Consider the following 54,725-nt stretch of genomic DNA (forward strand, 5'->3'; position numbering starts at 1 on the left):
AAAAAGTATGGAGTTTTTGCTCTATAATGGCTGATGGTTAGCATTATCTATTCGTTCAGTTTTGATGGTTTTTTGAACTAGAAAGGTGTTCTTGAGCCTCATGGTTAATTGGTTTGTAAGTATAAAGTCAGCGTTATCAACTGTCTTGCTATTCATTTAGTTAGTGTTTTAGTCTTTTACTCTGTTATTACCTCGAAATGCGTAGATTATTTTGAGAGCTAATCGAAATTGTTCGCAATTAGCTTGCATTTGTTATAGAAATGTAACTGAGATGATGTATTTCATTTTGGGAGAGACGATTTTTAATCATATGTTTATGAATAAAAATGAGTCACAAGCAAAAATATAATAAATAAAGAGACCACATGATGACCAATCTAAAGAAAACAACCAAGTTTGGCTTTAGCTCATTAAGCCTCGCAATTACAGTAGCATTGACTGGTTCAGTCATGTCTACTCAAGTCGCAGCTGCGGAAGAAGTTGCAGACAATGTAGAAAAAATTGCTGTTGTAGGTAGCCGCGCTGCACCTCGTTCAGTGGGTGAGTCCCCTGTACCTATCGATATCATTAGCGCTGATGATTTAAGGAAGAATGGCTCTACCGACATGATTGATATGTTGGTCACCTCAGTACCATCATTTAACTCGCGCGCTCAGCCGATTAGTGATGCTGCAACCCTTGTACGCCCAGTCAATTTACGTGGATTGCCTTCAGACAGTACTTTAATCCTTGTTAATGGTAAGCGACGTCATCGTGCGTCTGTCATTGCATTCCAAGGAGGTGGCATAAATGATGGTGCTCAAGGGCCTGACATTTCGGTGATTCCAAGTATTGCGTTAAAGCAAGTTGAAGTGCTGCGTGATGGCGCCGCGGCGCAATATGGTTCTGATGCCATTGCAGGTGTAATGAACTTCCAATTAAAAGATAGCGCTGAAGGTGGCTCTGTCTCTGTTTCTCACGGTGAATATTATGAAGGCGATGGTGCAACGACAACCGTGGATGGCAACATCGGATTGCCGTTAACAGATGCTGGCTTCGTTAATATTAGTGCGCAATACAAAACTGCTGATGCAACCAGTCGCAGTGTACAGCGCCCTGATGCTGCGGGTTTAATTGCGGGAGGAAACACATTCGTTAATGATCCTGCCCAAATATGGGGTAACCCAGAAATTAAAGATGATTACACTGTATTTGCGAATCTTGGCTTTGACTTTAATGACAAGCACAGCCTTTATGCATTTGGTAACGTATCGTCAAGAGATGCTGTGGGTGGCTTCTATTACCGTAACCCCCATAACCGTGGCAATGTTTACTCCCTTGATGGCGGCGAAACCTTGCTAGTGGGGGCAGTAAATGGCGATCCATCAACATGTGATGTTGTGCCTGCAAATGTACCTAATGTACTTGATACCCCTGAATATGCAGCAATGGTTGCAGATCCTAACTGTTTCTCAATGAACCAAGTGCGCCCAGGTGGTTATACCCCTCAATTTGCTGGGACCATTGAAGATATGTCTTTCTTCTTAGGTTTTGAAGGCGAATTTGGTGAGTGGGCTTATGATGCCAGTGCAGGTACCGGTGCCAACAAAGCAAGTTTTAGCTTAAGGAACTCGCTTAACCCTTCTTTAGGTTTAGCGGCTAACCCTGAAGATACTCAAACTGATTTTGATACCGGTGCTTACGAGCAAGTTGAAACCACAGTCAACCTCGACTTCTCGCGTTATTTCACCATTGGCTCAATTGAAGATATTAGCTTTGCAACGGGTTTTGAGTGGCGTGAAGAGTCATTTGAAATTACTCAAGGTGAAGAAGCTTCTTGGTTAGCTGGCCCATACGCAGATCAAGGTTTCAATATTGGTTCCCATGGCTTTAAAGGTTTTGGTCCTGAAGCTGCGGGTAAAAACTCTCGAACCAATATTGGTATTTATGCCGATGTTGAAGCGTATTTAACTGATGATTGGTTATTGGGTTTAGCGCTGCGTTATGAGGATTTTTCTACTTTCGGCGATACCTTAAATTATAAGATTTCAACCCAATATTCAGTGAATGATTACTTGTCAATTCGTGGCTCACACAGCACTGGGTTTAGAGCGCCAACAGTCGGTCAAGAGAATGTGGTTAACACTCAAACCTCGATTGTAAACGGTGATTTGATCCAGACATTTATTGCTCCACCAACGGATCCATTAGCGGCATTTTATGGTGGTGAAGTTTTAGAACCGGAAGAATCCATCAGCTATGCTTTAGGTACGGTATTTGAGTATGAAGACTTTTTCTTAACGGTTGATTACTACAATATTGAAGTGACAGGTCGTCTGGCGCAGTCAAGTCAAATTGAAGTACAAGCGGATGATTATGATGCGTTAAGAGCGGCGGGAGTAGAGTTTCCTGAGTTAATTTCGGCGGTTACTTATTATACCAATGACTTTGATACTACAACTCAAGGTATTGATATTGTGGGTTCGTATGAAACAGAGCTGATGTCTGGTGACTCAATGTTCAGTCTTGCCTATGGCTGGACGGATACAAACGTTGATAAGTTTGATCCAGATACTACTGACGAAGGTAAAGTGCGTCGTTTAGAAGATGGTATTCCTGCTCATCGTGCGACCTTAACGTGGAATCAAACCTGGGACGATTTAAACGTATCGTTACGTGGTAATTACTTTGGTGAATACTATGCAACCCATGCTGATGATACGTCTGATTGGGGTTCTGAAACGGCAGATTCTGCTTTCACTGTTGACCTTGAAGTGAGTTATACGGTAGTTGATGCATTAACTATTTCAGTGGGTGCGAATAATATCTTCGACCAAGAAGCTCAAAAGCTTAAAGACGGTACTTTAGGTGCTCTAGGTGCAGTTTACTATGAAAGTGGTCCATTCGATTATAACGGTGGCTTCTACTACGGTAAGTTAACTTACAGCTTTTAAGCGTTTAACTTGAACAAGAAAGACTGCATCTGCAGTCTTTTTTTTGCGATAAATTTATTGAGTTGAACTTGCTAAACACTAATCGAATCAGTTAACCGCATCTAAAGTATCAAACAATGATTCAATGGTGAGCACTGTTGGCAGCTTAACCCCTTGTGGGTACTTAGGGCCGTAAACTTTATTGAATGGCGTACCCATGCCGCCTTCATTGGTTACATAGGTTTCGATAAGTGCATTAGGTTCAGTCCAATTGCCTTGCATTAAAATGATATTATCTGCAGTAAGTACATTAACGACTTTTTCTCTATGGGTGACATTGGCTTGGTTGGTTCGACAAGGCAAGCACCAGTCCGCGTATACATCCACAAATACAGTATAGCCTTGCTCAACTAAAGGCGCTATTTGGCTTGGGTTAAGCGTTTGCCACTGCAAGCGTTTATAAGCATTGTAATCTTCATCTTTTTGTAAAAAAGCATACACCCCGCCAAAACATAAGGTCATAAAACTAAGTAACACGATGATCGCAGTAGGAATATTATTCCCTTTTATTTTTAGGATAATCAGTAAACCGATACCGGTTAGTAGTAATCCAAGTAATATTGGCAGCAATAAGGCCATAGGATGTGTTCTCAGTTAATTATGCAGAAGATATAGGCGACTATATCAAGTTTTACTTAATTTGAGGTTAAACCCATGTTGTCAGTGGTCATTCATGGTAACGTTACGCCTTTATTAAACTGCAGATAATTAAATGAATATAATCATCTGTATTTAATTGTAAGAATATTCACTCATTAATGATTTGGGAAATAAAATGGCGTTTAGTACGTGGTTAGGTCTATTGGCTATCTGTTGTTTAGGAGCCATGTCTCCAGGTCCTAGTTTAGCTATGGTGTTAAAACATACTTTATCTGGTGGGCGATTACATGGTGTTGTTTGTGCCTGGGCACATTCAATAGGTATTGGTGTTTATGCTTTGGTGACCTTATTAGGGCTTGCAGTGGTGCTAGAAAAGTCGCCAATTGTGTTTAACGGTATTGCGATTCTGGGGGCGCTTTATTTGGCCTGGATGGGGTTTCAAGCACTAAACTCTAAAGGTGGTATGGAGCAAAAGCTACAAGCAGGAGTGCCAGCATCTTTACTTGAGGCTGCAAGAGACGGTTTAGCGATATCATTATTTAACCCAAAGATTTTATTATTCTTTTTAGCATTATTTAGTCAGTTTGTGCTTGCAGCTGAAACCATGGCAGGTCAAACCGTTATTGTGCTAACGCCCTTGGTTGTTGATGGGCTTTGGTACACCCTTATTGCCGTGGTGTTATCCCATGGGCCGATCTTAAATCGGTTACGAAACAAAGCGGCATTGATTGATAAGTTATCGGGTGTGGTACTTATCTTGCTGGCAGTTCGGGTGTTGATAAATCTATTTTAAATAGTATTTATTACAGATAGAGAGAACAAAAAAGCCATCTTGCGATGGCTTTTTTTGGTTAAAGCAGTTGTTAGTTCTTAAATACTTGTACTGAATCGTCTTTCTCTACAACGGCCTCTTCTGATGCCTGCTGGCTTCCTGGTGGGTTCTTTATATGGTCATTTAAGTTTTCACTTAACATTCCTTTGAACTCCTCAGAAAACCACTCTAAGGCATTATCTTTTTCAGCTTCTAAATTTGAAGACTTAATTGCAGCTTCAAATGCATTGTAACGTGCTGCAGCAAAGCGAAGGGCAGTACCGACTTTGCCAATATCGTTTTCTTGCTGGCTAAGTTGGTTTGCTAGCGCGATAAATTGATCAGCAATTTGGTACATTGTTGTTTCAGTTTTTTCTTCTGACATATTTTCCACTTTTTAGTACTGGTTTAATTGCAATTAGTTTACCCACTTTAAAACTTAAATTCAGGTAAAAAACCATTGAGTTTGCGGATTCGATCCAATTATTAAGCAATAACGTCATTTTAACTGTCTGGGTCAGAGTCAGTGATCACTTGACCATTTCGAGAGTCATAGTAAATAGATAAAGTCGTTAGAGAGTTATAAAAATAGCGACATTGATCAGGATTTATATAGGTGGCTTGGTAATCTGATACGTTTTCATCGGCAGTGGTGGAAACACTGGGGGCATCTTGTAGTACGGTTTCCCATACCGATATACAATCAGCGACGTTGTTTAGCCTTGGTGATGGCTCAAACGGAGGCCAGTTTTGTGCTGGATATCCCCACTCATTAATATCTAATTGGCCATCAGTACCGGCATTTTCAAATATTGGCAGATTATCAGCAGGGCCTGAATAGCCTAACGCAGCCCATTTTATATGCGCGAGGCTGATACCGGTTGCGAAGCTGCCGCCAGTGGCTTTTACATTTGCCACATGCGCATCTTGTTGAAGGTTGATAAACTTAGGCAAAGCGATGACGGCTAAAATAGCCAGTATAATAATGACGACAACCAGTTCAATAAGCGTAAACCCAGTTTGAGTTATTTTGAGCTTTTCAATTTGCATTTAGGCATCTTTAGTAATGTGTTGTTAAATAATTGTAGATTGGTTTAGGGGTTATAGGTAGGTATGAGATGAAATATGCGAATTGGCAGCAGCTGTTTAATGAGCAACAACAGCAAGGCTATTATCTTGAATTAATGAATTTTTTAGCGACAGAGCGCCAGCAAGGCAAGGTGATATACCCTCCAGAAAATGAGACCTTTGCAGCTTTTGATCTAACGCCATTGAAGCAGGTAAAAGTGGTTGTATTAGGGCAAGATCCTTATCATGGGGCAGGGCAAGCTCACGGTTTATGTTTTTCGGTACAAGCTGGAGTGAAAACGCCGCCTTCTTTGGTAAATATCTACAAAGAGCTTAAGCAAGATATCAGTGGTTTTATCATTCCCGAACATGGCAACCTAACGGCTTGGGCTAAACAAGGGGTGTTATTGCTTAATACGGTATTAACCGTTGAAGAAAGTAAGGCTCATTCGCACTCAAAAGCGGGCTGGGAGCATTTTACTGACCAAGTAATGCAATGCCTTAATCAACAAATTGAACCTATTATATTTGTGCTGTGGGGCGCTCACGCGATAAAAAAAGGCCGCTGGATAACCTCACCTCAGCATCATATTCTTTCAGGGCCGCACCCGTCGCCGTTATCGGCTTATCGTGGGTTCTTTGGCTGCAAACATTTTTCAATTATTAATCAATTATTAGTGGCAAAAAATAATGCGCCAATTGATTGGCAAGTGTAGGTCTTAGCAATAAAAAATGCACTTGATAGCAATCAAGTGCATTTTAATATTCAGTAACAGCTTAGTTTAGTGGTTTTTAGTTATTACGCTGAACTGAAATCTTAGCTAATGAGATAAGCGCGGTTTTGTATTCGCTATCAGCAATTGGCGCTAATGCCGCAATGGCTTTATCCGCTTCTTCATCGGCTTTTTGCTTGGTGTACTCTAATGCACCTGAATCTTTTAAGGCTGCGACGATTTCGTCGATAGCTTTGGTGCCATCTCCATTTTCAATTGCGTCTTTGATCAGCGCTTTAGCTTCATCATTACCGTGTGCCATGGCATAGATTAGCGGTAAGGTAGGTTTCCCTTCGGCTAAGTCGTCACCAATATTTTTACCTAGCTCATCAGCATCTGCAGTGTAATCAAGCAAGTCATCGGTTAGTTGGAATGCGGTACCTAAAAATTTACCGTATTCACCTAATGCGTGTTGTTGCTCTTTGCTCACATCTGCAATAACACCTGTGAGTAAGGTCGCGGCTTCGAATAATTTAGCTGTTTTGCAGTAAATCACTCGCATATAATTCTCTTCGGTGGTTTCAGGGTCATTACAATTCATTAATTGTAAAACCTCGCCTTCGGCAAGAATGTTAGTGGTGTCAGCCAGTACGCGCAGTACTTTCATGCTATCTAACTCAGTCATCATCTGGAATGAGCGAGTGTATAAGAAGTCACCAACAAGTACGCTAGCGCTATTGCCAAAAAGGGCATTAGCGGTTTTACGGCCACGTCGTAAGGTTGATTCATCAACAACATCATCATGTAGTAGTGATGCCGTATGAATAAACTCTATAATGGCAGCTAACTTTAGGTGTTCTTCACCTTTATAGTCGATAGCACGAGCGGCTAAAACTGAAAGCAATGGACGTAGTCGTTTACCACCGCCATTGATAATGTAAAAACCGAGTTGGTTTATTAATGCAACATCAGACTCAAGTTGTTTGTAAATTAACTGATTTACGGCTTGCATGTCGTTATCAGCTAGTTGACGAATGGCGTTTAAATCCATAATGGTCTCTAGTTATTAGGCTACCGGACAAAATTATATTGCCCACTATATAAGGTTCAAATTGTATATTAACAAATTTTACCGAATTTTCATGCTTTAGGCAGCTTTTGTTCTTAGATAGTGGGAGTTAAGCCGAGCTTTTTTTATTGATTCAAATTTAACGCTTGCCAGAATGCAAATCTTGCCGTAGAATCCGCGCCCATTGTCATTAAAAGTTTTTAGCACCCGGTATCAACATAACAATGAACCGGAGTGTTAGTCCATTTGGAGTGAAATAGCTATGTACGCTGTTTTTCAAAGTGGCGGAAAGCAACATCGTGTTGCTGAAGGTCATACAGTTCGTTTAGAAAAAATTGAAGTTGCTACTGGTGAAACTGTAGAGTTTGATCAAGTATTATTGGTTGCTGATGGTGAGAACGTTCACGTTGGTGCACCTCTAGTTGCAACTGGTAAAGTTGTTGCTGAAGTGGTTAGCCACGGTCGCGGTGAGAAAGTAACTATTCAAAAGTTCAATCGTCGTAAGCATCACGAAAAGAAAATGGGCCATCGTCAATGGTTCACTGAAGTTAAAATCACAGCGATCAGCGCATAATTTAGGAGTCTAACTCATGGCACATAAAAAAGCTGGCGGTTCTACTCGTAACGGCCGCGATTCGGAAAGTAAACGTCTTGGTGTTAAGCGTTTTGGTGGTGAATCAGTTGTAGCTGGTAACATCATCGTTCGTCAACGTGGTACTAAATTCCACGCTGGTGTAAACGTAGGTATTGGTCGTGACCATACTTTGTTTGCATTAACAGACGGTAAAGTTAAGTTTCAAGTAAAAGGTCCTAATAACCGTAAGTTTATTAGCATCGAAGCTTAATTCTAGACTCTAATCAGTCTTTGAAAGCCCCGCCTTCTGGCGGGGCTTTTGTGTTTTTTTACTTCATTGTTGATTTAGTTAGCTAGACTTTAGTTTATTAAAAATTAGTGGATTAAATTTACGTGCGGTATTTGCGATGTTTTGCATCGTTGATTATTTATTTTGCAGTAAGCGATTTATGGTGATTGTATCTTCTACGCTTCCCTGCACATCTCAATCTTTTGAGGTTATAATTGACACATTAAGTGGTGTCAGGAGTATGTATGAAGTTTATTGATGAGGCTAAAATCAGAGTTGAAGCGGGTGACGGTGGCAGTGGCTGCGTTAGCTTCAGACGTGAAAAATATGTGCCAGACGGCGGCCCTGATGGTGGTGACGGCGGTGATGGTGGTAGTGTATTTTTAGTCGCAGATGAAAACATGAACACGCTTATTGATTTCCGTTTTGTCAGCTCGCATATTGCTGAGCGTGGTAAAAATGGACGTGGCCGTGATTGTACCGGTCATGGCGGTGAAGATTTAATGCTTAAAGTACCTGTGGGTACGCGTGCTGTTGATTTCGATACTGAAGAATTATTAGGTGATTTGACTACCCATGGCCAAAAGTTACTTGTGGCTAAAGGTGGTTTCCACGGTTTAGGTAATACGCGCTTTAAAAGCAGTACCAACCGTGCGCCGAGACAGAAAACATTAGGTACGCCTGGTGAAGTACGTTTCTTAAAACTGGAATTATTGTTACTTGCTGATGTCGGCCTATTGGGCTTACCAAATGCAGGTAAATCAACCTTTATTCGTGCGGTATCTCGTGCAACACCAAAAGTTGCTGATTATCCGTTTACGACACTAGTACCAAACCTTGGTGTGGTAAGTCCACGACCTGGGCAAAACTTCGTTATCGCCGATATTCCTGGCTTGATTGAAGGTGCCTCAGATGGTGCTGGTCTTGGTATTCGTTTCTTGAAGCATTTGGAACGTTGTCGTGTGTTATTACACATCATCGATATCGATCCTATTGATGGCAGTGATCCGGTTGAATCTGCGCGTTCAATTGTGGCTGAACTTGAAAAGTATTCACCAAAGCTTGCAGCTAAGCCACGTTGGTTAGTCTTTAACAAAATCGATTTATTGCATGAAGATGAACTTGCAGAAAGAATGGATCGCATTGTTAAGGAAATGGATTGGAAGGGTGACATTTACACTATGTCAGCATTCAACCGAACGAACACTAAAGACATTAGCTTAAAACTATTAGATTTCATCAATTCACTTCCTCCTGAAGATGAAGGCACTAGCCCAGATGATGAAGTTGAGTTTAAATGGGATAACTACCATGAAGCTAGCGTTGAATCGGTAAATGAAAATTACGACGACGACTTTGATGATGACTTCGATGACGATGACTACGATGTGGAAATCATTTACCAACGTTAATAGTCGAGAGACAAGTGTACGCAGAAACTCAAAATGATATCACTCGTCTTGTTGTACGAAGTGCACAATTACTTCTAGCCTATGGCGCTGAGTCTGATCTTGTTGAAGAGATCAGTCAGCGCTTAGGTAAAGCGCTGGGTCTTGCCAGCGTTGAACTTTCAATTTCCTCCAACTCCCTTGTACTGACCAGTTTAGTCCATGGCCGCTGTATAACTACAACCCGACGCATTCGAGAGCATGGCATCAATATGAAGGTGGTGTGTGAAGTACAACGCATTTGCCTCTTGGCAGAGCGCGGAGTGTGCAATGCCAAACAAGTTAAACGCCGCTTAGAGATCATTGAGCCTAAGAGTTATCCTGCAAAATATTTGATCCCGATGATTGGGCTATCTTGTGCGAGTTTTTGTCACTTGTTTGGTGGTGATATTACCGCGTGTCTTATTACATTCTGTGCTTCAGCTATTGGTATGTCAGTGCGATTATCATTAGTCAAAAAGCACTTTAATGCACTCATTATCTTTGCCATTACCGCTTTTATCACCACAATCATTGCCCAAATCGGCTTCATCACTGATTTAACCTCAACCCCTAAAACCCCAATGGCTGCCAGTGTGCTGATGTTAGTGCCCGGTTTTCCGTTAATTAATGCGATATCAGATATGGTTAAAGGCCATATGAATGTGGGTATATCTCGCTGGGGCCACGCGACACTCTTAACACTGGCTACTGTCATTGGGATTACACTTTCAATGGCATTGGGTGGGATTTTGTTTATATGAATCTTATTTTAGAATTGCTGCATGATGGACTTTTTTCAGCAATACCAGCGCTAGGCTTTGCGATGTTGTTTAATGTCCCGAAGCGATACTTACCTTTTTGTGCGGTAGCTGGCGCCATAGGGCATAGTTCAAGAAGCCTACTTATGCATTTTGATATGCCCATAGAGTGGGCGACATTTGCAGCTGCAGCCATCGTTGGTATTATTACGATACGCTTTGCTAAGCGTCACCTCGCGCCGCCGCTAATGTATGCTGTTGCAGCTATCATACCCATGGTACCGGGTACCTATGCATACAATACCTTGATAGCTTTGGTACAACTGAGTGTTCAAGAGCAAGTCAGCAGTGATTTAACTTCGATAGTCATTCTTAATGGCCTGAAAACCGTATTCATTCTTGGGGCATTATCAGTCGGCTTAGCAATGCCCTCATTAGTGTATTATCGAACCAGACCTATTATTTAACCCCCGTTTTAGCATCAAATAAGGATTTTTATATGCGCATCGCAATGATAGCCGCCATGGCCAATAATCGTGTCATTGGTAAAGATAATAAAATGCCTTGGCACTTACCTGAAGATTTAAAGCATTTTAAGGCGATGACCTTAGGTAAGCCTGTGGTGATGGGGCGTAAAACCTTTGAATCTATTGGTAGACCGCTTCCAGGTAGACATAATATTGTCATCAGCCGCCAAGCAGATTATCACATTGAAGGCGTTTCATGTGTGAGTTCATTTGAGCAAGCTAAACAACTTGTTACAGATTGTGATGAATTAGTTGTCATTGGTGGTGGGCAGCTCTATAAAGAAATTTTACCGCTGGCCGATATATTATATCTAACCTTCATTGAGCTAACTGTTGATGGCGATACTTTTTTCCCCGAGTGGGATGATGATAGCTGGACGTTACAAGATAAGGTTAATCAGGTTAATGCAGCACAATTGCAATATAGCTTTAACACTTTTGTGAAAAAATGTTAAATTACAAGCTGTTTTACCCTGAATAGAGGTTTACCCTTGATGGTAAGCTGAAAATAATAATACCTACAAAGGAGTATCGGATGCGTTTAATGCCTGTGGCCGTCGCCGTCCTAATTGCAGCATCTTCAGTTTCAACCCCAGCAGTCGCTGATACCGATCAACTTGTGGCAAGTATTTGTGATTACGTTAAATCGAATGATAAAAATCGACTACGTAAAAAACTCAAAGAAAGTCGTGTTAAATTACGTAATATCTATACCGGTGTTTCTTGTGATGGCGCAAGCTTATTAAGAACCGCTTATAATGCAAATTCATTTGAAGTGGGTGAGTACATCGCTAAACGTCTTCCTGCTGGTGATTTAAGTTCACCAGAAGCCGACGGGAAAAGCATTCTTGATTGGGCTAATAGCAATGGCCATAGTGGTAGTGCTATTACTGCTGCAGTTCAAGATCGCATTAATAGTGGTGAGTAAAGCGCATTGATTAATTTGGTGATAGCAATTGTGAATTATCAAATATAATCTTATGCATAAATAAAGTTGATAGCTTTGACTGCCAAAACCGCCTTAGGGCGGTTTTTTGTTGCTTATGGTTTTTATTGCCGCAAATCATTGCTAAGTCATGGCGCTATTAGGCTTTAAAGGCAATAAAAAAGGCTCTAAAGAGCCTTTTCTACATTTAGATACTGTGAGTCGTTAAACTTTAAATTCCTTCACAGAGCTTTGTAGCTCTTCAGACAGCATTGCTACTTGCTGACTTGATTGTGCTGTTTGATCTGCGCCTATGGCGGTTTCTTCTGAAATAGCAGCAATGTGCTCTAGCATTTCAGAGACTTGCTGACTGACCAAGTTTTGCTCTTGAGCGGCTTGGGCAATGTGATTACCAGAGTCGTAAGCTTTATGTACTGACTGACTAATGGTTTCTAAGGCCAAGTTAGCTTGTTCTGTTTTATCGACACAGCTGGTTGCTTGTGTGCGGCCTAATTCCATGACCGTCACTGCTTGTTGTGCACCTTGTTGTAACACTTCAATCATTTGCTGAATTTCGCTAGTCGATTCTTGGGTTCTAGAAGCAAGACTGCGCACTTCATCGGCGACAACAGCAAAACCACGGCCTTGCTCACCCGCGCGGGCAGCTTCAATCGCAGCGTTTAATGCCAGTAAGTTAGTTTGCTCTGCAATACCACGAATTACATCAAGAATAGAGCCGATTGATGCGCTATCAGTATGGACCTTATTGATCACCACGCCCGCTTTAGCGACTTCTTCTGCTAAGGCAAGAATAGTGACTTTATTCTCTTCAGCAAGTGTGCGCATATGCTGAGTTTCTTGATCGGCTTGCTTAATTTGTTCAAGGGCTTGATCGGCGCTCATTGAAACTTGTTGGGCGCTAGAGCTTAGCTCTGTTGTCGCAGTGGCCACTTGATCCACTTGATTTTTTTGCTCTTGAATACCAGATGTAGTTTGGGTAGTAATTGCCGAGGTTTGTTCAGCTGCTGCGGCCAACTGATTCGAGCGGTCTAAAATGCCGACGATTAAGTCACTTAAACTATCCACTAAGCTGTTACAGTTTTTAGCTAGTAGCGCGAACTCGTCATGGCCTGAATCATCTAATTTATGAGTTAAATCTCCAGAGGCAAGAATATTTAGCGCCTGGTTTACTTTTTCTAATGAGCGAGTTAATGGTTTCACTACGGCGTAACTGACGATAATTGCCACCACAATGGCCAGAATAACTACCAGCATTGTTTGGATAGTAGCCGAATCGATATTTTTAATTGCATCGTCACTTATTTTAGCTGTGAAGTTTTCAATTTTATTAGCTAGCTCGTTCATTCTAGCATTAACGTCTAAACGGTCTTTATCGGTTGCAGCTAACATTTCGGCAGCGGTTTGATCATGCTTTAGTTGCTGGCCTTTCAAGGTAACTATGGAGTTATTACCTGTCACTAGGGCAAATACAGCATCACTTTCTACGTTTAAATCATTAAGAGTGCTATCGCTAATAATACCGCGGCCTTGTAAGTTGATATGCTCAATCTTTGTGCGGGTATCGTTGAGCATGTACTCTAGCTCATTCACTATTACTTCATATTTAGCGTTTTCTTTAGCGGCAACTAAATCATAAATGGTGGTAATAATATTGATGAAATTACTATCAACGACTCCCGCTGCAGCTGCAATACTTTGTTTAGTGGTATCTTCACTCAACTCTAGATCTATCAGGTCTAATAAAATCGATGATGCATCATCTGCGCTGTCTTCTAAATTATCTCGAAGTTGTAATAGTTGTTCATGTTTTAATAATGCATTTTCATGCTCTATTAGCATTAAAGCGCTATTTTTTTCAAAATTATGGTAGCTGTTTTTAAGCTGAGAAAGGTTACTGGAAAACTCTTGTCTACCAGAAATTAACCCAGTCAAGATATTGAGTTTTTTGTTAAATTCCACTGATTCAGTGTTTATATTTTTTTTGACTGCTGGAATTTGAGCTGATTGATCAGTGTAGTAACCGAATAGAATGTGAATTTGCTGGGCGCTTAAGTTTTGCGTTAATTCACCGGTAGCAGTAAGGGCAGGCAAACTAACTTGTTGTAAGGTGCTAGTACTGTCCTTGATGCTATTGTTGGTGAGCAAAGACACGCCACCTAAAACTATCAAAAGGAGAGTCACAACGGTAAAACCGCCAATCACTCTGGTGGCAACATTAATTTTCATAGCATACTCCGGCTGTTATTATTTTATCCCGAATTTATCTCTTTGATCACTCAGGGCTGTATGATCATTGGAGATCCAATAACTGTATCGGCTTTGTTACTGGAAAGTTTAATTATTTATTTATGATTTTATTTTGTGCTGTTGTATTTTTTCGTTGGTTTCTAAATGCCATAGGGTTAAATGCTCTCCCCAGCAACATCCTGTATCCAGTGCTTGCATATTAGGTTGGTTAACCACGCCCATTAACGCCGCCCAATGACCAAATACCAAAGTGTGGCTTTGTTTTAACGGGGAGTTGAATTCGAACCAAGGCGTGAGTTGTGGTGGTTTGTCTTGAATGGGGGATTTACATTTAAAGTCTAAACTGCCATCAGCAAACAAATAGCGCATTCGCGTTAGGGCATTGATGCAATATCGCAGTCTTGGCAAGCCTATGGCTGTACTGTCCCAGCGCTCTGCATCATCGGTGTACATTTTTGCAATTAGTGAATCGATATAATCATCTTGCTGTAATGCTTGGCTCACCGCATTAGCTTCTGTGAGTAAGGTCGCTAAGTCCCACTGCGGTGGAATGCCTGCATGGCTCATGATGATATTGTGGGAGGGCAGTGTCTGCACCAAGGGTTGCTTTCTTATCCAAGTAATTAAGTCGGGTAAATCATCAGCGCTTAGCAATTCAGCAAGCTTATCTTTGGGGTTGGGTCTTTTAATGTTGCCGTTAAGGGCTAATAGATGCAGGTCGTGATTACCCAAAGTTATTTTGGCACTGGCCTCTAATGATTTTAAATAGCGTAAAGTTTGTAAGGAGCCATTACCTCTGGCGACTAAATCGCCGACAACCCATAGTTCATCCTTTGAAGGGTTAAAGTCCACTTTAGCGAGGATCAGTTGTAATTCTTCAAAACAGCCTTGTATATCGCCAACAAAATAATGTGCCATAGGATTATTGTAAAATCCCTGGGACGGCTAATCTAAATGTTGGGATTGCAGCTTTAAAAGCTTCACCTTGGGCGCTGCTCATGCCGTATGAGCCTTCCATAAAGCCAACGGGTGTTTCTAATACTGTGCCACTTGAGTATTGGTAAGCTGTATTAGGCTCGATAGTCGGTGTTTCTCCGACTACGCCAGGGCCTTGCACTTCACTTTTTTCACCGTTTGAGTCAGTAATAATCCAGTGGCGATCTTTGAGTGTCACTGCAATGTCGCTCAGATTAATGATGGTAATGGTATAACTGAATAAATATTTTGATTCTGCTGCTGATGACTGCTCTTCTAAATAGTTAGTCTCAACTTTTATTTTAATTTTGGGGGCTACAGAGGACATTAAACTTCCTAAAAACGAAAGGGCACTTTCAATGAAAAGTGCCCTTAGAATTATAGATTTTTATCGCAAACTAAATTTGCAAGTGCCACATACTGCTCGACAGTTATTTGCTCCGGTCGAAGAGTCGAATCAATGTTCAGCGCGCTGAACTCATCATCTGTTATCATGTGCTTTAAGTTATTCCGTAGTGTTTTACGGCGCATATTAAAGGCTGTGGTACATAGATGACGTAAAACGGTGACATCTTTACACGGGAATGGTTTTACATCGTATGGCAACAAACGTACCACTGCAGAGTCGACCTTTGGCGCCGGAGTAAAGCTTTGTGGCGGCACTTCAAGTACAGGTACCACTTTACAGTAGTACTGCGCCATCACAGTTAGGCGGCCGTAAGCTTTAGTGCCTGGACTTGCAGAAAGGCGCAAAACCACTTCTTTTTGTAGCATAAAGTGCATGGTTTCAATTATTTCAGCGAACTCAAATAAGTGAAACATTAACGGCGTTGAGATGTTGTACGGTAAATTACCAAATACTTTCATCTTTTTGCCGTCTTGTTGCAACTGGCTAAAGTCGAAGTTCAGTGCATCACCCTGATTGATATTAAGCTTATGCTTTAATACAGGGTGGTTTTCTAAACGCTCGACTAAGTCTCTATCTAATTCGACTACAGTTAAGCAATCAACTGATTCAGCAACAGGTTCAGTTAATGCGCCAAGGCCTGGGCCAATTTCAACCATAACATGGTCATTATCTGGCGAGATGGCGCCCACGATCCGACTGATCACACTTTCATCAGTTAAAAAGTTTTGTCCAAAACGTTTTCTGGCCGTGTGGCCTAAATGTACTTTATTGCTCATTAAAATTTAACTACTTACTTTTGAGGCCAATTCAATGGCTTTATTTAATGCACAGGTAAAACTACCACTATCAGCTTCACCGGTTCCGGCTAGCTCTAAAGCTGTGCCATGATCGACAGAGGTTCTGATATACGGAAGACCTAAGGTAATGTTAACCGATTTTCCAAAACCTAAAGATTTAAGTACTGGAAGTCCTTGGTCGTGATACATAGCAAGAACCACATCTGCTTCTTGTAAGTATTTAGGCTGGAATAAAGTATCTGCAGGTAATGGACCTACAATATCAATACCTTGCTCTCTAAGTTCATTCAGAGCAGGGATCATGATATCAATCTCTTCTCGGCCTAAGTGTCCATCTTCACCAGCATGCGGATTAAGGCCGCAGACGAATATTTTAGGTGAAGTAATGCCAAACTTTTGCACTAACTCACTGTGCAAGATTTGTATTATATGATGTAAACGCTCGCGTGTAATGGCTTTTGCAACATAAGCCAGTGGAATGTGGGTGGTCATTAACGCCACCTGCAGACCTGGCGCTGCCAGCATCATTACCACATCTTGGCAATTTGCTTGTAATGCAAAAAATTCAGTATGGCCGCTAAAAGGTATACCCGCTTGATTAATAATGCCTTTATGAACAGGGCCCGTTACCACAGCTTCAAATTCATTGGTCATGTTTTTCTCACCCGCATAACGCAAGGTGTCGACCACATATTCACTGTTAAGCTCATTTAATTTGCCGCATTCAACTTCTGCAGCAAGAGTAAATGGCGCAATGGTTAAGGTGCCAGCTTCCTGAGCCTTAGCAGGTAACGTTGGCTGGTAAGGTCTTAATGTCAGCGGCAAGCCAAGCATTTTTGCTCGGCTAGTTAATAATTCTGGGTCGGCGCAAACAACTAACTCAGCAGGCCATGGCTGCTGAGCAAGTTTAATAACAAGATCTGGGCCGATACTCGCCGGTTCACCCGGCGTAATCGCAATACGTATTGTCATTAAGTTAGCTTAACCTCGAGTACTCTCAGGTTCAAAAACTTCAATATAGGCTTCTGAACGCATTTCATCTAACCAGTTTTGTAGCTCTTCATTGAACTTACGACGATAAATCAACTGGTGAGCACGATTGCTATTAAACTGAGCAGTAGCATCAGTTTTACGTTTTTCTTCAAGTTGAACGATGTGCCATCCATGGGTTGTTCTAAAGGGTTCACTATACTCATTAATTTCTAAGCTTGATAATGTTTGAGCAAACTCAGGTACATATACAGTCGGTTCTGCCCAACCTAATTCACCACCTTTTGCCCCAGAACCTGGATCTTCAGAGTATTGGCGGGCAAGTGCTGCAAAATCAGCTTCGCCTGAACGAACTTGAGCTAAAAAGCTTTCTAGCATTGCTTTAGCACGATCTTCTGAAAGGATCGGTGATGGTTTTAGCAGAATATGTCGTGATCTTACTTCATTGATTTCTTTGGTTTGCAGGCCGCGAGCGTCCATGATTTTAATAATATGGAAACCTGAGGCACTTTTAATTGGGCCAATGACATCACCAGTTTTAGCGTCAGTTACTACCTCAGCAAACAAGGTTGGCATTTCGTTCACGCTCATGTAATCCCAGATACCACCTTCAAGCGCTTTAGGCCCTGATGAAGATGCGATAGCTGTACGGCGAAAATCTTCACCTTCATTTAAGCGGTCTAATACGATATTCGCCCGTTTGCTCGATGCTTCTAGTTGTTCACTGCTTGGGTTATTTGGCACTTCAATTAAGATATGTCCAACTTGGAACTCGACATCTTTTAAACCTTGCTCTTGGATCATTTTAACTAAGTTACTGATCTCTTGAGGTGAGACTTGAATACGACGCTGAACTTGAATACGTTGGATTTCACCTAGGGTGATTTCTTCACGTAATTGCTCACGGTATTGCGCATAGCTCATGCCTTCGTTTTCAATTTGTTGTTGCATTTGAGAAACCGTTAGCTTTTGCTCTTTAGCAATATTCTCAATGGTTTGATCAAGCTGTAGGTCACCAATAGATAGACCAATACGTTCTGCCATTTGCAATTGCAAGTGAGTCAAAATTAAACGTTCAATAACTTGAGTGCGAAGTGCATTATCTGACGGTAAGCCTTGGCCTGCTTTTAGCGCATTGGCTTTTACCGACGCCACCATATGAGTGATTTCACTTTCAAGAATAATACCCTCATTAATTTGTACTGATACGCGGTCGAGGGGAACTGGCGCCGCGATGGTTACTTGGCTCATTGCCAAAGTAAATAAAGCAAAAATCATTTTCTTACAGTGTTTCATCCACGAAATCCTTGGCACTTTTAGTTTTAATTGCAGTGGAATATATACCACATACAGTGTTGTTATCTTTTATTAGGACTGTTTGTTTTCCAGTAGGTTCAGCAATCTACCACAAATGATGGCTAATTCCTCAAGTAAAGTGGTTTACGATAGTTAAATAATCCGTCATCAAGCATGTCTTCGACACCTAGGGGGCCAGAACCACCTAAGCCTTTAATGATAAAGTTAAGGTATACACCACTTTCAAACTCTTCTCGGGTATCTAAACTTGGATTTAAATCATCATCGTAATTAGTTTTAATGCGGTAATGGTAACTTAAGCGCAATGCCCAGCAGCAAGACTCGTATTGGACACCGGTATAGGTTTCAATATTTCTTGATTCATTTAAGTCGTAATAAAAGTTACCGACAAAATATAAATCATCACTTATTGGCCATGAGGTGCGCATGCCTATTTGAGATATGTTCACTCTGTCATTAGTGTTGGTGTTAAGCAAATCAGGCACATAGCGATAGCTAAACTGTAATAATTTGTCATTACTGGGCCTAAAATCTAAGGTGACTTCACTTTTCTTATTCTCACCGTTTTCAGTATCAAATTGCACAGCACCACTAATAAACCAATCTTGATACATATTGGCATCGATTTCAGCGGCAAGCACAGAGGTTGATGCGTCCGCTTCTATGTCGTTGTAACTATTTATTTTACTATCTTCAATAAACACAATTTGACCTATGCTGAATTTAAATTTTTCAACATTGGACTCATCAAAGAGGCGCGTTGTAACCCCTAAGGTTATTTGATTGGTGTCTGCAATTCTATCTAAACCAGAAAAGCGGCGGTCTCTAAATAAGCCAAAGTAATCTTCTTGTAACTGGGCAGTATCATAAACCCCAATATTAGATTGGTCTTCGTAGCCGACATATAAATATTGAAATTGTGGCTCTAAGGTTTGTTTGTAATTACTGCCAAGCATGGCTAACTGACGTTCAAAATTAATTTGTCCGTGAATTCGCACTTGAGGAATGGTTCGGTTAACCGTGTCATCCAGTTCATCATTGCTGTTATTGTTGTCTTGCCAGTATTGGGTTTGCAGTAATTTAACTTCACTGGTCACAGAACCTGCAGGCCCCTGTATCGGCCAGCTTATACTTGGCTCCATATGAAAACGTGTCGCCGTGGCATAGTCATTTTCTGTATGTTGAAAATTGGTTAGCTCAGAATTGAATTTAAAATCTAACCCATTCCAAAAATCATTAGTCTGATAGTTAAAGTTCAGCTGAGGCATAACCTGATAAGGGCTCTCTTCTTCGCCGAGAACTTTAATGTCTTGTACCCGCATGCCGAGGTTCCAATCTCGTTCAAAGTAGCTAATTTCACCAATACGTGAAAGCTGATTATCCGTTGATCGATTAACATCAGAACTGAGATCATTGAAATAGTTATTGTCTGAGACATCTGTAAAGTTAGCTTGTACACGCCAATTGTCATTTATTGCGCCTTGATGGCGCCAATGGTACAGGTAACGGTCAGGGCTATTATCTAACTTGTCGTCATTAGCAAGGAATTCAAAGTTGAATTGACCATTTTGTTGTTCACCGGCTAAGTATCGAAATTCTGTTTTACTGTAAAACCCACGGGCTGACATATAGGTTGGGGTAAAGGTTAAGTCGTATTCTGGGGCGATATTCCAATAATAAGGCACACTGACTTCAACGCCATTGGTGGTACTGGTGCTAAAACTGGGAAATAAGAAGCCTGACTTTCTTTTATCTGAAACCGGAATGGTCATATAGGGGATGTACATAATCGGTACATCGGCTATGCGTAATTTAGCATCCCAGATCTCACCCCATTCTTCACTGCTGTCGATGCGTATTTCTTTGGCTTCAAGGCGCCAAGAGTTATCACCAGGGGGGCAGGTGGTGAAATTGGTGTTACTGAGCTCTAAATTGTTTTGTTCGGTAATTTTTAATTGCTGAGCATCGCCGTTAATTTGTTGGCCATTAAGCCAATACTTAGCCCCAGTAAGGGTGGCGCTGTTGGTCAGCATTTGCGCATTTAATGAATCTGCGGTTACGGTAAATTGCTCATCACTGAAAATCAGATTGCCATTAGCATCTAATTGTTCATTTTTTTGATCTAAGATGGCTTCGTCAGCACTGATATGGCGACTACCTTGGCTGAAACTGACATTACCAGAAAAATGGGCTTTATCGCCCATGGCGGCTTCAGAGCGATCGGAAATAATGACAATATCTTCAGCTGAAATATTGCTAATGCTATCACGGTCGTTTATTGACGGTGAAACGGGGGCCTGCACTGCACACTGAAGCTGAGCCTCTTCAATTTCAGGAGACTCTTGTGCCAAGACTAGGTTTGGTAACAGGCTTAATGCCAGGAAATAACGGATCTGCATGTTAATAATTGATTATGAATTCTTAGTCTAGACAAAATGAATTGAAAAAAGAGCCACAGCTAACATTTTATCTTTAGCTGTTTCCAAATGTTATGTTGGCTATAATAAAGCAATTTTTACATAAGAGCCATTGAGATGAGTTTATCTGATACAAGATTTATTTTACTGAGTAAGTGGTTAAGTCAACATTTCAACACAGATATCACCCCAACACTCATTTGTGGTGATGCCAGTTTTCGTCGTTATTTTCGCGTTCAGCATTTAGCAAATACGTATATCGTCTCTGATTCGCCTGTTGAACTGGTACCTATAGCGCCCTTTATTGAGCTAGCAGCTGCATACGCACAATCAGGACTAAAGGTACCTGAAGTTATAGCACAAGATGATATTAACGGCTTTGTATTGCAGTCAGATTTAGGCGATGAGCAACTCATAACACGCCTGAATGACCAATCTGTGATTGATTTTTATCAGCAAGCGTTAGGGTTATTGCCGCAAGTGGCACAGGTTAAGTCCACCATTAAGGGGGATTTACCGCAATACGATGCCGCTTTTGTGCAGCGAGAGTTAGCCATTTTTACCGAGTGGCTGTTATTGAAGCATTTGCAATTAACCCTGAGTGAAGATGAGCATGGCATTATCGAGAATGCTTTTGGGGTGTTAACCGCCAATGCAATTGAGCAGCCTAGTGTCGGAATGCACCGTGATTTTCATTGCCGCAATATTCTCATAAATCAGCAACAATTAGCCTTAATTGATTTTCAAGATGCGGTGATTGGCCCTGTTACCTATGATGCGGTGTCATTACTGCGAGACTGTTATGTGAGATGGCCAGATGCTGTGGTTAATCAGCTTCAAATGGATCATTTTAATTTATGTATTCAGCATGGATTAATTGATGATGGTGTAAGCTTTAGCCAATATCAGCGCTGGTTTGATTTAATGGGAATGCAGCGCCACATAAAAGCCGCCGGCATTTTTGTACGGCTGAATTTGCGTGATGGCAAAGCCGGTTATTTGAAGGATATTCCACTTACCCTTAGTTACATCGTTGATATTGCCGCTTTATACCCAGAGCTACAAGACTTTGGTCAATGGTTGCAACAAAAGGTGCTAACGCATTTTACTGCAGATGCGACAGATCAATGATATTCGTGCGGCTACCGTTAATATACACAGATAAGCTTAACCTTATGGACATTAAAATATGAAAGCCATGATTTTGGCTGCGGGTCGTGGTGAGCGATTACGACCGCTTACAGATTCACTTCCCAAACCTTTGGTTGCAGCAGCGGGTAAACCGCTAATTGTTTACCATTTAGAAAAGTTAGCCGCCGCTGGTATCAAAGAAGTTGTCATCAACCATGCTTGGTTAGGGCATAAATTAGTACAAGCGCTAGGCAATGGCAGTCAGTGGGGGCTCACTATTAACTATAGTGCTGAAGAGAACGCCTTAGAAACTGCTGGCGGTATTAAACAAGCCTTAAGCCTATTAGGTGACGAAGCTTTTTTGGTTATCAATGGCGATATATATATCGATGAACTGCCTGATATCACCCAGGCAATGGCGCAATTAAAAGTAGAACCCGCATTAGAGGCTTTTTTATGGTTAGTTGATAATCCTCAGCATAACCCAGAAGGTGATTTTGCGATTATTGGAGCGCAATTAGCGCAAGCGGGTGCCAATAAGCTAACCTATTCAGGCATGGGGATTTATCATCCCAAAATGTTTGCTGACATTGGCGCTGGTAAGCAAGCCTTAGGGCCATTATTACGTCACAAAATGGCTGATAAAAAGATTATCGGTAGTCGTACCAGTACTTACTGGTGTGATGTAGGTACCATTGAGCGGTTAGACTTGTTAACAAACTACTTGGCAACAGGCACCATATCGGCAGAAACGTAAATTGTAAGCAAGCCGCAGTAAGCACATGACGACATGTGCCATAAATAACCAGTCGACATAGACAGTGATGAGCTCAGCAGTAAGACAAATTAACAACAGGAAGATGAATGCGTATTTGGGGTAAGGTTTTCGGTTTTATTATCGGCTACATGTTTGGTAAAGGTTTCGGCGCCCTATTAGGGCTTTGGCTTGGGCATATGTACGATAAACGCAGTGGTTTTGCCGAGATACTGCGTAAGGGGCATCAGCGTCAAGCTGAGTTTTTTAATACAACCTTTACAGTTATGGGCCATGTTGCCAAAGCTTCTGGCCATGTGACGGATGTGGATATTCGTATTGCCACTATGCTGATGGATCAAATGAAGTTAACTGGCGATGCAAGACGTGATGCGCAAACAGCATTTAGAAATGGACGCGATGCCAATTTCGACTTAGTCAAAACCCTGCGCGAATTTCGAGTGATGACCCAAGGTCGCCGTGAAATATTACAAATGTTTCTTGAAATTCAAATTCAAACCGCACTGTCTGATGGCGAATTACATAGCAAAGAAAAGCAGATTTTATCAACCATAGCCAAAGAGTTAGGGTTAGGCCAAGCTCATTTGGATGCGCTACTTAATCGTTGGCAGGCAGAGTTTCACCATCATCAAACGGCTAATGGCAGCCACATGCAGCTTGAAGACGCTTATTCACTATTGGGTAAGCAGGAGTCTTCCAGCGACCAAGAAATCAAACGTGCTTATCGAAAACTCATGAATGAGCATCATCCAGATAAACTGGTCGCTAAAGGTTTGCCAGAAGAAATGATGGAGCTGGCAAAAAGTAAAGCTCAAGACATTCAATCTGCTTATGAAACAGTTAAAACATCTCGAGGAATGAAATAAGCGCAGGGGTGGTAAACACAATAATCATCATTAAGAAGTGATGTTAAAGGGAGTTTTCTATGCAATATAAAGCGACTGTGAGTCTAGTAAGTTTGGCGTTGTTAGCAATCTCTGTTCAAGCTGAGGTGTTTGTTGCTCCTTTTGGCGGTTATAGTTTTGGCAGTACAGAATTTGACATTGGCGATCTGAATAGTCAGCAAACAGATAAGCTAAAAATAACCGAATCTGAGCATTATGGCTTTATGGCAGGAGTCACGACCAAAGACCCAGGTAATATCTACTTTCTGTATAGCACGCAAAAAACTGATTTGAGAAGCAATGCTTTTAGTGCGGATGTCTTTACTGATCTTGATGTTGATTATTTCCATGTCGGTGGAAGTTTATTTTTCCCCAATGGCCGCGTTAAACCTTACGTTACCGTCACTGCCGGTGTCACGCACATGCGACCGAGCAATGACTTTTCAACTGAAACCCGTTTTTCAATGGGATTTGGCGGCGGCGTAGCCTATGACATTACCTCTCAAGTGGCCTTATTTGCCGATGTAAGAGGCTACGCCACATTCGTTAACTCAAACAATAGCTTTTTCTGCGGCCCCAATGAATGTGTGTGGAATATTTCTGCCGATATCATGTGGCAAGGGCAGGGCAATATTGGTTTAGAGGTTAAATTTTAATTAGGTGACCGAACATGAAAATTGTTGTACTTGATGGCCATACATTAAATCCGGGTGATTTAGATTGGTCATCGTTAGCTGCGCTGGGTGAGCTTAGCGTTTATGAACACACTATGGCGGCAGATATTATCTCCCGTAGCAAAGATGCCGATATAATTTTAACCAATAAAGCGGTAATAGATGCTGAGGTGATAAGCCAATGTCCACAGCTTAAATACATAGGTGTGACGGCAACAGGTACCAATGTGGTTGATATCGCAGCGGCTAGCGCGCAGCAGATAGTTGTAACCAATGTGCCTGCTTATGGCCCTGATGCTGTGGCGCAAATGGTATTTGCTTTAATACTGCAACATACCCAGCAGGTGGATTTACATGATAAAGCAGTAAAAAAAGGTCAGTGGAGTCAATCAAGAGACTTTTGTTTTACGCTTTCACCTTTAGCATCGCTAAAAGGTAAAACCATAGGCATTGTTGGCTATGGTGATATTGGTCAACAAGTGGCAAGGTTAGCGCTGGCATTTAATATGAATGTGTTAATTAACACATCGACACCCAAAACGGATTTACCTGCAGGTGTTCAATGGCAGACGCTCAATAAGTTATTAAGCCAGTCAGATATCGTGTCGTTGCATTGTCCGCTTAATCAAGCCACTGATAAAATGATCAATGCTCAAAGTCTTGAGTTGTTTAAGCCTAACGCTTTATTGGTTAATACCGCTCGAGGCGGTTTAGTGGATGAAGTAGCATTGGCAGATGCGTTAAATGACAACCGCCTTAGCGCTGCACTTGATGTGCTTTCAAGCGAACCGCCAATGGCTGATAACCCGTTATTAGCGGCTAAAAATACCATTATTACCCCTCACATCGCTTGGGCAACAACAGAGGCAAGGCAAAATCTGTTAAATATTGCCGTGGATAATGTGGCGCAATTTTTAAAAAACAGCCCATGTAATCAGGTTACTTAGCCAGAAAAACAAATAAGGATATTTGTGCAATATGAGTTTATGGAAAGCGCTTTACGATGTATTTGAAAAAGAGCATGCGCGGGTTGAGAAGCATAAAGGCCAGCAACGCGCGCTGTTATTTGAAATTGAAGCCAATATCAATTTTATCGCTGTAGGGCTAAAACAGGGTCTTAGTGCTGATCAAATCGTGGCAGGAATTGATGTCGATGTGTTTAAGCAATCAATGATACAAGGTTATGACTTTAATCGTTTAACTGCTAATAGCTTATTGGCCAAGGCCATTATTGATTACCCTGAGTTTGATAAATATATCGGTAAAAGCTCTGATGAGCTGGTTGCCAATGTTTACGGTAAAATATTTGTTTTGCAAAAGTTGATGATAGCGGGGCGTTTCGAGCAAGGTGGTAAACTTAAATCCTTATTAAGGATGTTAATTTTAGTGTTATTTCATTTGCAAGGTAGAGCACTGCCTAAAAGAAAAAGCAGCTAACTGCTTCATAAGCCCTTCAAGGTGATGTTAATACCACATCGAATTTATCCAATAAAAAGCCTAACCTTAGTACTTTATGTGCTTGAGGTTAGGCGTTTATGTCTACAGCGAGCAATCATTAACCTAGGTCACAAAGCGTAATTATGACGTGGTAATAGGCGAGTTATCATAGTGTAAAGCTAAAATATAACCTTAACTTTTGCCGCCGATGCTATGGCTTTCGTTATGGCATTATCAATATTGTTATCACGGGCTAAGGCAACACCCAGACGGCGTCTACCATCAATATCAGGTTTACCAAACAGCTTAATTTGGGTATCCGTTTGCACTAATGCTTCAGCAACGCCTTGATAGCGAATATTTTCAGACTTTCCTTCAGCCAGAATAACCGCAGAGGCACTTGCGCCATGTTGCTTAATTTCGGTAATAGGCAGGCCTAAAATAGCCCGAACATGCAAAGCAAACTCAGATAAATCTTGGCTGATAAGCGTGACTAAACCAGTATCATGGGGTCTTGGTGATACTTCTGAAAAGTAAACATCATCACCTTTGATAAACAGCTCAACACCGAATAAACCATAGCCGCCTAACGCGGTTACTACTTGCTCACCAATTTGCTGCGCTTTGGTAAGTGCAGCTGCTGACATTGCTTGAGGCTGCCAAGACTCACGGTAATCACCGTCTTCTTGTCTGTGGCCAATGGCATCACAATAATGAATGCCATTGACAGCACTAATGGTCAGCAAGGTGATTTCATAATCAAAATCAATAAAGCCTTCCACAATCACTCGCCCACCACCCGCGCGGCCACCTTCTTGAGCGTATTGCCAAGCTTGTTCAATTTGCGCATTGGTTTTTATCACGCTTTGACCTTTACCTGATGAACTCATTACAGGTTTAACCACACAGGGCTGACCAATTTGCTCAATTGCGGCAGTAAACTCAGCGAATGTATCGCAAAAGAAATAAGGCGATGTTGGAATACCTAAGGTTTCAGCGGCTAGGCGGCGAATGCCTTCTCTATCCATGGTTAACTGAGTCGCTTTAGCTGTTGGAATGATATTGATGCCGCCTTTTTCTAACTCAACTAGGGTTTGAGTAGCGATAGCTTCAATTTCTGGGATCACTAGATGCGGTTGTTCTAATTCAATAACGTCTCGTAATGCTTTTTCGTCCAACATGTTTACCACATGAAAACGATGTGCAATTTGCATGGCTGGAGCATTAGGGTAGCGATCTACGCCAATAACTTCGATGCCAAAGCGTTGTAATTCGATAGCGACTTCTTTACCAAGCTCACCACAACCTAGCAGCATGGCTTTAACTGCACCGTCAGTTTCAGCGGTACCAAAGGTGAAAGGGACATTGTTATTCATTATTTAACCTTGTAGGGGGAAAAAATAGCCGAGGCAGTTTACCTTTTATTCGTATTTGATTGATTAGCTAAACCGATAAGTGTGTAAAAGATCACGTGAAAACTCTTATTTTTATAGCGAATAAAGCACTTTAATTGGTTATTTTAGCTATTGCCTTGTGTTATCTTGAGGTTGCCAGTTTGTTGATTTTGGTTGTTATTTCTTTTGCTTTGATTGTGATAGGAGTGTCATATGTTTTTGGATTATTTTGCTCTAGGACTGCTATTTTTTGTAGCATTAGTTATTTTTTACGGTGTTATCGCGATTCATGATATCCCCTATGAAATTGCTAAAAAGCGTAATCACCCACAGCAGGATGCTTTGCATATCGCTGGTTGGGTCAGTTTATTTACCCTACACGCTATTTGGCCATTCTTATGGATTTGGGCAACCTTATACCGCGAAGATAGAGGCTGGGGCTTTAGTGATGGTAAGAAGCGAGAGCTTATGTTGGAAGGTGAAGTGAAAGAATTGTTAGATAAGGTTAATGACCTAAATGAGCGTTTAATCTCTATTGAGTCGCCATCGGAACAAGCAAGTGTCACCGATGCTGTTAAACCTCAACCGCAGCCAGAACAAGGAGCGTAGCGATGGATCTGTTACTGATATTAACCTATACCGCTTTATGTGTGGCGATATTCAAAATTTTTAAAATCCCACTCAACAAATGGACTGTGCCAACGGCGGTGTTAGGCGGAATAGTATTAATTGGTACTTTATTAGTACTGATGAACTATAACCATCCTTATACTAAGTTTGCCCGTGAATATTTCGTTTCAATCCCAATCAATCCTGCAGTAAAAGGCTTAGTGGTTGAAGTCAATGTTAAGCCCAATGTCCCTGTCAAAAAAGGTGAAGTGCTATTTAGAATCGACCCAACCCCTTTCATTGCTGTCGTTAAACAAAAAGAAGCGGCACTGGAAGATGCACTGCAAGCCGTGCCACAATTAAAAGCCTCATGGGATAGTGCGATTGCCCGCGCAGCGCAAGCAGAGGCTAATCGTGACAGAACCAAATCTGCCTTTGAGCGTTATGATGAAGGTCGCCGTAAAGGTGGTAGAAACTCGCCATTTTCTGAAATTGAGTTAGATAATAAACGCCAATCATATTTAGCAGCAGAAGCTGCTTTTAAATCGGCGTTAGCGGAAGAAATCCGTTTTAGACTGGCATTTGAGTCAAACATCGACGGGGTAAATACTGATGTAGCTGTGGTTAAAGCCGAACTTGATGCCGCTATCTTTAATTTAGAACAAACCGAAGTGAAAGCACCAGTTGATGGCATAGTCACTCAAATGGCGTTGCGTCCGGGGGTGATGGCTGTGCCTATTCCGCTGCGACCCACTATGACATTTATACCTGATGAAGACCGCTACTTTGCTGGTGCATTTTGGCAAAATTCATTACTGCGCTTAAAAGAAGGTGATGAAGCGGAAATTATCCTTGATGCTATGCCTGGCCAAGTACATAAAGGTAAAGTCGTTAAGGTATTACCTGCAATGTCAGAAGGTGAGCTGCAATTTGGCGGTGCGCTGCGCTCTTCAAATGAGTTATTTAAGCGTGGCCGGGTGTTAGTATTAATCGAGTTAGCTGACGATGAACTACGCACCAGCTTGCCTGCAGGTGTAGCTGGGCAAGCGGCAATTTATACCGAGCATTTCAGTCATGTATCAATTATTCGTAAAGTGTTATTGCGGATGCAAGGTTGGCTCAATTATCTGTTTGCTGAAGGGCATTAGTGATAATGTGATTATTCTTTTATAAAAAAGTCCGCGATTGCGGACTTTTTATTTTAGCAACTTATAAAGAATAAGATTAATTGTTATTTTACAGCAGCCTGAGGCGGGAACTGAGCCAGAATGGTATTAATGGTTTTGGTCGTTTCAGTGACTTTTTCATTACCACCAGATTCAAAGTCATATTCATCAGTGCCGCGCCAGATGAGTCGGTTATCTTTTAAATCTATAATATCAATTTGAATCACTTGGATTTTAGCGCTGTCACTGCCGATGGGGATTCCCATGCTAGTACCAATCCCAATACCACCATTACTGCCACTAGTACCAGTACCTAGACCAATAGAAAGCCCTGAGCTTTTTGGTTTGTCCTTGGTTAAAAAGGCGTAGCTGACGCCAAAGTCACCAGTTATGTCATTACCAGTGGCTTCACCACTCACGGCTAAGTCATTTTCTACTTGCTCGATAAAGTTTTTGGCTAATAAATTGGCACGTATACTGGCTCTGATCCGCTCGGCGCTAAGTTGATCCCCTTGATTTGACACTTCAATAAAATGAAATCGTTTTAACTGACTAAAGTCATATTTGGTATCAAAGTCTGACTTTCCTGTGGTGCTTTGGCAGGCGCTTAATCCTAGTAGAAGTAACATTGTAAATAACGCACGAAATAGCATAAGTGGCTCCGGTTAATCAATGAATCTGTTTGTTATAGGATGTTTTCTTGAGCGAATTAATAATCAGCTTAAATCAAAAGCCTGCAGTAAACCAATCTTACACAGAATTCGTCGCTCAAATAACCAGCGCTGAACATGGCTTTTTGGTTAATTAATGCTAAGTTAGAAGCATAAAACTTCAATTTTGTCGGAGAGAAACGTCAGTTAAATATGGAACAGTTAAGTTTTTTTTCCGTCCCAAGTCCTTGCATAGGTGTGTGTCAAACTGATGCGCGCGGATATTGTAATGGCTGTTTGAGAAATCGAGATGAGCGTTTTAACTGGCTGCATTTTTCTGATGCACAAAAGCATAATATTATTCGCTTATGCCAGCAGCGAAAGCGCCGCCGACAATATGCCAAATTTAAAGCCCATCAAATAGCGATAAAACAGCAGCAAGCTCAGGCTAATCCACAATTTGACTTTGATGAACAAACTGATGATGACAACATTGATTTGGCTGATTTTAGCTTAGATTAGTGATTGCAACCTTGTGGTTTTAGGTAGGCTTTAGCTGTAATTAATATTATTGAGTTTGATGTGGTGGGTCTATTACAGCCTGCGCCGCTAACGGCCAATCTCCATTATTTCTATCGTCAGCTTCAGCGTTAAGCTAACCATTGAGATTAATGTGCGCTTTCTGCAGCTAGTTCGCGTTTACTTTTTGGCCACATTAAAGTGAAACAAGTGTTGTCATCATCACTGGTTAATGTGACATCGCCTTTGTGGCGCAACATGATGCGTTTGATAATGGCTAAGCCTAAACCATGGCCTTTATTGCCTTGGTGCTGTGACTTACTGCGATAAAAAGGCTCAAATAATCTTTCATGATCTTCTTCAGGGATCGCGGGACCATCATTAGATACTGTTAGGAGCAGGTGTTGGTCATCTTCAGACAAAGACACAACAATTTCATTATGGGTGTAGCGTTGGGAGTTAGTAACAAGATTTTGAATCGCACGCTCAATCAGCAGTGGTTCTGCCATCACATATAACTCACTATACATATGCTTAAATTTAATCGGTTTATCGCTTAATGGGGTTAAACGCGTGATCAGCTCTTCTGTAATGGACACTAAGCCGCAGCGCTCTAATGTGGGCTCTTGTTGCACTTCTAAGCTGGCATAGGTCAATAGCTCTTGCAGTAAGGTTTCCATTTCTTTGATATCAATTTGCATGTCATTAAGAAATTGCTGGCGTCGTTGCTCATCACTATTGGGCAAACAATATTGTGGTAGTAAGGCTAAAGCAAACTTTAACCGTGCTAGCGGGGTTCTGATTTCGTGTGATACGGCATTAGAGAGGTGTTTTTGGTTTTCAATTAAATCACTGATATGCCGCGCCATGTCATTAAAGGTGTTGGCTAACGGTGCGACTTGAGAGCCGGGATTGAGCTCAATACGGGTATCCCATTTGGCTTCACCAAAGTTTTGCGTGGCTTTTTTAAGGGTTTTGAGATCTTTGGATAATGGCCATACCCAAATTAAGGCGACAAAGGCCAGCATCAAATAAAAGAATATCGTAAAAATATTACGCAGCAACCCGCGGGGATCGATATCTACTGGGCCTGCCATTAACACTTGATCACCCACGGCAATAAATTGCAATTCGTGGCTGCTATCTGTGGTGGTGGTGACTATTTCATTGGCCAAGAATTCGACATTGCCACTTAAAGCAATTTCATCTTTTTCAAATAAAGCTAACGGGTAGGGGTGTTGCTTTTGAATGATTTTAAGCTGCGCTAAGCGCTGCTCTTTAGGTTGCAAAGACAATAATAATGCAAAGGCGATTAATGGCGAGTCAATGTTCTCGTATTCATCGACTTGCTGTTGCCAGAGGCTATCTAATGTCCAGCCTATACCTAAAAAGCTTAAGCTAAGTAATAGGTATAGGCTGATGAAGAGTCTTTTCAAAGTCTTCTATGACCTAATTAGTTATTCCACGCTTCAGGCGCGAATAAATAACCTTGTCCCCAAACAGTTTTTATTCTGAATGGTGTTTCGATACTATCTCCAAGCTTTTTACGTAAGCGAGATATGCGCACATCAATTTTTCTGTCTTTACCATCAAAATCGATATTGAGTAAGTATTGGTAGATGTATTGTCTACTTAATACTTGCCCCGCTTGTGACGCCAGTAACCACAATAATTCAAACTCATGGCTAGTTAAATCAACCTCGGTATTGCCTAAGCGAATCGCTTGGGTATGCGGGTCGATGCTTAACTTACCAAAGCTTAAACAATGAGATTCTGGTTTTGGCGGTTGTGCCTGACGGCGTAATAGGTTGTTTATACGTGCCACTAACAAGCTTGGGTCGACAGGTTTGACAACATAATCATCAGCGCCTAATTCTAGGCCTTTGATTTGGTCTTCTGGAGAGCCAAGCGCACTCATTAACAATATAGGGCCTGAGAAGTAGTCAGGTAATTTTTCACACAGGCTTAATCCATCAAGTCCAGGCAGCATAATATCAAGTAGGATGATATCAGGCTTGTAACTAATCAATCGTGTTAAAACGGTATCGCCACGTCGTTCAACTTCAACGTGCATATCGTGTGATTTTAGGTAGTCCACAATTAAGTTGGCAAGACGAATATCATCTTCTACCAACAGAACTCTATGAGTTGATGGGGGGGTTGCCATTAAAATAAACTCCAAGGATTTCGGTAACGTCTGCGAACTTTAGGTTCGGACATTGTGGTGACTTTTAGGATTACGTCCGCCAATTCATTATTATTATTTTTACTCACCAAGACAAAGTGAATGTCTTTATTGGTTTTTACTGAAAATTGCAATGAATGATCATCAGTAGAATCACTACACCAGCGACTCATTGCTTGATAGTTAGATTCAATACAAATGAGTTGGTCAGTTTTCAGTTGCCAATTTAGCTCAATATCCATCTCGCAATGTTTGTTTTGAGCGTCTTTGAGGCATAAATGAGGCGTAGCCGAAAGCTGTGCTTGCGTTTCAAGCGTATCAGCTTTGACGCAGAAAGCACTAAATATCAGTATTAATATACCGAAAAAGTGATAGAGGTTATATTCTTGTTTACTGAACAAGATTAGAACCTATATGCAGCTCCAATGAAGTAGGAGCGAGAGTAATTTTCATTAATAATTGGACTGTCAATAATTTCATCAGCTAACCGGGTGTAACGTGCCGCTAAAAGTAAATCCCAGCGTTGTGAAAGACTATAACGTGTCGTTAGCTCAATCGCTTTATTCCAGCCAGAACCTGGCTGATATTGCGTGTTCCAGTATAGATTTTCAGTTGATCTAATACCATAGTAATAAGCAATAACTTGCGAACTTTTCCAATCAGCTTCTAATGATAAATCAAAGCGGAATTTATCAAGAGCTAAAGAGTAAGACCAACTGGCACTGGCTTCTTGTCCATTATGAACATTAAGTAAATCATGGGCTGCGGTGAGTCTTAATATACCTAATTTGCCGTACCAAAAAAATTCCACACCACCATATACAGTGAAGTTTCTGGTTTCAAGCTCATTTAAAACCTCAGGTTGTGATATACCTCTAGATTCTGTGAGATCCGCTGCAGGGAGTTCAACCGTCTCATCAAAGCTACTGGCTTGGGGTAAAAAAATGTTTGATGGGTCCCAGCGATAAAAGAAAGCACGTTCATCGCTATAACTGCTCGCGAGATTAAGGGTAAAACTTTCTTGCTCTACCAGGGTGTAGCCAAAATTGAAGTTGTCAAAAAACCAGCTTTCACCATAATAGGCGACGGAGGGTATGACATAGATAGGTATATCTTTATAGGTACTTACTGGGTTGGTTTTATTGCCCCAGCCCAAAGCTAGACTGACATCCCATTGACCAACCACAATGCAGTCGCCATCAATTTGACAGGTGTCTTCAGCTTGCGCTGGCTTGATACCAGCAATAACAATGGTAAGTATGAGCAATAATCGATACATCTAAGGCTGCTACCTAATCAATAAAACTTCAATAAACATAATGTTAACATTGTTCATTATTTAGCTACACTGATTTTACCTTAATGATACAAACTGATACTGGTGTGATTAATTTACATTAAGCCGTTTTTAACCAAAGGCGTCACGGCGTTAATTTAATTCTTGCTCAACTGGTTCAGTATTTGATTGTTCAATCTCTAGCGGTGCTTGCCTTTGATAGCCCATTTCAATTAACTGAGCATTGATGCAGTCGGTAATAAATTGCTGTTTTTCGATGGCTTCAATTTGTTCTTCAGCGGCCATATTTTCACAGGCCGCCGTTAATGATTTTACGGTATCCTCAGGGGCTGGTATTCCATTGGCATCTGTGCTGAAAAAACTGCAGATAACAAGGCTTACGACAATACTTAAACTTAATGATGGTTTAGTCATAATTGTTCCTCTAAGTGTTAACACGTTATGTAAACAGATGCTTAGTTCATTTTTTTGCGAATAAAATCACTGCAAGTGTCATCTAAGCAGCGCTTAGAAACATAATGCTTGGTTAATTGGGTTGTGAGTAAAAAACCTTGGCTTGTTTCTGCAATGCGATAAACATCATCCCAAGCTAAATGATGATCAATATAAGTCGACTTTGAATGAATACCGTTATCGTCAATGGTTAAATTTACTGGGTTATTCGCTGACTTACTTATTAGTTGCCTCATTAACCACCAAGCGCGATTAAACCTAACTTGCAGTGCTTCAACTGCCCCTAAACCAATAAAGAAGTAAGCAACATAGGGGCTTAACTCGGTGATGGTCATTAAAAATCCAGCGACTAAAAATGCCACAGATTTTAAGTAACGCTTTGGACTGGTATTAATGACAACTGACTCATCGAAGGTTTCTTCAAAATGAGATCGATCTAAAATATATTCAACACTATAGCTATAAGCTGTTGTTTTTGTTTCGCTGGTAGACATGTATCGCTCATTGACAACATTAATTGAGATAATTATAAGGTTGAAGTGATCGATTTCACTAATTTTTCCTGTAAATCGGTTTGTTCTTCTTCTGAAAGCTGTGCACCGTATTGGTTGGAAAGGGTAAACACGTTATCAGCTCGCTCACCGACTGTGCTGATGGCTGCAGAATGAATTGTAAGCTCTAGTGCTCTGAATGCACTGGCTATTTGCCCCATAAACTCATGGGTTTCTAGCGCTAAAATATGCACTAAGGTGCGGTTAGCTTTTTTAGAGTGAATAAATTCAATGGTGGGTTTGTTATCAAAACTTTGGGTGTGTCTTAAAGGGCGCTTTTTCGGCGGCATTACATTATTGTCTATCACTTGACGTAGCTTGCTGGTGACTTGTTTGCGGCGCTGAGCACTGAAAATCGGTTTACCGTCAAAGTCGAGTACTTTAAAAGCTTCAACCACGTAACCGTCTTTAGTTTGTGAAATCTGTGCTTGCTTCACTGATATCTTCAAGGTTGATAGGGTATTAAACAGAGAAATAAACAAGCCTGCTCTGTCTTTGGTATACACAAAAACATCACTACAGCCTTTGACATTACTATCATCAACAATAATTAACGATTCAGAATCTGCTTGAGCTTGTTGCTGATGCGAAAGTATTCCTAGGGTGTATTTTGCTATTTCACTGGGTTCTGCATTACCGAAAAAGGATAACGGCAGGTTTTTCCATAGTTTTTGAATAGCAGCAGATTGAGCCTGTATTTGGTGTTCATCTGTTAATTGTGAATCGGCATTGATGATATTAAGGGCTTCTTGTTTGTGCTCCCTAACCACGCTGCGCAGTTGCAATACATTTTCAAGACCATTCCTGAGGGCTTTACGGGTGGCAAAGTAGAGGTCGGTTAATAAACTGGCTTTCCAATCATTCCATAGATCATCATTGGTGGCTTGAATATCGGCCACCGTTAAACAATATAAAGCATCAAGTTTAGTGAGGCTGCCCACGGATTTTGCAAAAGCAGTAATGACATCAGGATCTTGAATATCCATACGCTGGGAGGTGATGGACATTAATAGATGTTGTTCCACTAACCAGCTAATTAATTGCTGCTGTGAGTTTTTTAAACCATGGAATTTGGCAAATAATTTGGCATCTACTGCGCCGAGTTCACTGTGATCACCACCACGTCCTTTAGCAAGATCATGAAATAGTGCGGCAAATAAAATGGTTTCTTTGGCTTGGAACCGAGCATAGATATCAGCGGCCAATTTGTGATCGTGACTAATGTCATCATGGGTTAGTGCATATAAGTTTTTTAGCAGTTTATGAGTGTGTTCATCCACAGTATAAGCATGAAATAAATCAAACTGCATCTGGCCAACCACTTCACGCCATTGGGGTAAATATGAGGTAAGGATGCCATGTTGATGCATTAAGGTAATTGCCAGCCCCATGCCTTGTGGGTGCTTGAATAGTTTGACAAACAGTTCACGGCAGACATGAAAGTCTTGTAAATCACCCATTAAACGACGACGTACTTGCCTGATCAATCTTAAGGTCTCAGGGGTAATGCCTTTTACTTGTTGATGGTATTCGGCAATATAATAAAACATCCACATGATCTGCGGTCTATCAATAAACACATCTTGATTTTTTGCATTTATTTGGCCATTTAAGATCTCAAAATTGTCATTGATATCGATACAATTATTGTGTTTCAGTGGCGATATCTCGCGTTGGAAATAAGCCATCAACATCAGGTTTAATTCACGAATACGCTTCATTGCTCTAAACAATTGGCGCATCATTTTTTCAATGGTGATATTACCGCTGTCACCAAATCCCAGTAGGCGAGCGACTTCAGCTTGATGTTGCAATAAAAGTCTATTTTCAGAGCGGCTTGACGCTTGATGCAATGAGAATCGCACTCGCCAAATAAAGTTTTGGCACTCCATTAGTTCTGCGTATTCATCAGCAGTTAAAAAATTAAGACGACGAAGATCTTTAAGATCGTCAATGGAGAAATGTTTGCGAGCTATCCAAGTAATCGTTTGAATATCACGCATGCCGCCAGGGCTATTTTTTAAATTGGGCTCAATATTAAAGGCGGTGCCTTGGGCTTTATGATGCCTGACTTGTTGCTCATTAAACTTGGCTTCAAAAAAGGCTGCGCTACTCCAAATACTTTCGCCATAGAGTTTGCTGATAACTTGGTGTTGATGGTTTTCATGGCCACAAATATTGCGAATTTCAAGTAAAGTGGTGGCGATGGTGACATCTTCTTTACAGGCGACAAAAGTATCATCTAGGCGCCTTACTGCATGGCCTAAATCTAAACCCAAGTCCCATAATTGAGTCAGAAAATCACTGAGTTTATTGGCATCATCGGTGGATAAGTTGTGGTCATGAATAATACAAATATCGATATCAGAAAAAGGGTGTAGAGTTTGCCTGCCGTAGCCACCGACAGCATTGAGAGAGATTTCTTTTGTATCAAAAGTAAACTTTTGCCAAATATGACTGAGAAGTTTATCAAAAAATTGAGCGCGAAATGTCAGGATCTCGGTAATTGGGCTACAACTAATCTGTTGCTCTAGCCAAATATCAAAATCAGTAATGGCTTGTTTTAGCTCTACAATACTCATATTTGGCTGTAAAATCGGATAGACTGGCTGCAAAAACATATCACTCCCTTTTAGATTCGCTCTCAAATAGGGTATGCGATTTAGTTTGCCAACTCAAACTATCCACTAAATTGATTAGTAATAAGTTAATTCTTTTAACTAGTTAAATAAGAATGAATCACTTAAATTGAGCTTATAAATGCAAAGTAAACGAAGTCGTTTAGATCAGTTTTTAGCTAAAAAATTACAGCTACCTAAAAAGGCGGTAAGGCTAATTTTACTGGCTGGGCGGGTCAATGTTGATGGTGAGACTTGTAAAGAGATGGACCATCAAATTAATGAGTTTACCGCTATTATGCTTGATGGTGACTTTATTCAGAACCAGCAAAAACAATACTATATGTTACACAAGCCTGTGGGTGTGGTGAGCGCGACAAAAGATGATATTCATCCCACGGCCTTGTCGCTATTAACTGGCGTCAATATTGAAATGATGCATATTGCTGGTAGGCTTGATTTAAATTCTACTGGCTTACTGTTAATTACCAATGACAGCCAATGGTCGCAAGCTTTGATGTCGCCTGAAACCAAAGTAAACAAACAGTATTTGGTGACGTTAGAAAATCCCATTGATGACTCATATATCAGCGCTTTTAATCAAGGGATGTATTTTGGTTTTGAAGATATCACCACTTTACCGGCGCAACTTGAAATCATCTCAGAGTATCAAGCACGGGTGACGTTACAAGAGGGTAAGTACCATCAAATTAAGCGTATGTTTGGCCGCTTCAGGAATCCGGTGATTGGTTTACATCGTGAGTCGGTGGGCAATATTAACTTGGATAAGCAATTGTTAGTCGGGGAGTTTCGCTCGCTCACTCAAACTGAAATCAATCTTAAGTAAATCTTATAAAACCTTAAAAAAACTTAAATTAATTCTATAAGGTTGGGCTTGATCAAGTTTTACTTGTTACAACTATGTTAGATTAAGCCTAATATTAACAAGGTTATTACTAGGTAATTGCATGGATTTCAAAGCGCTTAAGAAAATCAGCGAATTAGACGTGTTCTGTTTGTTGGTCTTTAAAACTATTTATGAAACAGGCTTTGCTAACCTTGCAGCGAAAGAATTAAACGTTTCAGCTCCTAAAATAAGCCGTTGTTTAACGGCGTTACGGTTAACCTTTGATGATGAGTTATTTTATCGACGTCAACAAGGGTTAAGACCTACCGCGCTAGCAGAGCACCTTTATCAGCCCATATGTAGTTTTTGCGAGTCAGCCTCAAATATTGAACGCATCGTACATGAAGGTAACTGTACTAATTCATCAACCGTGCTCAATATTGCGGTAACTCCCATCATTATGACTTCACTTTCAATGGCGCTTGGCAGCGACGACATAATGGATAAGTTAGGTAAAGTCAGAATGCATATATGGAATGAGCATTCTGAAGAGTTGATCCACCAAGGTGACATTGATTTAGGGATTAACCTTGGCCCAGCCAGCGCCAGCGATTTATTATCTGAAAGCCTCGGTCACAGTGATTCCACTTCGATTGTGGCTAGAACGAATCATCCTATTTGGGGCTATGATGCTATAAGTTTAGATGACATAGCTAACTATCCTTTTTTGCTGCTCGATACCAAGGGGTTTAATGATAAATTAGATTTCTTCCAAATTTACTGCCGTCAATCAGGGATTGAGCCGCTTAATATCAGTCGAGTTAGTTCCATTGAAGAGTGGTTTTGTCACTTGTTGACCATGCGAAGTTTCAGCTTTATAGCCACATCAGAAGCTGCAGTGTTAAATCACTTTAATGCACTACGTGTTGAAAGCTTACCGGAAACCGAAAGAGAAAAATTGCTTGGCCATGGCGCCGCGCCGCAATACCACCTTATTGAAAGAACCTCCTCATACCGTCGCTATTGTGATGACAGCAGAAAGATTATTATTAATTCAGTGCTTAAGTTAATCGCTGCCTAAATCACTTATGTGCTATTTAGCCATTTCCCTGTGCTGGGGGATCTGCCGCTGAATATCATTTTAATGGGCTAGAGAAGCGCTATGGCTGTCGAGTCATTCACCTTGAACTGTGCATTTTTTATGCTTGTTTCCACCATTCTTTTAGCGCAAATCTGTTTCGTTAATAACAATCATTATCAGTATAAAACTCAATAACCTATACAAATTTCATATATCGAAATTGCCAACTTCGATTTGTAAAATTACAAGATCTAAATCTTTAAATTTCAGTCACATATATGAAACTCTTTTGATACATCTAAAGGGGTATCTTTTATATTAAAGTTACTGCTAAAGCAGATTTAAATACCTATATAGGGGATCCGATAATGAGAACATATAAAAGGTCGATTCTAGCAGCAGCGTTAATCGCTGCTATTGGACTAGCGGGTTGTAGTGATGGAGATGATGGTAAAGATGGTGCCCCAGGAGAACCCGGCGCGCCAGGTACACCAGGTACACCAGGAGCACCAGCGGGAAGTGTTGTTGATACAGTAGCATCTGCTGCTGATTTTGTGTTGAGCTTAGCCCCTGCAGATATCGTGGTAGTAGGAGGTGATGATTTTGCTATCAAATTTACGGTAACAGGCAAAACAGCTAAAGGCGAAGATGTGCCCTTTAGTGGCTTAGACAAAGTAGCGCTTTATGTGATGAATCAAGCGGCCAATACCACTGATACTGGCGCGCCACTATTGTGGGAAAGCCATACCCTAACCAATGAATTTGGTTCAAGTATGTATTGTACGCCAACAGGTATGGCAGAAGCCCGCGGCGGCGCAGAAGTTGAAGCTTGTACCTTAGTTGAAGATGAAGCAAACCCAGGCACTTACACAGGTACTTGGGAACATGAAGGCAATGCACCGGTTGTACTTGCAGATGGTGATGCCAATAACTTACATCGCGTTATGGTGCGTAGCTATGATGTTGTAGACAGCACAGGTGAAGGCATTGCAGATAAATTGCTTTCTACTCCGGTTGACTTTATTCCTGCAACGGGTGAGCTAGCGGTATCTGAAAAAGATTCAGTGTCTAACGCCTCTTGTATTAAGTGTCATACTCAAATGGATGGGTATGAAGCTACCGATATCCGCATAGCTAACATTGGTGCCCACCATAATTATCAAAAAGTTGAAAATTGTGTAGCCTGTCATAACCCAGCTTATGCTGGCGGTGAAGACGATCCAGAAAAAGGCTTTAACGCTAATTGGAATGCAATGATTCACACATTACACGCTGGTCATCATATTGACGATCTAGAAGGTGAAGCTGCAGATATGTTTGGCGAAATTGGATTCCCATCAGAAATCAATCAATGTACCGCATGTCATGATAACGGTATGCAATGGAATGATAATGTCTACGCAGAAGCATGTGTGTCATGTCATACAGATGTAGATTTAGCCACTGGTGAAAACCACAGAGGTATCGTACCTGAAAGTGATGCAGCCTGTTCTGGTTGTCATGGCGCAGGTAGCTTAAGCCCAATGCAAGCACATAATGTTGCAGCGAGAGCGATTGCCACTGATTCAATTGAAATTGCTTTAAATAGTGTGAGTTACACTGAAAGCGCAACAGTTGACATGGATGAAATGGTGATTACATTTGATGTCACTATTGATGGTGTTGCCGTTGAAGATGGTTTCGAGTTCACTAACTTTACTAAATACGATGAAATGAAAACCGGCTGGATAGACACTGATGGTACTTACTACGGTAGTGCTTCGGTTAATCTAAATGGTGTTGTTGCATCCGCTGGTCAGTTAATGGTGACTCAATTCGGTGAGTTTAATCTAGACGGAAAGAGTATTTCTGTAACGCCACGCTTCTCAGTATGTGCCGATTCAGAAGGCATGCTTATTGAGTGTTTAGATTCAAGCGGCGAAGCGCAATATGATGTTGGTTATGTAGCAGTCACTATGGCGCCAGCTTACTGGAATCTCGCCAATGCTGATGGTAGCGGCGCAACGATATCTCGCTTTAGCGACCCTGCACGGGTAACCGCTGATGAAGCTAAATGTAATACTTGTCATACTTCATTAGGTATCGCTAAGCATTACGGTAACGAACGTTTCGACCAATGTGTAGGTTGTCATAACGACACTTGGGGTGGTTCTTATCATGCGACTGTTGAATATAAAACAGATGCAGTTGATGAAAATGGCGACCCAGTATTTGAAACAATTGAAGGCTTAACCTATAGCAACCGTGACTTATTCACTGTAGCTCACCGTTTCCATTCAGGTCTTTGGGATGATAACCGTGGTTTCCCTGCAATACACTTAAATTCAGATATGGAAACAGAAGGTTACCCAGCAGTTGCTACTGAATGTTCAGCTTGTCATAAAGATGATGTGAGTTTATTCGCAGCAGATGGTGGTCTTACTTCAGGTAAACGCGCAATTGCAGTAGATGCTGGTGCAACAATGTTCATTAGCCCAACCGCTGAAGCATGTCGTACTTGTCACGCTCACTCAAGTGCCTCAGCAATGGCTCACTTCAAGAGTAATGGTGCGATAGTTGAGGGTGATCCAGCTTCAATTGCTAATCTGCCGGTTGAATCTTGTGCAACTTGTCATGCTGAAGGTAAGACTTACGGTATTGATATAATGCATGCTGGAGGGGCACACTAGTTAGCAATAATAGATGTTTCATCAGCTATGAGATCCCCTGCTTCTCATAGCAAATAAACCACTGGGAGCCTTCGGGCTCCCTTTTTTTATCCTCAGTGTTTGCATTAACCCTTTTATTGATCCCAATGGCGTTATTATTCATTTTTGTGAGTCAGTGCAATTTTTAAACGTTCTAGCGTGTTTTAGTTTACTTATAAGCAGGCTTTAATGCTGATTTATTGTGAGTTAGATTGGTAGTTGGCAATATTTGTGAGCTGGCAAGCCTTCAGGTGTTCACTTGAGGGGTTAATGCCACTTTTTTATTTAACAAGCTGAAAAGCAACACTAATTAATCGCATTGTTTAGTGTGCTTATTCCTCAGCTCCCTTGGTTGCTAGTTTGATTGCCTCCTGCGGTTACATTATTATGCGCGGCGCTAAGATTAACCAAAGTTAATCTAGTGTGACGACACTATCGTCACTACTTACTTAATTGATTACTTCCTGTAGGGGAACTCAATGTCGACACCGCAGACAAATTCATACGCAAACCCAGCGCCACTTGGTTTAATGGGCTTCGGTATGACCACCATTTTGCTTAATATTCATAATGCTGGTTTTTTTCCAATTGATTCAATGATCCTTGCTATGGGTATTTTTTACGGCGGCATTGGCCAAGTGATTGTCGGCATCATGTGCTTTAAACGTGGCGATACCTTTGGCACTACAGCATTTACTTCTTATGGGCTATTTTGGTTAACCTTAGTTGGTCTACTTGTCATGCCTAAAATGGGTTTTGCGGCAAGTCCTGCAAGCTTTATGGGTTGGTACCTAGCGCTTTGGGGCATGTTTACTGGCTTTATGTTTATTGGCTCTATGCGTTACCCATTAGCCAAGCAAATTGTCTTTGGCTTGCTAACTATTTTATTCTTCCTATTAGCTGCGCGAGATTTTACCGGCAGCGAGCTAATTGGCACCATTGCTGGCTTTGAAGGTATTTTATGTGGCTTAAGCGCCATTTACTTTGCCATGGCGCAAGTGCTGAATGCTGAATATGGCCGGGTGATTTTGCCTGTTGGAAAAGTCAGGTTTGCAGCAAGTAAAGCTGAAACCACTGCAGCACCAGCGTCGTTAAAAGCAGCGTAATATTAAATTAGCGCCATGAAAAAGCTGACAATGCTATGAATAGCCTTGTCAGCTTTTTTGTTTAAATTTACTTTAGCTCTGTTGCAGTTTAAACAACCACTTACCGTAAAGATAAACCCCTACTGCCGAAATCGTCCCACAGCGGCGATGATGTACCCAGCTTTGCCGATACTGTGGCTGTTATACGCCATATATATGCCATAGTTTTTTAGCATCGTTGTTAGCTACTGTGCTGGCAAGCCAGCGTAATTTATTTTAGCTCTGTTGCAGTTTAAACAACCACTTACCGTAAAGATAAATCCCTACTGCCGAAATCGTCCCACAGCGGCGATGATGTCCCCGGCTTTGCCGATACTGTGGCTGTTATACTCCATAGTTTTTTAGCATCGTTGTTAGCTACTGTGCTGGCAAGCCAGTGTAATTTATTTTAGCTCTGTTGCAGTTTAAACAACCACTTACCGTAAAGATAAATCCCTACTGGCGAAATCGTCCCACAGCGGCGATGATGTACCCAGCTTTGCCGATACTGTGGCTGTTATACGCCATAGTTTTTTAGCATCGTTGTTAGCTACTGTGCTGGCAAGCCAGTGTAATTTACTTTAGCTCTGTTGCAGTTTAAACAACCACTTACCGTAAAGATAAATTCCTACTGCCGAAATTGTTCCCACCGCAGCGATAATATACCAAGCATTGCCGATACTGTGGGTGTTATACAGCAGCGTTGTTAGCTGCTGTGCAGGCTCACCGGTATAAGTCACTAAGGTTGAAAATGCTTCGCCTTGGGGGATTGCATCAACATCTGTTTGACTCATGCCACGCTCTGCAAGAAGCTGCAGTGAGAAAATCTCTTTTGAGGCATACATCTCATACAGTTTAGGCCCAAAGTAGCCTTCCAGAGTCCAGCCTATCCCTTGAGGTAACATCACAAAGCCTAAGTACATGGCTTTTTTACCTTCAGGGGCAATATTGCCCATAAACTCATTTTTCTTCGGGCTAATCATCATTTCGCCGAATGAGAACATTGCAATAGCCAGTACAATCATCCATGCAGCATTGGTTGCGCCAATGAGCACGAATGCCAAAATACTCAGTAAACAACCACCTAACATGGCAGTGGTAATACGATACTTAGCGGTAAGTGCAGCAACCAAGAAACAACTGGTCATGATCATACCAGCATTGAGGTTGAGCATGCCTTCAGGCATCACCTTAGTACCAGTATTATCTAGGCCTAACCAAAACTGGAAAAAGCCGTTAGAGGTGCCTTCAGGGCCAAATAGAGAGGTGACAATCACGCTGGTATCAACCCATTCAGCAATATGAATAGGTAATACATCAAATAAGGCATTAAATAAGAACCAGAAACCAGCAAATACCAACATGTAATAGATAACAACGGGCTTTTTAAGCTCATGAAGCGCATCACGCCATAATGCTTCTTGTTTAATTTCGCCTGATTTGACTTTGCGGGCCCGCTCAAGTCGCTCTTCTTTACCTGGTTCTTTATAAGCTAGTAAAAATAGGAAGTTAAAAGAGATGATGGCAGCACAAGCGTAAAACACATTATCCCATGATAACTGACGCATATGTACAGCCACTAAAGGCCCAAGGAAGCCACCAATATTGACCACTTGATAGAATATGCCCCACGCCATTGAGGTGTTTTGCCGTCCGGTTGAAAGCACTAAGGTGCCTTGAATACCGGGTTTAAAGATCCCTGTCCCTGCGGCCAATAATATTGCACCAATCAAGAAGCCATAAAAGCTTGGAAACATCGCCATCACCAAGTAACCCATGATCTTGATTACTGTTGAGGCAAAGATGGTTTCTTTGTAGCCTACGCGATCAGATATCCCGCCAGTAAATACTGGAATGAAGGTTTGCATAAATGCCCAAATGGCAATAATGACACCGTAATCACTAAGGCTAATACCCAGCCCGCCTTCCGAGGTTGGTGTTTTAGCATATAAACCGGCACTGGCTTTTACCCCATAGTAGGCAATACGTTCCACCAGCTCCATGCCGCCGACAATCCAAAATATATAACTTAAGCTGGCAATAGATGCCCACATGCCCAGCTGTTTCACTTCTCTTAGGTCGTTGCCTGAGTGTGAACTTTCACTCATAAATCACCCTTATGATTATTATTATTAACAATAGGTCGGCAGACACTTTACCTAAATTAACCAAATTTACCAAAGTTACTGAGCAGGAATGTGATAATTGCGTTTCGGAGGGGGATTTTTTATACAAAAAAGCGAGCTAATCGCTCGCTTTAATTAATCTGATGTCACTTAAAGGACTTAGCCACAGCACTTTTTATATTTCTTACCGCTACCACAAGTACAAGGGTCATTACGGTTAATTTTGGCTTCTGCGGTGACTGCCGTTGGCTTGTTTAAAATACCCAGAAGTTCAAATATATCTTCAGCGACGTCACTGTTAACAGTAATAGTTGCGACTAGTTTGCTCTCTGCAACTAATGCTTCAACTTCAAGCTTACGCTTATCAGTTTGAACTGATAACTGTAAAGGAAGCGCTGCAGTGCCAGGTTTAGCTTGGCGTTTGGTGTTGTAACCACTTTCGCCATAGGCAGGTTTTGGCGTTTGACGGCCTTTGAAAAAGAATTTATCTGACATGTGTTGTGCCTGCCTATCGTTTTAAATGTCGAGTATTTGAACCAAGGTGGTAAACCAAGGCATTTGAAGCTAACTTAAGGTTGATAAGTGATTATAAGCTAAAGCTTCAAGACTCTTAAAATGGATGAAAAATATCTAGAGGCGAAGCTTATACAGTATCTAAGCCATTTTGACCATTTTTTTAGGTATTATTTGCCTGAATAAGCCGCCAGTGGCGTTGTAATTAACTTAATGGAGATAAGTTTTTACAATCTATTGTAACTGCTCAACAATCATACTTTTCATCGCTTGGGTTAATTTTAGCCATTAAAAAAGGCTATCAAATACCTTGATAGCCTTTTTAGTTTGGGTTTATTTAGCGAGATGGCAAATAAACCAAGCTTTGTTACTTAGCCTTCTAGCTTAGCAAGTTCTGCTTTTTGCTCTGCAAGCTTATCCATATCACGTTGATATTCAGCTTGCTTAGCACGTTCTTTTTCAATCACGGCGGCAGGGGCTTTAGCCACAAAGCCTTGGTTAGATAACTTGCCTTCAATGCGCTTGAACTCGCCAGCTGCTTTTTCAAGTAGCTTGTCGATACGGGCTACTTCTTTAGCCACATCAATCAACCCTGCCATTGGGATTAATAGCTCCATGTCACCGACAAGTTGGGTAGTCGACATTGGGGCAGTTTCACCATCAGCAAGAATTGTCATAGACTCAAGCTTAGCTAAAGTCTTGAAGAAAGTTTGATTAGCCTCTAAACGTGCCTTATCTTGCTCACTCACGCAGCGAAGTAGGGCGTTAAGTGGCTTAGATGGGGCAATGTTTAGTTCAGCGCGAATGTTACGCACAGCAGTAATGACTTGTTTAACCCACTCAAGATCTTCCATTGCCTGCGCGTCTACCTTAGTTGCGTCATACTCAGGGAATTGCGCAATCATTAAGGTATCACCTTCAACACCTGCTAGCGGCTTAACGCGCTGCCAGATAGTTTCAGTGAGGTAAGGCATCATTGGGTGCATTAGGCGCTGCATTTGCTCAAGTACATTAACCAGCGTATGACGTGTGCCACGCAGTTGTGCATCGGTGCCGTTTTGCATTACCGGCTTAGTGAGCTCTAGGTACCAGTCACAGAATTGGTTCCAGGTGAACTCATAAATAGTATTAGCCGCTAAGTCGAAACGGTAATTGGCCATGTGCTCATCGTAGGTTTTAACGGTTTCGTTAAACAGACCGATAATCCAGCGATCAGCTAGCGACAATTCCATTGCTCCTGGCTTGCCATCAACCAAGATTTGGCCGCAATCTAATGCTTCGCCGATAGCATCGTCTGCTGCATCTTCAGTTTGCACTTCAGTGTTCATCAACACGTAACGTGATGCGTTCCAGATCTTGTTACAGAAGCTGCGGTAACCATCAAGGCGTTTCATGTCCCAGTTAATGTCACGACCGGTTGATGCCATTGAAGCTAAAGTAAAGCGCAGTGCATCGGTGCCATGTGCTTCAATACCTTCACTGAATTCTTTACGAGTGCTTTTTTCAATTTTAGCGGCCATTTTGGGCTGCATCATATTGCCGGTACGTTTTTCAACAAGTGATTCAAGATCGATACCGTCAATCATGTCTAAAGGATCTAATACGTTACCTTTAGATTTGGACATCTTATTACCGGCTTCATCACGGATAAGTCCAGTGACATATACCGTTTTGAAAGGCACTTGCGGCTTGCCGTTTTCATCTTTGATGAAATGCATGGTCATCATGATCATGCGCGCCACCCAGAAGAAGATAATATCAAAACCAGTGACCAACACGTCAGTTGGGTGGAAAGCTTTCAATTCTTCAGTATTTTTTGGCCAGCCAAGTGTTGAGAATGTCCATAACGCTGAGCTGAACCAGGTATCTAATACATCGTTATCTTGACGTAAAACAACCGAGTCATCTAGCTTATGTTTAGTGCGAACTTCAGTTTCGTCACGACCCACATAGACTTTGCCACTTTCGTCATACCAAGCTGGGATACGATGTCCCCACCAAAGTTGACGTGAGATACACCAATCTTGAATGTCGCGCATCCAAGAGTTGTACATGTTCTCGTATTGCTGTGGCACAAACTTGATGTCGCCGTTATCAACCGCTTCCATGGCTGTTTTAGCCATAGGCGCAACTGACACATACCATTGGTCAGTAAGTAGTGGCTCAATAACCACGCCAGAGCGGTCGCCGTATGGCACTTTTAATCCGTGAGGATCAATTTTGCCTAATAAACCTAAGGTGTCGAACTCTTCAACAATGGCTTTACGTGCAGCAAAGCGCTCAAGACCGGCATAACGCTCAGGTAAGCTGTTATCTAATTCGGTGTTTGCGGTGCCATCAGTATTTACCACTTCTGCAGCGCTACGAATGTCAGCATTGATGGTTAAGATGTTGAACATAGGTAGGGCGTGACGCTTACCGACTTCATAATCGTTAAAGTCATGAGCTGGAGTGATTTTCACACAGCCGGTACCAAACTCCATGTCAACATAGTCATCTGCCACAACAGGAATACGACGGTTAACAATTGGCAGAAGAATGAACTTACCAATAAGTGATTGATAACGCTCGTCATCAGGGTGAACCGCAACGGCACTATCACCTAGCATGGTTTCAGGACGTGTGGTGGCAACTTCTAAGTAGTCTTTACCGTCGGCTGTCAATGCGCCATCAGCTAACGGGTAGCGGAAATGCCACATGCTACCTTGCTTTTCTTTGTTTTCTACTTCGAGATCTGAAATAGCAGTGTGCAGTTTTGGATCCCAGTTGACTAAGCGTTTACCACGATAAATCAACTCGTCATCATATAAGCGTACAAATACTTCTTGTACGGCTTCAGACATACCTTCGTCCATTGTGAAACGTTCACGATCCCAATCAACAGAAGCGCCTAAACGACGTAGCTGTTTGGTGATGGTGCCACCTGATTCATTTTTCCAATCCCAGATGCGCTCGATAAAGTTATCACGGCCTAGGTCGTGACGACCTAAACCTTCTTCTGCAAAGACTTTACGCTCAACCAGCATTTGGGTTGCAATGCCTGCGTGATCGGTACCCACTTGCCAAAGGGTGTTTTTGCCCTTCATGCGCTGGTAGCGAGTCAACGTATCCATGATGGTGTCTTGGAATGCATGACCCATGTGCAAACTACCCGTCACATTTGGTGGCGGGATCATGATGCAATAGTTACCTTTTGACTCATCGCCATGTGGTTTGAAGTAGCCTTGCTCTTCCCAATTTTGGTATAGAGATTGCTCAATTGACTGCGGATTATATGTTTTTTCCATGGGATTTTTGTTTTCTCAATCTAAATTAATAGTTGGTATTGTTAACGAATCAACTGACTTAAACGCCAGTGAACTCAGTGGTAGTAAGCTCAATGCCCAATTGCTTGTATTCACGGTAGCGAATACGGGCAATTTGTTTAAGCGCATCATCATTAGCAACAAAATCGATAATATGCGGAAAGTTAACCGCAAATGCTGGCACTTGGTCTGCAAGGTTTATCAGTAATTGGCGACTTTTATTGGCACCTAATTTATCAAAACCAATCTCGACAGGTGAACCTGTTATCGGTCCTTCCCCTTTTAAATTGTGGGGAACAAATGCTGTTGGCTCAAATTGCCATAATAATTCATCAATGGCATAGGCTTGTTGCTTATTCTGACAGTGAATATAAACAAGCTGCTGCTGGCGATAATGCCGTTCTGCAATCTGACATGCTGCAAGGTATACGCTTTCAAGCGCACTGGCTTGGGTATTGATTGCTGGCATTAAGTAAAACAGAGTCTTTGACATTATTTTAAATTTTGATGAAGTAAAGGCGAATTTTACACTAAAAGCATCGATTGGGGCTAGGGTGCAGGAGAGTTAATTTTGCTTAATTGAATAGAAATCTGCTGAAATTTTAGCAATCCTTGTGTTCGCATTTATTTGTCAGGCTTATCGGTTTGCTTGCTACTCAAAGGGAGCTGTTTTTGCGGTTTTAAAATATGTAAACCTTCGAACAAGAGGGATAAAAAAGGCGAAGTAACTACTTCGCCTTTTATTAGGTTACTGCCTGTTATTTACAGTAAACTATTAGCAACAAACTATTTGCAACAAAAGTCAATTACTCGCCTTGCTCAACCCCAGCGCGGTTCAATAAGAACTGGCTTAATATAGGTACAGGGCGACCTGTAGAACCTTTGTTTGCACCACTGTTCCATGCTGTACCGGCAACATCAAGATGTGCCCAGTTATATTTCTTAGCAAAGCGAGCTAAGAAACAAGCTGCAGTGATAGATCCCGCTGGACGACCACCTAGGTTAGTCATATCAGCAAACGGGCTTTCAAGCATTTCTTGATACTCATCCCAAATCGGCATGCGCCACGCGCGGTCACCTGATTGCTCACCGGCATTGAGTATTTCATGGGCAAGTGGATTATGAGATGAGAATAAACCTGAAGCATGTTTACCTAATGCAACCACACAAGCACCAGTTAAGGTTGCTGTATCAATAACAAGCTCTGGGTCAAAACGTTCAACATAAGTCAGTACGTCACATAATACTAAGCGGCCTTCAGCATCCGTATTAAGTACTTCAACGGTTTGACCTGACATAGTGGTTAGGATGTCACCAGGGCGATAAGCATTGCCTGCGACCATGTTTTCACAACCTGCAAGAATACCGATAACATTAATTGGCAGCTTCATTTCACATAGCGCTTTCATTGCACCAATAACACCAGCAGCGCCGCCCATGTCGTATTTCATTTCATCCATGCCGTCGCCTGGCTTTAATGAAATACCGCCAGAGTCGAAGGTCAACCCTTTACCAACTAAAACAATCGGTTTTTGCGTATCATCAACAGCGCCCTTATATTCCATCACAGTCATGATAGATTCATTGGCGCTAGCACGGCCTACTGCAAGGTATGAATGCATACCGAGTTTTGCCATTTGCTCTTCGCCCACAGTTGAAACCGTAAGGCTGTCATGAACTTCAGCAATTTGACGTGCTTGAGAGGCTAAGTATGCAGGGTTACAAATGTTTGGCGGCATGTTGGCAACATCACGGCATAAGTGCATACCTGATGATACTGCCATTCCATGGTCGATAGCGCGTTCACCAAGAGTTAACTCGCGACGAGTCGGGACATTGAATACCATTTTACGTAACGGACGACGGGTTTCGCCTTTACGGGTTTTCAGAGCATCAAAGCTATATAAACTGTTATAAGTGGTTTCAACTGCTTGGCGTACTTTCCAATAAGTATCGCGGCCTTTAACGTGTAATTCAGTTAAGAAGCAAACTGCTTCCATTGAACCCGTTTCATTTAAGGTATTGATAGTCTTTGTGATAATTTGTTTGTATTGGCGCTCATCAAGTTCACGCTCTTTGCCACAACCGACTAACAAAACACGCTCACTGAGCACATTGGGAACATGATGCAATAATAACATCTGTCCAGGTTTGCCTTCTAAATCACCGCGTCGAAGCAAGTTACTGATGTAACCTTCACTGATTTTATCCAACTGCTCTGCGATACCTGACAAACGACGTGGTTCGTATACACCGACAACGATACAAGCTGAACGTTGTTTCTCGGGGCTGCCGCTCTTTACGCTAAACTCCATGAGCACTCCTAGATTATTAAAGACAAATTTTTATATTTATTAGATAATGTTTTAATTCGGCCTGTTAGGCCATATTTACAAACCTTTAAGGAAATAAATCCTTGGTAATTTTCTGCTATATCAGCTAAATGAATTACACTTAAAGAAGCTCACGCGCTGGTCAGAAAACTATCAATAACTGCTAAAAGCAGACATTTAATAGTGAAGTTACTCTGATACCAGCAAAAAGACAAGTTTTAGACTGTGGATCCTACCTGTGATTGTATTTAGATACTTGATCGTTGAAGTTTTAAAAGCCCAATTTGCGATACTTTTGGTGCTGTTAACTATTTTTATTAGCCAGCAATTTGTGCGAGTACTGGGAGATGCCTCTGATGGTGATTTCCCTGCGTCTTTAGTGCTGACGTTATTGGGGCTAAATTTACCGCAATTAACCGTTTTGGTGTTGCCGCTGAGCTTTTTCTTAGGGATATTGCTCGCCCATGGGCGAATGTATGCCGAAAATGAAATGGTGGTGCTTCATGGCGTCGGGATCAGTGAGTGGTATGTCACCCGTGTGACCTTGCTTTTGGCGGTAGCAAATTTAGTGTTTACTGGTATTTTATCGGTTTATGTAGGTCCATGGGCGGAAGAAAGACAAAATCAAGTGCTAGAACAGGCACAGTCAGAAGCCGGTTTAGCAGCAATTACCCAAGGCCGCTTTCAAGCTAGCCCTAATGGCCGAGCTGTGTTGTTTGTTGAAAAAATCACTAAATCTAACGAATTACAAAAAGTGTTTGTGGCTCAGTTACCTGATCCTGAAGACGAAAAAGGCTTAACTAATATTGTGGTTTCAGAAAATGGCCGCGTAGTGGAAGATAAGTTTGGTAGCCAGCAATTACAACTTGATAATGGTACCCGTTATCAAGGTAGCCCGAATAATCTTGACTATCAAATGATTGAGTTTGGTGGTTATAAGATGGAAATTAAAGAGCAAGAAGTGGATGAACGTCGTCGTAAGCTTTCAGCTTTACCGGTTGATCAGTTACTTGCTACGCCAGGCCCTGAAGCAGCAGCAGAATTCCATTGGCGTTTAGCGCTGCCTTTAGCGATTCCACTCATGACCTTAATTGCAGTGCCACTGGCTCGGGTGAATGTAAGGCAAGGTAAGTTTGCCAAAATGTTCCCAGCGATTTTACTTTATTTAGGCTATTTCGGCTTAATGGTTGCCGGCCGTAAAGCGCTTGAGGATGAAGTCATCCCACAAGTATTAGGCATGTGGTGGATCCATGGCTCAGCATTTATTATCGGTATACTCTTACTGGGTAAAGAGCGTCCAAGTGGTGCTAAGTTACTGCAATTACTTAAACGTAAGAAGGTGGCAGTATGAAGATACTCGATCTCTATATTGCCCGAGTGATTATTGGCACATCGGCGTTATGTTTACTTATTTTAACTGGCTTGTCGGGCATAATTAAGTGGGTTGATCAGCTACGTGTAGTTGGCCGCGGTGCTTACACTATGTTTGATGCGATTATCTATGTTATTTACTTAATCCCCCGTGATATTGAGTTGTTTTTCCCCATTGCAGTATTACTTGGGGCGCTGATTGGTATGGGAATGTTGGCATCGAACTCTGAATTAGTAGTAATGCAGGCGTCCGGTATGTCTCGGTTGCAAATTACGATTTCAGCGATGAAAACTGCCATTCCATTGATGATCATTGTAATGGCCTTAGGCGAGTGGGGTGCACCTGTTGCAGAAAGAACGGCCAAAGAGCTACAAGCAACCAAAGTTTCTGGTGGTAGCCTGATCAAATCTCATCGAGGCGTGTGGGCAAGAGACGGTGACTTATTTGTCAATATTGGTGAAGTTGAAACCATAAACACCTTAAATAAAGTGACCTTTTATAAGTTTAATGATCAGTTAGAGTTAACCACCATGACTCAGGCTCAAAGCGCTAAATTTTCTAATGATGTATGGCGCTTATTTGATGTTAAAAATACCATAGTTACTGATAACAAGATTAGCTTCGAATACCAAGAAGAGCGAATTTGGAACTCTACCTTAACCCCTGATAAATTAAGTGTGGTGTCAGTAAAACCTGAAGCGTTAAGCATTCAAGGTCTAGTGGGTTATTTAGATTACCTTGAAGCTAATCAGCAAGATCCGAGTCGTTATGAGCTGGCTTTGTGGCGTAAAATTATGCAGCCAATTACTGTAGCAGTGATGATTTTAGTGGCACTGTCATTTGTATTTGGCCCCTTAAGAACCGTGACAATGGGCGCAAGAGTCTTGCTTGGCGTGGTCGCTGGCTTTAGCTTTTATATTTGTAGTGAGATATTTGGCCCTATGAGTATTGTTTATGGCTTACCCGCCTATATAGGTGCAGGTATGCCACCACTACTCTTTAGTATTGGCGCGTTATATTTCATCAGAAAATAGCCTTTGCCTGATAGGGCGCTTGCTTCTGGCAAGTCTGCAATAATAAATATCCCAATGACGTTAGTTGTTGGGATTTTTTTATATTTACTTGACCACATCAATTTACTTGACCACATCAACCAGGGTTTTATTGCTGCACTCTACCTCTACCTCTACCTCTACCTGTTTGTTGTGGCTTAATGAATCTGTACACCGATATGGGGTAAACTCCCCTTAAGATAAATTGGTGTAAAAATGATGACAACTCAACCTACTTACTCAACAGAATTCAAAATTGATGCGGCTAACCTTGTGATTAAACAAGGCTATAGCGTTCGAGAAGCTTGTGAAGCAACAGGCGTAGGCCCAACGGCTATTAGGCGGTGGGTTGCACAACTCAAAGAAGAATTTAGTGGTATTACGCCATCAACAAAAGCGCTGACGCCAGAACAGAAAAGAATTCAAGAGCTTGAAGCTAAAATTAAGAAGATTGAATGGGAGAAAGATATCCTAAAAAAGGCTACCGCTCTCTTAATGCAAGACAACATCAAACGATAGCGTTAATTGAGTCATTATCAAGAGAGCAAAGCATTGTTAAACAACTATGTCAGTTGTTTGAAGTGCCACGAAGTAACTATCACTATCACCTGAAACATCGCGGCATTGTTAATCCAGATTATCAGCGATTATGCCAGCAAGCTGTTGTGATACACAGTGATAGTCGAGGCTCTGCGGGTGCAAGAACCATTGCAGGTCAATTAAATCAGCAAGGCGAAAATATCGGTCGCTATAAAGCGGCTGGTTTGATGAAACATGCAGGATTGGTGAGTACTCAGCTCAGAAAGCATCGATACAAAATAGCGAAAGATGAATCTAAATTTGCCCCTAACCTGCTAAAAAGGCAGTTTAATGTTAAAGCTAAAAACCAGGTTTGGTGTGGCGATGTCACCTATATTTGGTCTGGAACAAAATGGTTATATTTAGCGGTAGTCATGTGTAGTGGCACACTAATTTTGGCCACCTAAATAGAGGTGATATTATTGCCTCGTAGACAACTTTAGGTGAGCACATG

At 41.5% G+C, this 54,725-nt stretch carries 52 protein-coding genes and 1 pseudogene; 27 read left to right on the top strand and 26 right to left on the bottom strand.

Features of this window, described 5'->3' with window-relative positions:
• Positions 1-365 precede the first annotated feature (365 nt).
• The gene (locus Q4533_RS09040) at positions 366-2,933 is read left to right on the top strand and encodes a TonB-dependent siderophore receptor (RefSeq protein WP_102438881.1); all 2,568 of its coding nucleotides are present in this window, start codon (positions 366-368) and stop codon (positions 2,931-2,933) included.
• A gap of 87 nt (positions 2,934-3,020) precedes the next feature.
• Here Q4533_RS09040 and Q4533_RS09045 read toward each other — a convergent pair whose 3' ends face one another.
• Positions 3,021-3,551 carry a thioredoxin family protein gene (locus tag Q4533_RS09045; protein ID WP_102519357.1) on the bottom strand — a complete coding sequence of 177 codons (531 nt, stop codon included), beginning with the start codon at positions 3,549-3,551 and terminating at the stop codon, positions 3,021-3,023.
• Between the two features lie 196 nt (positions 3,552-3,747).
• Here Q4533_RS09045 and Q4533_RS09050 point away from each other — a divergent pair, with 196 nt between their 5' ends.
• Positions 3,748-4,365 carry a LysE family translocator gene (locus Q4533_RS09050; protein WP_102438877.1) on the top strand — a complete coding sequence of 206 codons (618 nt, stop codon included), beginning with the start codon at positions 3,748-3,750 and terminating at the stop codon, positions 4,363-4,365.
• A gap of 70 nt (positions 4,366-4,435) precedes the next feature.
• Here the strand turns inward: Q4533_RS09050 and Q4533_RS09055 are convergent, their stop codons facing one another.
• Positions 4,436-4,768, bottom strand: a complete 333-nt coding sequence (locus tag Q4533_RS09055) for a DUF3144 domain-containing protein (protein ID WP_102438875.1) — start codon at positions 4,766-4,768, stop codon at positions 4,436-4,438.
• A gap of 119 nt (positions 4,769-4,887) precedes the next feature.
• Complete coding sequence (locus Q4533_RS09060; RefSeq protein WP_102475570.1) at positions 4,888-5,433, bottom strand: prepilin-type N-terminal cleavage/methylation domain-containing protein; 546 nt, start codon at positions 5,431-5,433, stop codon at positions 4,888-4,890.
• Between the two features lie 68 nt (positions 5,434-5,501).
• Here Q4533_RS09060 and ung point away from each other — a divergent pair, with 68 nt between their 5' ends.
• Positions 5,502-6,167, top strand: a complete 666-nt coding sequence (gene ung, locus Q4533_RS09065; RefSeq protein ID WP_303502623.1) for a uracil-DNA glycosylase — start codon at positions 5,502-5,504, stop codon at positions 6,165-6,167.
• A gap of 76 nt (positions 6,168-6,243) precedes the next feature.
• Here ung and ispB read toward each other — a convergent pair whose 3' ends face one another.
• Positions 6,244-7,215, bottom strand: coding sequence for an octaprenyl diphosphate synthase (ispB, locus tag Q4533_RS09070; protein ID WP_102438869.1), 972 nt, complete (start codon positions 7,213-7,215; stop codon positions 6,244-6,246).
• 280 nt (positions 7,216-7,495) lie between these two features.
• On the opposite strand from ispB, the gene rplU reads away from it, so the two are divergent.
• The 7 genes from rplU to Q4533_RS09105 all read left to right on the top strand — a co-directional run bounded on the left by rplU (position 7,496) and on the right by Q4533_RS09105 (position 11,739).
• Positions 7,496-7,807 carry a 50S ribosomal protein L21 gene (gene rplU, locus Q4533_RS09075; RefSeq protein ID WP_076541221.1) on the top strand — a complete coding sequence of 104 codons (312 nt, stop codon included), beginning with the start codon at positions 7,496-7,498 and terminating at the stop codon, positions 7,805-7,807.
• Between the two features lie 16 nt (positions 7,808-7,823).
• Positions 7,824-8,078, top strand: coding sequence for a 50S ribosomal protein L27 (gene rpmA, locus Q4533_RS09080; RefSeq protein WP_055024328.1), 255 nt, complete (start codon positions 7,824-7,826; stop codon positions 8,076-8,078).
• Positions 8,079-8,341: 263 nt separating this feature from the next.
• Positions 8,342-9,508, top strand: a complete 1,167-nt coding sequence (gene cgtA, locus Q4533_RS09085) for an Obg family GTPase CgtA (protein ID WP_076541219.1) — start codon at positions 8,342-8,344, stop codon at positions 9,506-9,508.
• A 14-nt stretch (positions 9,509-9,522) separates the two neighbouring features.
• A complete protein-coding gene (locus Q4533_RS09090; protein ID WP_102438865.1) occupies positions 9,523-10,287 on the top strand; it encodes a threonine/serine exporter ThrE family protein in 765 nt (254 codons plus the stop codon).
• Positions 10,284-10,751: a threonine/serine exporter family protein gene (locus Q4533_RS09095; RefSeq protein ID WP_102438863.1), complete on the top strand. Its 468-nt coding sequence runs from the start codon at positions 10,284-10,286 to the stop codon at positions 10,749-10,751. Before Q4533_RS09090 ends, Q4533_RS09095 begins: the two co-directional genes overlap by 4 nt.
• A 32-nt stretch (positions 10,752-10,783) precedes the next feature.
• Positions 10,784-11,266 carry a type 3 dihydrofolate reductase gene (gene folA / locus Q4533_RS09100; protein ID WP_102475568.1) on the top strand — a complete coding sequence of 161 codons (483 nt, stop codon included), beginning with the start codon at positions 10,784-10,786 and terminating at the stop codon, positions 11,264-11,266.
• 80 nt (positions 11,267-11,346) lie between these two features.
• The gene (locus tag Q4533_RS09105) at positions 11,347-11,739 is read left to right on the top strand and encodes a DUF3718 domain-containing protein (RefSeq protein ID WP_102438859.1); all 393 of its coding nucleotides are present in this window, start codon (positions 11,347-11,349) and stop codon (positions 11,737-11,739) included.
• A 222-nt stretch (positions 11,740-11,961) separates the two neighbouring features.
• Here the strand turns inward: Q4533_RS09105 and Q4533_RS09110 are convergent, their stop codons facing one another.
• The 7 genes from Q4533_RS09110 to lptD form a co-directional block, all read right to left on the bottom strand.
• Complete coding sequence (locus Q4533_RS09110) at positions 11,962-13,983, bottom strand: methyl-accepting chemotaxis protein (RefSeq protein WP_303502624.1); 2,022 nt, start codon at positions 13,981-13,983, stop codon at positions 11,962-11,964.
• A 120-nt stretch (positions 13,984-14,103) separates the two neighbouring features.
• Positions 14,104-14,922 (bottom strand): symmetrical bis(5'-nucleosyl)-tetraphosphatase, encoded by an 819-nt coding sequence (locus Q4533_RS09115; RefSeq protein WP_303502625.1) that lies wholly within the window; start codon positions 14,920-14,922, stop codon positions 14,104-14,106.
• A gap of 4 nt (positions 14,923-14,926) precedes the next feature.
• A complete protein-coding gene (gene apaG / locus Q4533_RS09120; protein ID WP_102438854.1) occupies positions 14,927-15,307 on the bottom strand; it encodes a Co2+/Mg2+ efflux protein ApaG in 381 nt (126 codons plus the stop codon).
• Between the two features lie 50 nt (positions 15,308-15,357).
• The gene (gene rsmA, locus Q4533_RS09125; RefSeq protein ID WP_076541204.1) at positions 15,358-16,164 is read right to left on the bottom strand and encodes a 16S rRNA (adenine(1518)-N(6)/adenine(1519)-N(6))-dimethyltransferase RsmA; all 807 of its coding nucleotides are present in this window, start codon (positions 16,162-16,164) and stop codon (positions 15,358-15,360) included.
• A gap of 6 nt (positions 16,165-16,170) precedes the next feature.
• Entirely contained in the window at positions 16,171-17,157 is a 987-nt protein-coding gene (gene pdxA / locus Q4533_RS09130) for a 4-hydroxythreonine-4-phosphate dehydrogenase PdxA (protein ID WP_102438852.1), read from the bottom strand.
• 9 nt (positions 17,158-17,166) lie between these two features.
• The gene (gene surA / locus Q4533_RS09135) at positions 17,167-18,471 is read right to left on the bottom strand and encodes a peptidylprolyl isomerase SurA (RefSeq protein WP_303458894.1); all 1,305 of its coding nucleotides are present in this window, start codon (positions 18,469-18,471) and stop codon (positions 17,167-17,169) included.
• Between the two features lie 122 nt (positions 18,472-18,593).
• Positions 18,594-20,891 carry an LPS assembly protein LptD gene (lptD, locus tag Q4533_RS09140; RefSeq protein ID WP_102532206.1) on the bottom strand — a complete coding sequence of 766 codons (2,298 nt, stop codon included), beginning with the start codon at positions 20,889-20,891 and terminating at the stop codon, positions 18,594-18,596.
• Positions 20,892-21,026: 135 nt separating this feature from the next.
• Here lptD and Q4533_RS09145 point away from each other — a divergent pair, with 135 nt between their 5' ends.
• From Q4533_RS09145 to Q4533_RS09170, 6 genes are all read left to right on the top strand, one after another.
• Positions 21,027-22,040: an aminoglycoside phosphotransferase family protein gene (locus tag Q4533_RS09145; protein WP_198590507.1), complete on the top strand. Its 1,014-nt coding sequence runs from the start codon at positions 21,027-21,029 to the stop codon at positions 22,038-22,040.
• A 58-nt stretch (positions 22,041-22,098) separates the two neighbouring features.
• The gene (gene murU, locus Q4533_RS09150; RefSeq protein ID WP_303502626.1) at positions 22,099-22,797 is read left to right on the top strand and encodes an N-acetylmuramate alpha-1-phosphate uridylyltransferase MurU; all 699 of its coding nucleotides are present in this window, start codon (positions 22,099-22,101) and stop codon (positions 22,795-22,797) included.
• Positions 22,798-22,904: 107 nt separating this feature from the next.
• A complete protein-coding gene (gene djlA, locus Q4533_RS09155) occupies positions 22,905-23,681 on the top strand; it encodes a co-chaperone DjlA (protein ID WP_303502627.1) in 777 nt (258 codons plus the stop codon).
• A gap of 59 nt (positions 23,682-23,740) precedes the next feature.
• The gene (locus Q4533_RS09160; RefSeq protein WP_303502628.1) at positions 23,741-24,355 is read left to right on the top strand and encodes an outer membrane beta-barrel protein; all 615 of its coding nucleotides are present in this window, start codon (positions 23,741-23,743) and stop codon (positions 24,353-24,355) included.
• Positions 24,356-24,369: 14 nt separating this feature from the next.
• Entirely contained in the window at positions 24,370-25,320 is a 951-nt protein-coding gene (locus Q4533_RS09165) for a D-2-hydroxyacid dehydrogenase (protein WP_102519351.1), read from the top strand.
• A 31-nt stretch (positions 25,321-25,351) separates the two neighbouring features.
• Positions 25,352-25,810: a hypothetical protein gene (locus Q4533_RS09170; RefSeq protein ID WP_102438840.1), complete on the top strand. Its 459-nt coding sequence runs from the start codon at positions 25,352-25,354 to the stop codon at positions 25,808-25,810.
• A 179-nt stretch (positions 25,811-25,989) separates the two neighbouring features.
• Here the strand turns inward: Q4533_RS09170 and purT are convergent, their stop codons facing one another.
• Positions 25,990-27,186 (bottom strand): formate-dependent phosphoribosylglycinamide formyltransferase, encoded by a 1,197-nt coding sequence (purT, locus tag Q4533_RS09175; protein ID WP_102438838.1) that lies wholly within the window; start codon positions 27,184-27,186, stop codon positions 25,990-25,992.
• A gap of 231 nt (positions 27,187-27,417) precedes the next feature.
• Between purT and Q4533_RS09180 the strand changes: the two genes are divergently transcribed.
• Together Q4533_RS09180 and Q4533_RS09185 are read left to right on the top strand one after the other, a co-directional pair.
• Positions 27,418-27,813 carry a DUF3302 domain-containing protein gene (locus tag Q4533_RS09180; RefSeq protein ID WP_241900959.1) on the top strand — a complete coding sequence of 132 codons (396 nt, stop codon included), beginning with the start codon at positions 27,418-27,420 and terminating at the stop codon, positions 27,811-27,813.
• 2 nt (positions 27,814-27,815) lie between these two features.
• A complete protein-coding gene (locus Q4533_RS09185; RefSeq protein WP_303502629.1) occupies positions 27,816-28,961 on the top strand; it encodes an HlyD family secretion protein in 1,146 nt (381 codons plus the stop codon).
• Positions 28,962-29,044: 83 nt separating this feature from the next.
• Here Q4533_RS09185 and Q4533_RS09190 read toward each other — a convergent pair whose 3' ends face one another.
• Entirely contained in the window at positions 29,045-29,632 is a 588-nt protein-coding gene (locus Q4533_RS09190; RefSeq protein ID WP_102438834.1) for a DUF4136 domain-containing protein, read from the bottom strand.
• Positions 29,633-29,842: 210 nt separating this feature from the next.
• Here Q4533_RS09190 and Q4533_RS09195 point away from each other — a divergent pair, with 210 nt between their 5' ends.
• Positions 29,843-30,151, top strand: a complete 309-nt coding sequence (locus Q4533_RS09195) for a DUF1289 domain-containing protein (protein ID WP_102438832.1) — start codon at positions 29,843-29,845, stop codon at positions 30,149-30,151.
• A gap of 146 nt (positions 30,152-30,297) precedes the next feature.
• Here the strand turns inward: Q4533_RS09195 and Q4533_RS09200 are convergent, their stop codons facing one another.
• The 7 genes from Q4533_RS09200 to glnD all read right to left on the bottom strand — a co-directional run bounded on the left by Q4533_RS09200 (position 30,298) and on the right by glnD (position 37,255).
• Positions 30,298-31,584: an ATP-binding protein gene (locus tag Q4533_RS09200; RefSeq protein ID WP_303502630.1), complete on the bottom strand. Its 1,287-nt coding sequence runs from the start codon at positions 31,582-31,584 to the stop codon at positions 30,298-30,300.
• Positions 31,585-31,601: 17 nt separating this feature from the next.
• The gene (locus tag Q4533_RS09205; RefSeq protein WP_076541172.1) at positions 31,602-32,315 is read right to left on the bottom strand and encodes a winged helix-turn-helix domain-containing protein; all 714 of its coding nucleotides are present in this window, start codon (positions 32,313-32,315) and stop codon (positions 31,602-31,604) included.
• A complete protein-coding gene (locus Q4533_RS09210; protein ID WP_076541170.1) occupies positions 32,315-32,734 on the bottom strand; it encodes a DUF3019 domain-containing protein in 420 nt (139 codons plus the stop codon). The genes Q4533_RS09205 and Q4533_RS09210 overlap by 1 nt, the downstream gene beginning before the upstream one ends.
• Before the next feature lie 2 nt (positions 32,735-32,736).
• Positions 32,737-33,612 (bottom strand): MipA/OmpV family protein, encoded by an 876-nt coding sequence (locus tag Q4533_RS09215; RefSeq protein ID WP_303502631.1) that lies wholly within the window; start codon positions 33,610-33,612, stop codon positions 32,737-32,739.
• A 150-nt stretch (positions 33,613-33,762) separates the two neighbouring features.
• Positions 33,763-34,044, bottom strand: a complete 282-nt coding sequence (locus tag Q4533_RS09220) for a hypothetical protein (protein ID WP_102438822.1) — start codon at positions 34,042-34,044, stop codon at positions 33,763-33,765.
• Positions 34,045-34,085: 41 nt separating this feature from the next.
• A complete protein-coding gene (locus Q4533_RS09225) occupies positions 34,086-34,577 on the bottom strand; it encodes a YcxB family protein (protein ID WP_102519350.1) in 492 nt (163 codons plus the stop codon).
• Between the two features lie 32 nt (positions 34,578-34,609).
• The gene (gene glnD, locus Q4533_RS09230) at positions 34,610-37,255 is read right to left on the bottom strand and encodes a [protein-PII] uridylyltransferase (protein WP_303502632.1); all 2,646 of its coding nucleotides are present in this window, start codon (positions 37,253-37,255) and stop codon (positions 34,610-34,612) included.
• 139 nt (positions 37,256-37,394) lie between these two features.
• Between glnD and Q4533_RS09235 the strand changes: the two genes are divergently transcribed.
• From Q4533_RS09235 to Q4533_RS09250, 4 genes are all read left to right on the top strand, one after another.
• Positions 37,395-38,099, top strand: a complete 705-nt coding sequence (locus Q4533_RS09235) for a 16S rRNA pseudouridine(516) synthase (RefSeq protein WP_102438817.1) — start codon at positions 37,395-37,397, stop codon at positions 38,097-38,099.
• A gap of 121 nt (positions 38,100-38,220) precedes the next feature.
• Positions 38,221-39,180, top strand: coding sequence for a LysR family transcriptional regulator (locus Q4533_RS09240; RefSeq protein ID WP_102438815.1), 960 nt, complete (start codon positions 38,221-38,223; stop codon positions 39,178-39,180).
• A 368-nt stretch (positions 39,181-39,548) separates the two neighbouring features.
• Positions 39,549-41,849: an OmcA/MtrC family decaheme c-type cytochrome gene (locus Q4533_RS09245; protein ID WP_303502633.1), complete on the top strand. Its 2,301-nt coding sequence runs from the start codon at positions 39,549-39,551 to the stop codon at positions 41,847-41,849.
• Positions 41,850-42,346: 497 nt separating this feature from the next.
• The gene (locus tag Q4533_RS09250) at positions 42,347-42,973 is read left to right on the top strand and encodes a GPR1/FUN34/YaaH family transporter (protein WP_102438811.1); all 627 of its coding nucleotides are present in this window, start codon (positions 42,347-42,349) and stop codon (positions 42,971-42,973) included.
• Positions 42,974-43,400: 427 nt separating this feature from the next.
• Here Q4533_RS09250 and Q4533_RS09255 read toward each other — a convergent pair.
• The 6 genes and pseudogenes from Q4533_RS09255 to pepA form a co-directional block, all read right to left on the bottom strand.
• Positions 43,401-43,571, bottom strand: a pseudogene (locus Q4533_RS09255) (MFS transporter); the annotation flags it as partial.
• Between the two features lies 1 nt (position 43,572).
• Positions 43,573-45,099 carry an MFS transporter gene (locus Q4533_RS09260; protein ID WP_102438809.1) on the bottom strand — a complete coding sequence of 509 codons (1,527 nt, stop codon included), beginning with the start codon at positions 45,097-45,099 and terminating at the stop codon, positions 43,573-43,575.
• 177 nt (positions 45,100-45,276) lie between these two features.
• Entirely contained in the window at positions 45,277-45,612 is a 336-nt protein-coding gene (locus tag Q4533_RS09265) for a PBPRA1643 family SWIM/SEC-C metal-binding motif protein (protein WP_102438807.1), read from the bottom strand.
• 389 nt (positions 45,613-46,001) lie between these two features.
• A complete protein-coding gene (locus Q4533_RS09270; protein ID WP_303502634.1) occupies positions 46,002-48,917 on the bottom strand; it encodes a valine--tRNA ligase in 2,916 nt (971 codons plus the stop codon).
• Positions 48,918-48,975: 58 nt separating this feature from the next.
• Positions 48,976-49,428, bottom strand: coding sequence for a DNA polymerase III subunit chi (locus tag Q4533_RS09275; protein ID WP_102438803.1), 453 nt, complete (start codon positions 49,426-49,428; stop codon positions 48,976-48,978).
• A gap of 313 nt (positions 49,429-49,741) precedes the next feature.
• Positions 49,742-51,250 carry a leucyl aminopeptidase gene (gene pepA, locus Q4533_RS09280; RefSeq protein ID WP_303502635.1) on the bottom strand — a complete coding sequence of 503 codons (1,509 nt, stop codon included), beginning with the start codon at positions 51,248-51,250 and terminating at the stop codon, positions 49,742-49,744.
• 256 nt (positions 51,251-51,506) lie between these two features.
• Here pepA and lptF point away from each other — a divergent pair, with 256 nt between their 5' ends.
• The 4 genes from lptF to Q4533_RS09300 all read left to right on the top strand — a co-directional run bounded on the left by lptF (position 51,507) and on the right by Q4533_RS09300 (position 54,678).
• Positions 51,507-52,619, top strand: a complete 1,113-nt coding sequence (gene lptF, locus Q4533_RS09285; protein WP_102438799.1) for an LPS export ABC transporter permease LptF — start codon at positions 51,507-51,509, stop codon at positions 52,617-52,619.
• Positions 52,616-53,674: an LPS export ABC transporter permease LptG gene (lptG, locus tag Q4533_RS09290; protein ID WP_102438797.1), complete on the top strand. Its 1,059-nt coding sequence runs from the start codon at positions 52,616-52,618 to the stop codon at positions 53,672-53,674. Before lptF ends, lptG begins: the two co-directional genes overlap by 4 nt.
• Positions 53,675-53,908: 234 nt before the next feature.
• The gene (locus Q4533_RS09295) at positions 53,909-54,211 is read left to right on the top strand and encodes a transposase (protein ID WP_303502636.1); all 303 of its coding nucleotides are present in this window, start codon (positions 53,909-53,911) and stop codon (positions 54,209-54,211) included.
• The gene (locus Q4533_RS09300) at positions 54,148-54,678 is read left to right on the top strand and encodes an IS3 family transposase (protein ID WP_303502637.1); all 531 of its coding nucleotides are present in this window, start codon (positions 54,148-54,150) and stop codon (positions 54,676-54,678) included. The genes Q4533_RS09295 and Q4533_RS09300 overlap by 64 nt, the downstream gene beginning before the upstream one ends.
• Positions 54,679-54,725: the final 47 nt, after the last annotated feature.

This window comes from Shewanella sp. 6_MG-2023 (assembly GCF_030547195.1).
GTDB lineage: Bacteria > Pseudomonadota > Gammaproteobacteria > Enterobacterales > Shewanellaceae > Shewanella.

Bases quoted from the DNA above. Each gene is read 5' to 3' on its own strand.
- Q4533_RS09045 (WP_102519357.1), bottom strand. From the start codon at position 3,551: ATGGCCTTATTGCTGCCAATATTACTTGGATTACTACTAACCGGTATC.
- Q4533_RS09160 (WP_303502628.1), top strand. From the start codon at position 23,741: ATGCAATATAAAGCGACTGTGAGTCTAGTAAGTTTGGCGTTGTTAGCA.
- surA (WP_303458894.1), bottom strand. From the start codon at position 18,471: ATGAAACACTGTAAGAAAATGATTTTTGCTTTATTTACTTTGGCAATG.
- rsmA (WP_076541204.1), bottom strand. From the start codon at position 16,164: ATGAGCAATAAAGTACATTTAGGCCACACGGCCAGAAAACGTTTTGGA.
- Q4533_RS09170 (WP_102438840.1), top strand. From the start codon at position 25,352: ATGAGTTTATGGAAAGCGCTTTACGATGTATTTGAAAAAGAGCATGCG.
- Q4533_RS09180 (WP_241900959.1), top strand. From the start codon at position 27,418: ATGTTTTTGGATTATTTTGCTCTAGGACTGCTATTTTTTGTAGCATTA.
- Q4533_RS09245 (WP_303502633.1), top strand. From the start codon at position 39,549: ATGAGAACATATAAAAGGTCGATTCTAGCAGCAGCGTTAATCGCTGCT.
- Q4533_RS09190 (WP_102438834.1), bottom strand. From the start codon at position 29,632: ATGCTATTTCGTGCGTTATTTACAATGTTACTTCTACTAGGATTAAGC.
- purT (WP_102438838.1), bottom strand. From the start codon at position 27,186: ATGAATAACAATGTCCCTTTCACCTTTGGTACCGCTGAAACTGACGGT.
- apaG (WP_102438854.1), bottom strand. From the start codon at position 15,307: ATGTCCTCTGTAGCCCCCAAAATTAAAATAAAAGTTGAGACTAACTAT.
- pdxA (WP_102438852.1), bottom strand. From the start codon at position 17,157: ATGACAATACGTATTGCGATTACGCCGGGTGAACCGGCGAGTATCGGC.
- Q4533_RS09250 (WP_102438811.1), top strand. From the start codon at position 42,347: ATGTCGACACCGCAGACAAATTCATACGCAAACCCAGCGCCACTTGGT.
- pepA (WP_303502635.1), bottom strand. From the start codon at position 51,250: ATGGAGTTTAGCGTAAAGAGCGGCAGCCCCGAGAAACAACGTTCAGCT.
- Q4533_RS09205 (WP_076541172.1), bottom strand. From the start codon at position 32,315: ATGGCAACCCCCCCATCAACTCATAGAGTTCTGTTGGTAGAAGATGAT.
- ung (WP_303502623.1), top strand. From the start codon at position 5,502: ATGAAATATGCGAATTGGCAGCAGCTGTTTAATGAGCAACAACAGCAA.
- Q4533_RS09105 (WP_102438859.1), top strand. From the start codon at position 11,347: ATGCGTTTAATGCCTGTGGCCGTCGCCGTCCTAATTGCAGCATCTTCA.
- Q4533_RS09095 (WP_102438863.1), top strand. From the start codon at position 10,284: ATGAATCTTATTTTAGAATTGCTGCATGATGGACTTTTTTCAGCAATA.
- Q4533_RS09040 (WP_102438881.1), top strand. From the start codon at position 366: ATGATGACCAATCTAAAGAAAACAACCAAGTTTGGCTTTAGCTCATTA.
- Q4533_RS09110 (WP_303502624.1), bottom strand. From the start codon at position 13,983: ATGAAAATTAATGTTGCCACCAGAGTGATTGGCGGTTTTACCGTTGTG.
- Q4533_RS09165 (WP_102519351.1), top strand. From the start codon at position 24,370: ATGAAAATTGTTGTACTTGATGGCCATACATTAAATCCGGGTGATTTA.
- Q4533_RS09260 (WP_102438809.1), bottom strand. From the start codon at position 45,099: ATGAGTGAAAGTTCACACTCAGGCAACGACCTAAGAGAAGTGAAACAG.
- ispB (WP_102438869.1), bottom strand. From the start codon at position 7,215: ATGGATTTAAACGCCATTCGTCAACTAGCTGATAACGACATGCAAGCC.
- Q4533_RS09235 (WP_102438817.1), top strand. From the start codon at position 37,395: ATGCAAAGTAAACGAAGTCGTTTAGATCAGTTTTTAGCTAAAAAATTA.
- cgtA (WP_076541219.1), top strand. From the start codon at position 8,342: ATGAAGTTTATTGATGAGGCTAAAATCAGAGTTGAAGCGGGTGACGGT.
- Q4533_RS09295 (WP_303502636.1), top strand. From the start codon at position 53,909: ATGATGACAACTCAACCTACTTACTCAACAGAATTCAAAATTGATGCG.
- Q4533_RS09275 (WP_102438803.1), bottom strand. From the start codon at position 49,428: ATGTCAAAGACTCTGTTTTACTTAATGCCAGCAATCAATACCCAAGCC.
- Q4533_RS09265 (WP_102438807.1), bottom strand. From the start codon at position 45,612: ATGTCAGATAAATTCTTTTTCAAAGGCCGTCAAACGCCAAAACCTGCC.
- Q4533_RS09055 (WP_102438875.1), bottom strand. From the start codon at position 4,768: ATGTCAGAAGAAAAAACTGAAACAACAATGTACCAAATTGCTGATCAA.
- Q4533_RS09115 (WP_303502625.1), bottom strand. From the start codon at position 14,922: ATGGCACATTATTTTGTTGGCGATATACAAGGCTGTTTTGAAGAATTA.
- Q4533_RS09300 (WP_303502637.1), top strand. From the start codon at position 54,148: ATGGGAGAAAGATATCCTAAAAAAGGCTACCGCTCTCTTAATGCAAGA.
- lptG (WP_102438797.1), top strand. From the start codon at position 52,616: ATGAAGATACTCGATCTCTATATTGCCCGAGTGATTATTGGCACATCG.
- glnD (WP_303502632.1), bottom strand. From the start codon at position 37,255: ATGTTTTTGCAGCCAGTCTATCCGATTTTACAGCCAAATATGAGTATT.
- djlA (WP_303502627.1), top strand. From the start codon at position 22,905: ATGCGTATTTGGGGTAAGGTTTTCGGTTTTATTATCGGCTACATGTTT.
- Q4533_RS09220 (WP_102438822.1), bottom strand. From the start codon at position 34,044: ATGACTAAACCATCATTAAGTTTAAGTATTGTCGTAAGCCTTGTTATC.
- Q4533_RS09225 (WP_102519350.1), bottom strand. From the start codon at position 34,577: ATGTCTACCAGCGAAACAAAAACAACAGCTTATAGCTATAGTGTTGAA.
- murU (WP_303502626.1), top strand. From the start codon at position 22,099: ATGAAAGCCATGATTTTGGCTGCGGGTCGTGGTGAGCGATTACGACCG.
- rplU (WP_076541221.1), top strand. From the start codon at position 7,496: ATGTACGCTGTTTTTCAAAGTGGCGGAAAGCAACATCGTGTTGCTGAA.
- Q4533_RS09270 (WP_303502634.1), bottom strand. From the start codon at position 48,917: ATGGAAAAAACATATAATCCGCAGTCAATTGAGCAATCTCTATACCAA.
- lptD (WP_102532206.1), bottom strand. From the start codon at position 20,891: ATGCAGATCCGTTATTTCCTGGCATTAAGCCTGTTACCAAACCTAGTC.
- Q4533_RS09060 (WP_102475570.1), bottom strand. From the start codon at position 5,433: ATGCAAATTGAAAAGCTCAAAATAACTCAAACTGGGTTTACGCTTATT.
- Q4533_RS09050 (WP_102438877.1), top strand. From the start codon at position 3,748: ATGGCGTTTAGTACGTGGTTAGGTCTATTGGCTATCTGTTGTTTAGGA.
- rpmA (WP_055024328.1), top strand. From the start codon at position 7,824: ATGGCACATAAAAAAGCTGGCGGTTCTACTCGTAACGGCCGCGATTCG.
- Q4533_RS09195 (WP_102438832.1), top strand. From the start codon at position 29,843: ATGGAACAGTTAAGTTTTTTTTCCGTCCCAAGTCCTTGCATAGGTGTG.
- Q4533_RS09215 (WP_303502631.1), bottom strand. From the start codon at position 33,612: ATGTATCGATTATTGCTCATACTTACCATTGTTATTGCTGGTATCAAG.
- Q4533_RS09145 (WP_198590507.1), top strand. From the start codon at position 21,027: ATGAGTTTATCTGATACAAGATTTATTTTACTGAGTAAGTGGTTAAGT.
- folA (WP_102475568.1), top strand. From the start codon at position 10,784: ATGCGCATCGCAATGATAGCCGCCATGGCCAATAATCGTGTCATTGGT.
- Q4533_RS09185 (WP_303502629.1), top strand. From the start codon at position 27,816: ATGGATCTGTTACTGATATTAACCTATACCGCTTTATGTGTGGCGATA.
- Q4533_RS09240 (WP_102438815.1), top strand. From the start codon at position 38,221: ATGGATTTCAAAGCGCTTAAGAAAATCAGCGAATTAGACGTGTTCTGT.